This window comes from Streptomyces rugosispiralis (assembly GCF_024505145.1).
Taxonomy (GTDB): domain Bacteria; phylum Actinomycetota; class Actinomycetes; order Streptomycetales; family Streptomycetaceae; genus Streptomyces; species Streptomyces rugosispiralis.
Genome location: NZ_JANIAA010000002.1, coordinates 1 through 57,671, shown reverse-complemented (window position 1 = coordinate 57,671; position 57,671 = coordinate 1). Strand labels below are relative to the sequence as shown.

Sequence of the window (57,671 nt, the reverse complement as noted above, 5' to 3'; positions counted from 1 at the left end):
GTTCGCGCAGCACGGGGAGACGGAGTTCGCTCGGCGCGGGGCGGCGCTCGCTCAGCGTGGCACGACGGTGCGCCCCTCGCGGCCGGAGCGGTCGGCGGCCTCCAGGACGGCGACGACCTCGCGGCCGAACCGCACGTCGCAGGGGTCGGCCGCGCCGCCGTCGCGGGCGGCGCCCAGCAGCCGGTCGACGGCCGTGGCGAAGGCGTCCAACGCGGTGGTCCCCGCCTCGGGCACCGCGGCGATCCCCCGCTCGCCGTAGAAGTCGCAGGAGAAGCCCTGGGCGGCGGGCCGGGCGTCCAGGGTGAGCGCGAGGGTGCCGATGGCACCGGAGTGGTGGCGCAGCAGCACATGCGCGGCGCCGCGCGGCCCCTCCAGCGCGGTGACCTCGGCCACCGGGCCGAGGACCGGGAGCAGGACGGACAGCGAGTGCGGGCCGACGTCCCACAGCCCGCCGCGCTCCCGCCGCCAGTGGGAGTGGCCGTAGTGGCCGCCGGGCTGGAAGATCGAGGCGAAGGCGGTGGCACGGCCGCCGTCCCAGCCACCGTCCGCCGCGGCCTGCCGGAGGAAGGTCTCGACGGGCGCCGCGAAGCGGTTGGTGAAGAACACGATCGAGGCCAGTCCGCGCTCGTCCACGGCGTGCACGATCCGGTCGGCCTCCTCGGTGCCGAAGGCCAGCGGCTTGTCCAGCAGCAGATGGCGCCCGGCCAGCGCGGCCCGCTCGGCGAGGCCGCTCTGGATGTCCGGCGGAAGGGCGATGGCCACGGCGTCCACGTCGGCGATCAGCTCGTCGGCGTCCGGGTAGGCGCGGGTGCCCCAGCGGCCGGCCAGTGCCTTCGCCTTCGCCGGATCGCGTCCCCAGATCCCGGCCAGTTCGGCCACGGGGTGCGCGGCGAGCGCCGCCGCGTGGGTCTCGGCCGCCCAGTGTCCGGTGCCCAGCACTCCGAACCGCACTGTCCGTCCCCCTCCGTATGAGGCCGTGAGGCCATGAGCCCGTGAGGCCATGAGGCCATGAGGCCATGAGTGAAGCCGTGAAGCCCCAGGGGCCCTCCCCCGGTGCCGGCCGCGATCCTACGCCCCCGTCCGCCCCGGCCGCTTCGGCCGAGGGCGATACGCCGCTCCCCCGCTTGGTCGCCGGCGGATGCCGGGGGCCGGGGGCGGTGCCAGGGTGAGGCCGTGGCCCCGCCAACGGCCGGGTGGGCCGCCCGGTGGACGTCCGCGACCCGTACAACCTCTACTTCACCCGGACGGGAAGTACGCCGTGGTGATGGCCTCCATGGACCGGGCGCTGGTCTTCCGGGACGCGCACACCATGAAGGTGGTCAAGTCGGTCCCGGTGGACTGCCACGGCGTCAACCACGCGGACTTCTCACCGGACGGGCGCTACTTCATCGTCTCGTGCGAGTTCTCCGGTGAGCTGCTGAAGGTGGACACGGCGAAGAAGAAGGTGGGCGCCAAGGAGCGATTGCCGATCGCCGGGGCGATGCCACAGGACGTCAAGATCTCGCCCAACGGCAAGACCTGGTACATCGCCGACATGGTGGCGAACGGCCTGTGGGTGCTCAACGGCGACACCTGCTGTCCTTCAAGACCGGCAAGCTGGTGCGGCGGTGGCGGCTCCCCGGTGGCGGCAGCCCCGACATGGGCGGGGTGTCCACCGACGGCAAGGTGCTGTGGCTCTCGGGCCGCTACAACGCCGAGGTCTACGCGATCGACACCCGCACCGGCCGGCTGCGCGCCCGGATCCCGGTCGGCGGCGGCCCGCACGGGCTCGCGGTCCACCCCCAGCCCGGCCGCTACTCCCTCGGCCACACCAGCACCTTCCGCTGAGCGGTATTCCCGCGGGTGCCGGCCGAGACCCGTGACCATCTGCATAGCCTGCCTATATAGAGGCATGATATAAAACTAGATGTGGAATACACGCAGCAGTCCGGTGCCCGGGACTCCGACGCCCCCGCCACCCGCGAGGAGGTCGCGGAGGCGCTGGAGCAGCTGGCGTTCCTCGCGGTGCGCCATCTGACCAACCGGGACATCAGCTTCACCGCGGCCTCGACCCTCGGCCGGCTCAGCCGGGAGGGCCCGTCCCGCCTCACGGCCCTGGCCGCCGACGAGGGCGTCACCCAGCCCTCGATGACCCAGCTGATCCAGCGGCTGGAGCGGCAGGGTCTGGTGACCCGGGTCGACGATCCGCACGACGGGCGGGTGGTGCTGGTGGCGATCACCGACGCCGGGCGGGAACTGCTCGCCGAGCGGCGCCGCGGCCGTACCGACCGGCTCGCCGAACTGCTGGCCACCCTCTCCCCCGAGGATCAACAGGCACTCGCCACCGCCGTCCGCGCCGCCACCCCCGCCTTCCAGCGGCTGGTCGAGAACGCGGCACGGGCGCGGAGGTCCCCGTCCCCGGGGAGCACCGCTTCCTGATCAACCGGCACCCTGCCGCGCCACGGCTCGCCATGTCGTCACGGCTCGGGCCCTGAACGACGGAGCATCTCTTGTCCGCTCATCCCAGCGCCCCCAACCCCTTCAAGCAGCCGAAGGCCGTATGGGCGGTCGCCTTCGCCTGTGTGATCTCCTTCATGGGCATCGGCCTCGTGGATCCGATCCTGCCCTCCCTCTCCGCCAAGCTCCATGCCACGCCGAGCCAGGTGTCGCTGCTGTTCACCAGCTATCTGGTGGTCACCGCGGTCGCCATGCTGGTCACCGGGTTCGTCTCCAGCCGTATCGGCGCCAAGCGCACCCTGGTGGCCGGGCTGGTGCTCATCGTGCTCTTCAGCGCGGCGGCCGGGGCGTCCGGCAGCATCGACGGGATCGTCGGCTTCCGCGCCGGGTGGGGGCTGGGCAACGCCCTCTTCATCGCCACCTCGCTGGCCGTCATCGTGGGCTCGGCCAGCGGTGGCTTCGCCGGCGCGATCATCCTCTACGAGACCGCGCTGGGCATCGGCATCGCGATCGGGCCGCTGCTGGGCGGTGAGCTCGGCGCGATCAGCTGGCGCGGGCCGTTCTTCGGCGTCGCGGTCCTGATGGCCATCGCGCTGATCGCGACCATCGTGCTGGTCCAGCCCACCCCGACCCCGGCGCGCCGGGCCTCGATCGCCGACCCGATCAAGGCGCTGCGCCACCGCGGGCTGCTCATCATGGGGCTGACCGCGCTCTGCTACAACTGGGGCTTCTTCACGGTGCTGGGCTACGCCCCGTTCCCGATGGACCTGGGCACCCATGAGCTCGGCTATGTCTTCACCGGCTGGGGTGTGCTCGTCGCCGTCTTCTCGGTCTTCGGCGCCCCCTGGCTGCAGGCGCGGCTCGGCATAGCCCGCTCGCTGTATCTGAATCTGGCGCTGTTCGCGCTCGACATCCTCGTCATCGGCCTGTTCACCGACTCCAAGGCGACGCTGATCGTGGCGGTGATCGTGGCCGGCGCCTTCATCGGGATCAACAACACCATCACCACCCAGGCGGTGATGACCGTCGCCCCCGTCGAACGGCCCGTCGCCTCCGCCTCCTACGGTTTCGTCCGCTTCATCGGCGGCGGTCTGGCCCCGTACGCGGCGGGCAAGATCGCCGAGCACAGCGGGGTGCATCTGCCCTTCTACATCGGGGCGGCGGCGGTCGCGCTGGGCATCGGCGTCCTGGCCACCGGGCACTCGCTGCTCGCCGAGGCCGAGCGCGTGCAGGCGGCGGAGGCGGCCGGACACACCCCGGCCGAGGAGCGGCACGAGACGCTGGAGAAGCAGGCGCTGGCCGAGGAGTTCGGCTCGGCGGGCTGACGCCGGGGCGGGGCCCCGGCGGGCCCCGCCCGTCCCCGCCCGTCCCCGCTCAGATCCGCCAGGAGCGGATGTGGCTGGCCGCGTCGAAGGCGTCGGACTTCCCCGAGAGGATGTCGCGGACCAGGTCGATCAGCGCCCCGTACGGCGGGTCGATGCCCTCGCCGGAAGCGTGCATATAGGCGACCGCGGTCGCGGCGGCGAACCGCGCGTTGCTCGCCGGAAGCGGCCTGAGCAGCGCGATGGTGTGCAGCAGGGCCGCGGCCCGCCACGCCGGGTCGGGATCGACACCCAGGCGCGGCGGGTCGACGCGGTGGCGGGCCACGGCCGCGACCAGACCCGAGAAGTCCGAGATGGCCGGCTGTTCCGGCATGACCTCCTCATGGCGCTGCAGCAGCCAGGGGACGTCGATATGCAGCAGCGGGGCCATGGTCAGGCGGCCTGCCCGGGCTGGCGGTGCTCATCGTCGGGGAACGCGTCCGCGAAGGCGTCGGCGTTGTCCGCGAAGAACCGCCGGAAGACCTCGGCACCCTCCTGCAGAGCGCGGTGACGCGCGATGTCGGCCACGGTCGCCTCGCGGACGAGGGCCTTCATGGTGGTACCGCGCTCCTTGGCGATCTGACGGAGGTCCTCCAGTTCCCGATCGCTGAATTCCACGTTGAGTGCTGACATGAGGACACCCTACTCACGAGGTACCCCGTCAGCAATCGCCGCAGCTCAGATCATGTTTTTGTAGGTACTTGACAAATCTTTCCAGCCATCAGGAACGGCTGCGGCCGGGGACGGGAGCGCCGTCGGGACCCACCCTGATGAACGGCTCGCGCACCTCCCGGTCCAGCAGGCTCCGGTACGCGGCGGGGCGGCGGAAGGCGTCTCCCCAGGCCTCCCGGCGCCGGTTGTCGCGCAGCGCGTCGAGGTCGAAGACCGCCGGATAGACCCCCTCGGCCTCGCCCGCCTCGACCACCAGGGTGTCCCGCGACCGCCCGCCCGCGAAGGCGATGCCGTCGTGGGCCACGGAGTGACCCCAGCCGGGACCGGCGTAGTTGGCCATGGCCATGCCGGTCATGTTCTCCACGGCGCGGGAGCGGAACTGGGAGAGCCGGTTGATCTCCAGATCACAGGCGTTCGGGGTGAGGACGATCTCCGCCCCGGCGAGCATCAGGGCGCGGGCGCTCTCCGGGAACTCCCGGTCGTAACAGATCATCGCCCCGGTCATCACCTCGCCCACCGCCGTGTCCAGGGCGCACACCTCGAACCCCTCCCCCGGGGTCAGACCGGCCTCGGGCAGGTCGAAGGCGCAGGTGTGCACCTTGGCGTAGGTCAGCACCAGGCGGCCGTGCCGGTCGATGAGGGAGAGGGTGTTGCGCGGCGGTCCGTCCCAGCGCTCCAGATAGGTGAGCGCGATGGCCATCTCGAGTTCGGCGGCCAGCTCGCGGAAGCGGGTGACGAAGGGCGAGTCGCGGGTGATGGGCTCGCCGAGCCAGACGGATTCGGGCCACGGCTCCGCCGGGGTGCGGGCGCCGTCCCTCAGCGACGGATGGCGGTAGACGTCACCGCGGGCGGAGCCTTCGGGGACGGCGCAGCTGTAGCCGTTGCTCCACATCTCGGGGAAGAGCGCGATGTCGGCGCCGAGCGCCCGCGCCCGCCGGCAGGCCGCCTCGCCGAGGGCGAGGTTCACGGCCAGATCGGGGCCGGGCGGGGTGAGTTGGAGCAGTGCGATGGTGAGGGTGGTCATGGCGGATGCCTCCTTCGGTACCTGATGACGTGCGGGCGATGCGAAGGAGGTGTCCCGGTGGGCCCCGGGGGCGGGGCGGGTGTCAAAGCATGCCGCCACGTTACCCGCGCGCGAAGTGGGTTCGCGAGGGGCCGTCGCCTCCGGCGCTGGCCTACGGGCACGCCTCCGGCCGGGACGTCCCCGAACTGCTCGACTCCATCCGCGCCCATTCCGACGCCCCGGGCCTGGGCGTCGAGCTGGACACGGAGGCCGCCGGGCGGTTCCCGTACCAGCCCGCGTATCTGCCGGTGAACCGGCTGGCGGACGGCACAGTGCACGACTGGTGAACGGAGGTACGGTGAGCCGCGTCGCCGTGAGGGAGAAGAGGGAGCATGGAGCAGCGTGAGTTCGGCCGGCTCGGCCGGAAGGTCTCGGTCGTGGGCCTGGGCACCTGGCAGCTGGGCGCGGACTGGGGCGAGGTCGGCGAGAACGACGCCCTGACCGTACTGGATACGGCCGTCGACGCGGGCGTGACGTTCTTCGACACCGCCGATGTGTACGGGGACGGGCGCAGCGAGCGGCTCATCGGGCGGTACCTCCGGGAGCGCCCGGACGCCGGGATCTTCGTGGCGACCAAGATGGGGCGGCGGCTGCCGCAGCTCGCGGAGAACTACACCCTGGACAACTTCCGCGCGTGGACGGACCGTTCGCGGGCCAATCTGGGCGTGGACACCCTGGATCTGGTCCAGCTGCACTGCCCGCCGTCCTCGGTGCACTCCTCGGCCGCGGTCTTCGACGCGCTGGACACGCTGGTGGCCGAGGAGCGGGTGGCGGCGTACGGGGTGAGCGTCGAGACGTGTGCGGAGGCGCTGGCGGCGATCGCGCGTCCGGGTACGGCGAGTGTGCAGATCATCCTCAACCCGTTCCGGCTCAAGCCGCTGGAGGAGGTGGTGCCGGCGGCGCGGGAGGCCGGTGTGGGGATCATCGCGCGGGTGCCGCTGGCGTCCGGTCTGCTGTCGGGGAAGTACACCAAGGACACCGTCTTCGCCGAGAACGACCACCGCACCTTCAACCGGCACGGCGAGATGTTCGACCAGGGCGAGACGTTCTCGGGCGTGGGCTTCGAAGCGGGCGTCGAGGCGGCGGTGGAGTTCGCCGAGCTGGCCCCGCGGGGGGCCACCCCCGCGCAGACGGCGCTGCGGTGGATCGTCCAGCAGCCGGGCGTGACCTCGGTCATCCCGGGGGCGCGTTCGCCCGAGCAGGCTCGGGCGAACGCGGCCGCGGCGGAACTGCCCCCGCTGCCGGACGCCACGCTGGAGGCCGTCGGCGATCTGTACGACCGGCGGATCCGGGCCCAGGTGCACCATCGCTGGTAACGGTGGCACGCGGGGCTCAGAAACCGGCGTCCGCCGCCCATCGCGCGAGTTCGCGCTGGGCGGCGGCGCGCTGTTCCGCCGAGGGGGCGGCGGTGCCGTCGGCGATCAGCGCGTAGTGCAGGGTGCCGGTGGACTCGTCGGCCGGGGCGGAGAGCAGCAGCCGGTTCCCGTCGCCGTCGCCGGGCTCCGCCACGGTGGCGACGGGGTGATCGGCGGTGTGGCCGTGTGCGGTGTACGCGGGCGGGCCGGTGAGGGTGCCCAGATCGGAGACGACGGTGGTCCGGGCGGAGTCGAAGTCGCGGGGCAGCCGGAGTTCGGTGGGCGCGTCGGTGGCGCCGCCGGACCGCCACACCAGCATGCCGTAGCGGCCGGAGCCGGTGACCTTGGCGACGTTCGGCAGGCTGCCGGGGACGCGGTCCCAGCTGAGCGTGGTGGAGCCGTCGCGTGAGCGGTCCTCGAAGGTGAAGGCGAGGGTGCGGCCCGCGACGGCGCGCGGATAGATCCGGTCGAGCAGCCGGGCGTCCTGGCGCGGGGCGGCGTTGCCGGAGTCGTCGAGACGCACGGCCGAGAGGTCCTCGTCGTTCCAGGCGTCGCCCTCGGTGAGGACCTTTCCGGTGTTGCCGTTCATGGCCTCGTGGTGACGGCCGTTGTAGATGTCCCACTGCCACTGGGTGGAGGAGAGCACGGCGCCGGAGGCGGCCGGCCGGGTCCACCAGGTGGCGCCGGGGAGGCGGGAGTCCAGCGCCTGATACATGCCCTTGACGACGGTGGGGGCCTTGTCGGAGGTGAAGCCGGCCAGCGGATGGCCGAATTCGCTCAGCACGGCGGGCAGGCCGAGGGCGGTGGAGCGGTCGCGCAGGGCGCCGAAGTCGCCCGCGTACTGGCCGTCGGCCGCCTTGCCTGGCATGAAGATCCCGGAGATGGCCTTCTGGTCGTAGTAGTGGGTGTTGAAGACGTAGTCGGGGCCGGGCTTTCCGGCGTCGAGGAGTCCGCCCTCCTGGCGCTGGAAGTCCAGGTTGGAGTTCCAGAACATATTGGGCTCCACGAAGGCGGGCTTGTCCTGCCAGCCCGCGGCGTCCATACGGGCGCGGAACTTCTCGTAGAACGGCCACAGCACGCTCTTCTCCCAGGTGCGGCTGTTCTGGCCGTCGTCGTACGCGCCCGCGTACGGCTCGTTGAGCGGGTCGAAGCCGACCACGCGGGTGAACTGGTCGTCGGTGAGTTGGCGGGCGAAGTAGGTCATGGTCCGCTCGGCGGTGGCCAGGAAGGCGTCCTGGACGTGGACGGTGCCCGCGCCGGTGGTCAGGGCGCGGTTGCGCCAGAAGTCGCGGGTAGCGGTCATGACCGCCTGGTTCTGGGTGATGTTCTGGCCCCAGTGGAAGCAGATGCCGCAGGACTCCTTGGGGTAGCCGCCCGCGTCGATGACCCACTTCGGGGCGCCGTCGCCGCTGTACCAGCTGTCCTTGCCGAAGAGATGGCGGGAGTAGAGGTCCTGGTGGAAGTCGGGGAAGACCCGGATTCCGGCGTCGAGGAACGCCTTCATCTGCGCGGTGGCCTTCTCCAGATAGCCGGTGTCCATCTGGCCGGGCTCCGGTTCGGCATGGGCCCAGGAGAGCAGGAACCGCACCGCGTTGGCGCCGGTCAGGTGGCGCATGGCGGCGGCGGACTTCCTCGCGTCGGCGGTGGTGGCGAACGGGAGCCCGCCGTTCTCCTCCAGTTTGGTCTCGCCGGACACGTTGAAGCCGCGCAGCACGACCTCGCGGCCGTGGCCGTCGGCGAACCGGGTGCCGTCCACGGTCACCTGGTCCGCCGCCCGGCCGTCGAACCAGGGCGCCTCGGCCGCGGCCGCCGGAGTGCCCGGGGCCGCGGCCGCCGCCAGCAGCAGGACGGCCACCCCGAGCAGCCGGGTGCGACCCGGTCGGGGGCGGCCGATCCGTATCCCTCGTGTCTCATGAGTCGGCATGGACCTACCGTCCAGTAAAGCTGAGGGATCGTCAACTACTCACGTTCGAAGAGTAGTTCGGCGCCGAGACGATGTGGTTACCGCTGGAAACTGTGTCCCAGGGCCGCACCGGCCTCCGGTGCCCCGAGGGAGTCCGGCCCGAAGGAGACGACACCGCCCGTGGTCAGGCCGCCCGCCTGGCCGCGCAGCACCCAGGCCGCACCGCTGGTGGACTGGGCGCCGTCCTCGTCGGGCGCGCCCACCGCCAGGTCGTCCTTGCCGTCACCGTCGGTGTCGGCGAGCCCGGTCGCCATGGCGAAGTGGTCGCCCGCCTCCGCGACACCGGGGACACCCGCGGTGTCCTGGGTGAACGCCTGGGCGCCGGTGCCGGACAACCCGCCCCGGCCGCCGTAGAGCTGGACGACGCTGCCCGCCTCCTTGACCGAGCCCAGGCCCTCGTACGGGATGCCGACGGCGATGTCCGCGTAGCCGTCGCCGTTGACGTCGCCGGAGCTCAGCGAGTAGCCGAACTGGTCGCCGTCCTCGTTGACGCCGGGGACGCCCGCGGTGTTCTGGTCGATGGTCGTGGTGCGGGTGGTGCTCGGCCCGGACGCGGTGCCGTAGAGGACCTTGAGCGTGCCGTGGTCGTACGGCAGGTTCTCGATGACGTCACCGGGGACCGTGCGCAGGACCAGATCGCCGTGGCCGTCCTTGTCGACGTCGCCGATGGTCGCGGAGGCGGCGTCGGTGAGGTCGGCGGCCTTCTGCGACAGGCCCTTGTCGTCGCCCTTGAAGAACAGGCTGGACTGGGACATCTCCTCGAAGGCGTGGGTGGAGACCAGGTCGTCCTTGCCGTCGCCGGTGATGTCGCCCGCGGTCAGACTGGTCGGCGCGTCGAACCGGCCGGTGTCGGAGAAGGAGCTGCCCGCGTCCTTGCCGTCCCGGGTGAACGGGCCGAGGCGGACGCGCACTCCGGTCTTCTCGTCGTCCGGGCCCTCGCCGGTGGTGACCACGTCGACCAGGTCGGCGTGGCCGTCACCGTTGAAGTCGCCGCCGGCGATGACGCTGTCGCCCCAGTGGTCACCGTTGCCGGCGGGCAGCCGGGTGCCGCCGGTCAGCCCGTTCGGCGAGCCCCACAGGACCGTGATGGCCGGGGACTTGCCGGTCTGGATCGCCAGATCGGTATAGCCGTCGCCGTCCAGGTCCCGGGCGACGGTGTGGGCCCCGAAGTACGCCGACGCGGCGGGGTCGCCGGGGACGCCCTCGGTCGCCTGGCTGACGACCTGGCGGTGGGCGGTGTCCGCGCCGGAGGCGGAGCCGTAGACGACGGCGACATAGCCCGCCTTGGCCTTGCCGCCCACCGTGCCGGTGGGGGCGGAGACGGCGAGGTCGGCGCGTCCGTCCTTGTTGAAGTCGACCTTCGGGGCGGCGGTCGCGGCGGGACGGGCCTCGGCGGCGCCCGCGGAGGGTACGGCGAGTAAGGCGGGGGTGGTCACAAGTGCGGCCACCGTCGCGCAGCGCACGGCGGTGGTGAGGGAACGGGGGCGCACACTTCCTCCTGCTCGTTGATGAGCGTTTACCTCATGTACACCCAGCAGGACCCGTGACGCCGCCTCGGGGTTGCACGGCGGCCTCCATGGATTTCCCTAGCCCGTCTCGTTCACATAGCGGAGCACGCCCATCATGTGTGTCTCGTCGATCTCCTCCTCGGGCGCCGCCACGCACTCGGCCAGCCGTTTGGTGAGGGTGCCGGCGTCGATCCCGGTGCCGATCATCACCAGCTGGGTGGTGCGGGGCGCACCGCGCTCCCAGGGCGAGAGCTCGAAGCGGAGGTACGAGCCGACGGCGTGCAGCCCGAACTTCCGCTCCCGGCCCGCGCCCGCGAAGTGGAGGAATCCCTTGGCGCGGTAGAGGCCCACGGGGCGGCTGTCGAGGAAGTCCATCAGCCGGCGCGGATGGAGCGGCTCGGCCGCCGAGAACTCCACGCTCTCGTAGGCGGCGTGGAGGTGCCGGCTGTGGTCATGGCCGTGGCTCTCGTCCCCGCATCCGTCGGCGCCGCCCGTCTCGTCGGCCCATACGTCGGCGAACGAGAGCTGCCGGAAGTCTTCCCCGGCGGTCTCGCGGGGCCGGTGGTCGAAGAGGAGAGCGGGGTCCACCCGCCCGTGCGCGGCGGTCACCACCGGCACACCGGGGGCGATCTCCTGGAGGTCCTCCAGCAGACCCCGCCGCTCGTCCTCGGCGACGCGGTCGGTCTTGTTGAGCACGACGAGGTCCGCGGCGCGGACATGGCGGTCGAGTTCGGGGTGACGGACGCGGGTGTCCGGGAACTCCGCGGCGTCCACGACCTCCACCAGACCGCCGTAGACGATCCGCTCATTGCTGCTGGAGAGCAGCGCGCGGATCATGCTCTGCGGCTCGGCGAGGCCGCTGGCCTCGATCACCACGACATCGATGCGCAGCTCGGGATCGGTGAGCCGCTCGAGCATCTCGTCCATCTCGGAGGCGTCCGCCGCACAGCACAGACAGCCGTTCTCGATCGGGATCATCGAATCGACCTGCCCGGCGACGGCCATGGCGTCGATGTTGATCGATCCGAAGTCATTGACGATGACGCCGATCCGGGTGTCCGTGCTGTCCCGCATCAGATGGTTGAGCATCGTCGTCTTGCCGGAGCCCAGAAAACCCGTGACGAGAATGACCGGAATCCGTTGTGTGGCCAAGGCTGTGTCTCCGTGCGGCGGTCCGTGGTGATCTCTGACGGACCGCTCATGCTATCCGGCCGCCGATGACCATGTCGCGCACGTGACCGTGGCCCGCCGCGCCGGGCGCGGCGGGCCTCGAGTGCTACGTGCCCCCGGGGCGGGCCCGTCAGGGGATCTCGATCCCCGCCTCGGCCGAGAGCCGGTCGATCTCGGCCAGCTCGGCGTCGCTGAACGCGGGCGAGTCCAGCACCGCGACGTTCTGCTCCAGCTGGGCGACGCTGCTCGCGCCGATCAGCACCGAGACCACCCGGGGGTCCCGCAGCACCCAGGCGAGCGCCAACTGGGCGAGGGTCTGGCCGCGCCCCTCCGCGAGCTTGTTGAGGGCGTGCAGCAGGCCCAGCCGCTCCTCGGTGAGCGTCTCGCGCTTGAGGAAGTGGCCGAGCGCCATGCGCGAATCGGCGGGCACCCCGTGCAGATAGCGGTCGGTGAGCTGCCCCTGGGCCAGCGGCGAGAAGGCGATGACCCCGACGCCCGCCTCGGCGGACGCCTGGAGCACCCCGCCCTCCACCCCGCGCTGGAGGAGCGAGTACGGATGCTGGTTGATCAGGTACGGGGTGCGCAGCTCCTTCAGGATCGCCGCCGCCTCGGCGATCGCCTCCGGCGGGTAGTTGGACAGCCCCGCGTAGAGCGCCTTGCCCTGCCGCACCGCGCTGTCGAGCGCGCCCATCGTCTCTTCCAGCGGAGTGTCCGGGTCGAAGCGGTGGGAGTAGAAGACATCGACGTAGTCCAGCCCCATCCGGGACAGCGACTGGTCGAGGCTGGCGAGGACGTACTTGCGCGAGCCCCATTCGCCGTACGGCCCCGGCCACATCAGATATCCGGCCTTGCTGGCGATGAAGAGCTCATCGCGGTAGGGGCGGAAGTCCTGGGCGAAGATCGAGCCGAAGTTGGTCTCGGCGCTGCCGGGCGGCGGACCGTAGTTGTTGGCCAGATCGATATGGGTGACACCGAGGTCGAAGGCGCGGCGCAGCACCGCGCGCTGGGTTTCCAGGGGATGGGTGTCGCCGAAGTTGTGCCACAGGCCGAGCGAGACCTTCGGAAGCAGCACACCGCTGCGGCCGCAGCGCTGGTACTGCATGGAGTCGTAGCGGTTCTCGGCGGCGAGGTGGACCATGCGCGTCGTCCTTGTCCGTACGGTGCGGTTGGGAGCGGACGGGCCGTGGGGACGGCCCGCCCGCCTGAGCTTGTCAGCTTTGGGCCAAAGTGGCGACCTCATTAGCGCTGAGTGTTCTGCCGTACACACGGACGTCATCGAACGCGGCCTTGAGGTACGGGTCCGGGTACTGCGACTTGCCGAGGTAGCCGGCGCGGATGTGGTTGCCGAAGTGGACCGGCTCGACGGTGATGGCGGTGTTGCGCCCCACCTCGCGCCCGCCGGCATAGAGGACCGCGGTGCCGCTGCCGTAGGCGACGGCCACATGGACCCACTGGCCGGTGGGCAGCGGGGCGGCCTCGATGCGCTGCTCGGCCCCGCCGCCGCCCGCGGTGATGGCGAAGCGCAGCTTCCCGGAGTCGGCCACGGGGGTGAGGAACATATTGGCGGTGACACCCGTGCCGATGTCGAAGATCCGGGTCCAGGTGGCGGGGGTGCCGTCCAGCCGGACCCAGGTGGCCAGGGTGTACGCGCGGGCGCCGGCCAGGAGGTCGTCGGCGAGCACGACATGGCCGTCCGTGCCGTTCAGGGCGACCGCGCCACCGGTCCTGCCCGCCGTCCAGGAGGCGCCGCCGACCAGCCGGGCGGTCTTCTCCCGGCCGGTGGCGTCGGCCGCGGTGGTGCCGGAGGTCTCGTCGAAGCGGTGCCAGGCGGCGAAGGCGGGCGGCGGGGTGGGCGGCTGCCCGGTCAGCCAGTACACGTTGTAGTGCTGGTGGTGGACGCGGGCGACCGGCAGCAGGGTCACGCTCTCGCCACTGGCCGTGGCGCTGAACCGCAGGGGGCTGGTGGCCGTCTGGGACACGGATCCGGGGTCCAGGCGCGGCATGGTCATTCCGGTGCGGCCGCCGTACGCCCCGGCGAGCACCACGGGCCCGTAGAGCACGGCCCGGACGTCGGGGTCGTCGGGGGTGGGGTCGAACGTCAGCCTCATCGGCAGGGTCACCTCGACCCGGTCGCCGGTCTTCCACTGGCGGTCGATGATCAGCCAACTGCCGGGGGCCGGCCGGTCGGCGAGGGTGGTGCCGTTGAGCGTGGCGCGGGCCCCGGCCGCCCAGGAGGGGATGCGGACGCGCAGTTCGAGGGAGGCGGCGCCGGAGGTGACGGTGAGGGTGGTGGTCTGCTGGTCGGGGAAGCCGGTGGTCTGGCGCCAGGTGATGCCCTTGTCCTGCCAGCGCAGCTCGGAGGGGATGAAGAGGTTCACCAGCAGGCTGCGGTCGGCGTGGGTGTAGATGGTGTCCGCGAACTTGGCCTGGGTCTCCATGCCGCTGCCGTGGTCGCAGGAGAAGTTGTCGTAGTCGGTGGAGTACTGGTTGGGGTCGGTGCCCATGAAGGACGGCTGCTGTTTGAAGGAGCCCGGCGCGAGACCCGTGTAGTAGATGTTGAAGCCGTGGGCCGAGTCCGGGTCCTGCTCGCCCAGCATCTGGTTGAGCAGGGTGCGCTCGTAGTAGTCGAGCAGGTCCACCCGCTCCGGCGCGTGGAAGTGGATCAGCCGGGTGAGCTTGAGCATGTTGTAGCTGTTGCAGTTCTCGCAGCAGTTGTCGGAGAGCTGGGCGGCGATGGCGTCGGGCTCGTGGAACGCCTCCCCGTTGCTGTTGCCGCCGATGACGTAGGTGTGGTGATCGGTGACGATCTTCCAGAAGTTCTCGCCGATGGTGCGGTAGCGGCTGTCGAGCCCCTCCTCCCACAGCCGCATGGCGCCGACCATCTTGGGGATCTGGGTGTTGGCGTGCAGCCCGGCGAGCTGGTCCTCGTTGCGGGCCAGCGGGTCGAAGACGCGGGCGTGGGTGAAGCGCTCGGCCACCTTCAGCCAGCGGCTGTCGCCGGTGATGGCGTGCAGATCGGCGAGGACGTCGTTCATGCCGCCGAACTCGGTCTGCAGCACCCGCTGCATCTGGTCGTGGCTGAGCTTGCCGGTGCGGGTGTCGACCCAGGCGGCCTGGCGCTGCACGGTCTCCAGGGCCTCGGCGTTGCCCGCCAGCCGGTATTGGTCGACGAGCCCGGCCATGATCTTGTGGATGGTGTAGTACGGCGCCCACACCCCGGTACCGGCCTCCAGCCGGTCGAAGAAGCTCTCCGGGAACGCCGAGAGGTAGCCCTGACCGTAGCCCGCGGCCGGGGACTTGGCCTGGCAGGCGGCGAGCGCCGAGACCAGCTTACGGCCCTTGTCGAGCAGGGCGGTGTCGCCGGTGCTCGCATAGCTGAGGGCCAGCCCGGACAGCAGGTGACCGGTGCTGTGGCCGCGCAGTTCCGTGCTGGGGCTCTCCCAGCCGCCGCAGGGCTGGGCGCCGCTGGGGAGGCCGACGTTGAGGCGGAAGGTGTGCAGCAGCCGGTCGATGTCGACGAAGCGCAGATAGGCGGTGTTGCGGGACTGGTTGTCCTTGAAGGCGCCGGGGAGCAGGGTCACGGCGGTGAGCGGAAAGGGCTGGGCGCTGGTCAGCGCCTTGGGTTCACGGTGGCTCGCGGCCGGGGTGGCGCCGGGGGCCGCCGCGGCGGCGCCTCCGGCGGTGACGGTGAGCGCCACGGCCGCGGCCCCGGTGGCCGTGGCGGCGATGAAGTGCCGTCTGTCGACTGGTTCGCTCATGACTTCCCTCACTGAGGTTCGAAATTACGAACAATGTCCGACATCGTGTGCACCGTGAAGGTACCGGCCCTCCCGGGGACGTCAACAGCCCCCGGGCACCGCAGCTCGGGCACCACCGGTGCGGGGTCGGTCAGCCGCGGCGCCACTGCTGGTTGGCGCCGCCGGTGCAGCTCCACTGGAGGAGCGCGGCCTTGTCCGCCGCGGACTCGTCCGCGACATCGAGGCACTTGCCGCTGGAGCGGGCGGTGAACCGGACGTAGCCGTCACCGGTGTCGGTGGCCCGCCACTGCTGGTTCGTCCCCGTGCCACAGGCCGACTGGACCACGGCGGCGCCGTCGGCGGTGGAGCCGCCGGCCACCGTCAGACACTGGGAGCTGTGCCGGGCGACCAGCTGCACCTGGCCACCGCCCACGTCCTTGGACCAGAACAGCTGATTGCCACCGCCGTTGCAGGTGTACTGCACGGCCGCGGTGCCGTCGGTCTGCGAACCGGAGACGATGTCGGCGCACTTGCCGCTGTGCCGGGCGGTGAGCGTGGTGTACGGACCGCCGGAGCCGGTCACCGTGCCCGCCGCCGTGTCGATGGTGAGCTGCGGATACCAGTCCATGGTGAGGGTGGTGGCGGTGGGGAAGGCCAGCGGCAGCCAGACGTAGCGCGAGTCGTTGACGGTGCCGCCGAAGGAGTTCCCCCAGCGGTCGCCCAGATAGAGGTACGAGGTGGCGCCGCCGCCCTGCACCGGCAGGACGTACGCGGTCTGCGAGCCGTAGGCGGTGGCGTCGCCGACGTTGCGCATCGCGCTCCAGGGACCCGCCGGGCTGGTGGCGGTGGCGTACTGCTGCTGATTGGGGTTCCAGCCGGTGGCGCCGGAGGTCAGCATGAAGTACACGTTCCCGCGCTTGAAGAGCGCCGGTGCCTCGCGGTGGCCGCCGGGCCAGGGGTTGGCCACCAGGCTCGCCACCCCGGTGTAGTCGTCGGTCAGCCGGTAGATGTGCAGGTCGTAGTTGTCCCGGGCGGCCGAGACCATGTATCCGGCGCCGTCGCCGTCCTGGAAGAGGGTGATGTCCCGGGACATGTGCTGGCCCAGCGGGCGGAAGCTGCCCCGCCAGGTGTAGTCCCCGTCGATGGTGGCGGAGGTGGCGACGGCCGCACGCGCCTCGCTGTAGTCGCTGCCGTTCTCCTTGTGCATCCACATCACATACTGCCTGGTCCGCTCGTTGTAGAGCACCTTGGGCCGCTCGATGTTGGCGGAGGCCAGCTCGGGGTCGGTGGCCTGGGTCAGGACGTGGCGGCGGAACTCCCAGGTCTTCAGGTCCGTGGAGCGGTAGGCGGAGACATAGCGGAAGGTGTTGTCGGCGTTGCGGTTCTCGCCGAACCAGTAGTAGTAGCCCCCGGACTTGATGACTCCCCCGCCGTGGGCGTGCACCCCCTCGCCCGATGTGGTGGTGAACTGCGTGCCGTTGGCGACGGTGACGGGGGCGGCCTGCGCCGCGCCGGATCCCGCCAACGGGGCGAGCAGCCCGAGGACGGCGGCCACGACGAGGGTCCACAGGCGGGTCCTGCGACGTCCGCGCATCACACGGTCTCCTTCAGGACGGTGAAGTGGCGGGCGAATCCGGTGAGTCCGGGCAGTTCCCGGATCGGGGTCCAGGTCCGGAAGCCGTCGAGGCTGTCGCTGTAGAAGTACCTCTGCTCGGTGTAGCCGTCGAAGTAGATCCGCCAGCCGCCGTTGTCCAGGCGCACCAGCGCCGGTCCCTCGCGCCAGCTGCCCCAGCCCGCCCAGTCGCCGGTGCCGCGGAAGGTGTACGGCCCGCCGAGGCTGTTGGCCGTGGCGTGCTCGATGTACTTGGTCGTCTCCTGCTTGGTGAAGGCGTGGTACTGCCCCGCATGGCGGACCACGAAGGTGTCGATGTAGTTGGCGGTGTCCAGGCCCTTCAGCGGTGTGGGCGTGGTCCAGGACGACAGCGCGGCGTCGGTGGCGGTGAGCAGATGCGGCCGGAAGATGTAGTCGGGTGTGGAGGTGGTGTCCAGCGAGACGACGATGTGGACGGCGCCGCCGTCGTCCACGAAGAACTCCGGCGCCCAGGTGCGCTCCAACCCGGCCACCGGGAGGGTGTGGTTGCGGACGAAGGTCCAGTTGACGCGGTCGCGGCTGCGCGCGAAGCCGATGGTGTTCCCGGTCCAGTCGGTCGTGTAGACGATGTAGTAGTAGCCGTCGGTGTGCTTGATGACGCTGGGGTCGCGGATCAGCCCGGACGGCGGGGTGTAGGCGGGGCCCTTGAGCAGCGTGTACGTGGTCGCGTCGGACGACTGGTAGACGTACATGTTCGACTCGCTGCTGTTGGTGAACGCCGTCATGGTGAAGCGGGTGGCGGCCGTGGTGTCCCGCGCGGGAGCGTCGGCCACGGGCACACCGAAGTCGGGGGTGCCGTCCGCCTTCCAGCCGAGCGCCTGGACGCGGGTGTGCCGGTTGGGGTCGTTCAGCGGGTCGCCGGTGATGTCCTTGTACTGGCGGGCGTGGTAGACGAGGAGGTCGGTGCGGCCGTCCTCGGCGACGGTGAAGGAGTTGTGGCCGGGCCCGTACTGCTTGGTGGTGTCATCGCTGGTGAAGACCGGCCGCGGGCTCTTCTGCCAGGACCCGGCGGCGAGCAGGTCGCTGCCCGCGGCGGCGGTCAGCAGCCCCATGCAGTAGTTGGCGTCGGTGGCGCTGGCGGAGTAGGTGAGGAAGACCCGGCCGTTCCGCTGCAGGACCGAGGGGCCCTCGTTGACCTTGAAGCCACGCGTCTCCCAGTCGTACGTGGGCCGGGAGATCTCCACCTGGGGCCCGGTGATGGTCCACGGATTGGCCATCCGGGCGAGGTAGATGCTCGAGTTGTTGCCGACGTCCGGGTTGCTCTGGGCCCAGACCAGATAGCGGGTGCCCTGGTGGGTGAAGGTGGAGGCGTCGAGGGAGAAGGAGTCGATGGGCGTGACGATGCGGCCCTTCTCGGTCCAGGTCCCGGCGAAGGGGTTGACGCTCGCGTTCTCCAGCACCCACATCCGGATCTTCCAGACGTCGTGTCCGGGCGCCGAGGCGAAGTAGATGTACCACTTGCCGTCGATGAAGTGGATTTCCGGGGCCCATATATGGGCGCCCATGTCGCCGCTGGTGTGCTTCTTCCAGATCACCGACTCGGCGGCGGTGGCCAGACCGCCGATGGTCCTGGAGCGCCGCAGGACGATGCGGTCGTACTCGGGGACGGTGGCCGTGAAGTAGTAGTAGCCATCCGTGTGCTTGAGGATGTGCGGATCGGCGCGCCGGCGCACCAGCGGATTGGCGTACGCGGGGGCCTTGGCGGCCGCCTGCGGCGCGGCGGGGGTGGCGGCCCGCGCGATGCCGGGTGTTCCGGCGGCCGCCCCCAGGACGAGGGCGCCCATCACCAGGCGTCTGCGGCTTGGCTGGTGCTCTTCGCTGCGGCTCATACGGTTCTCTCCTGCTCTGGCGGATGATGCGCCTGACATCGGACGGGCTCGACGCCGTCTATCGGACGGGCTCGATACCGGCCTGCGTCGGGCGGATCTTCTGGATGGTGCCGTCGGGGTCGAACCGCATCCGGTCGATGGCGACTTCGCGATGGGTGCCGTCGCCGCCGGGGCGGGCGAAGCGGTGGTAGACGATGTACCACTCGTCGCGGCCCGGGACCTGGATGACGGAGTTGTGGCCGGTGCCGAGGATCTGATCGCCGGTGTCCTTGGCCAGGACCGGGTTGCCCGTCGCCTTGGTGAAGGGGCCGAGCGGCGAGTCGGACACTCCGTAGGCCACGCGGTAGTCCGGGCTGCGGGTGTCGTCCTCCGACCACATCGCGTAGTAGCGGCCCGCGCGCTTGAAGACGGTCGGGGCCTCGTTGTAGCCGGACGGGGTGATCTTCACCGGCTGGGTGGCGAAGGAGACCATGTCGTCGTTCAGCCGGGCCGCCTCGAAGGCGCCCTGCCCGAAGTAGAGGTAAGGGGTGCCGTCGTCGTCGACGAAGGCGTCCGGGTCGATCGACTGATGGCCGAACTGCCCCTTGGCGACCAGCGGTTTGCCGAGGGCGTCGGTGAACGGGCCCTGGGGGCTGGAAGACTTGGCGACGCCGATGGACTGGCAGGCGCTGAAGTACATCCAGTAGGTGTCGCCCTTCCTCACCACCGAGGGTGCCCAGGCGTTCTCGTGGCACCAGGAGACATCGGCGAGGTCGAGGGCGGGGCCGTGGTCGGTCCAGTGCACGAGGTCGGGTGAGGAGAAACCGTTGAAGCGGGTGCCGCTCCAGCCGGGGTGGCCGTCCTCGGTGGGGTAGATCCAGTACCGCCCCTCGGCGTACATCACATCGGGGTCTGCGTGGTAGCCGGGCAGGGCGGGGTTGGAGTCTCCGGGGCGCACGGTGGCGGTCTCCCGGATGACGGTGCCGTGGCGTACCACCCCCGACAGACCGGGCAGTTCCCGTTTGGGTGTCCAGTGCTCCAGGTCGGGGCTGTCGCTGTAGTAGTACTTCTTGACGGTGTAGCCGTCCATGAACATGCGATAGCCGCCGCCGGGGAGGGCGACGACGGTCTGCCCCTCCAGCAGGCTGCCCCATCCCGCCCAGTCGCCCTTGCCGGTGAAGCGGTACGGGCCGGTGACGCGGTCGGCGACGGCGTGCTCGATGAGTTCGCCCGTGGCGTTCTTGGTGAACGCGTGGTACGTGGTGCCCTTACGGACCACGAAGGTGTCGATGTAGCCGTTGTAGTCGCTCTCGCTCGGCGAGATGCCCTCGAGTGGCTGGGGCTTGCTCCACTTGGTGAGGGTGTCGTCGAGTGCGGTGAGGACGTAGGGCTGGAAGTGCCGGTAGGCGGTGGGGCCGGTGGACAGCGAGACGACGATGCGGACCTTGCCGTCGGGCGCGTCGGTGAAGAACTCCGGTGCCCAGGTGTTGTTGGCGGCCACGCCGTGGTCGATGTCGGCGAGATGGGTCCAGGTGCGGCGGTCGTCGCTCACGGCGAGGCCGAAGGCGGTACCGGTCCATCCGGTGGTGTACGCGACGTAGTAGCGGCCGCCGCGGTGGATGACGCTGGGGTCGCGGACGAGACCGGAGGGCGGGGTGTACGCCTTGTCCTGGATCGACCAGAAGTTCTGCGCGTCGTCGGACCCGTAGACGTACATATTGCTCTCGCTGCTGTTCGTGAAGGCGGTGAACAGATAGCGGGAGACCGTGGTGGACTGCTGCACGGCGCGTTCGCTCCCGTCGCTCCGGTGGTGCTCCGCGGCGTGCACGCGGTTCGCGGTGAGGGGGACCACGAGAGCGAGGGCGGCCAGCAGCGCGAGCAGCACTGCCGGCGCTCTCCAGGGCCGGGTGGCATGCGGGGGCATCAGGGGGCTCCTGCGACTCCGAAGTGATCGAATTTGTTCGGAGATTAAGGGTTCTGATGACTTCCGACAGCCCCTGGAGAGGGTGCGAAAGTTTCGAAAACCGGGGAGCCCTGCAGGACGCGCGCTGGGATGGGGGGTGAGGTGCGCGGATCAGACGAAGGTCTGGCGCTGCAGCCAGAGGTCCCTGGCGGTTCCGCTGCCCTGGATGAAGACGTAGAGCAGGTTCTCCTCGTTGAGGATGGGGACGCCGATGCCCGCGGAGCCGATGACCCCGCCCAGGGACTGGAAGCCGCTGTACGCCGTGCCGTTCTCCGTGTTCTGCACGGCGACCCACAGGGCGTTGTCGGTGGCCTTGATGAACACGTTGATCCGGCCGTCCTGGGCCAGGGCGCAGGTGGGCCGCCAGACGATCTGGGCGCCGAGGCTCACGGGGGCGTCGAACGTGACGTAGTCGTCGCTCTGTCCGACCCGCCGGACGGATCCGTCGGAACCCCGGTAGAAGATCTGCACCCGTCCCGCGGCGTCCAGGCACACCGACGGACGGCTGGTCACGTTGGTGGCATTTGGGGAGTACGGCTCCCAGACGGTGGAGTTCGCGATCTGCTGCTGGATGGTGTACAGGGTCTCGCCCGTGCCCTTGACCGCCACCACGAGCCGCCCTCCCCCGTCGAGGATGGGCGAGGGCGTGGCGAAGATGGCACCGCCGAGCGATGTCGCGGGGGTGTAGGTCTCGTACTGCAGATCCTGGTTGCGGATGTACCACAGGGCGTTGTCGGTGCCGGGGAAGAACACATAGATGCGGCCGTCGGCGCCGAGCGCCGCGGCCGGGTCGTCCCCGATGCCGGTGACCAGGGTCTGGGGCGGGCCGTACCCGGAGTTGATGGAGGTCTGGGTGATGACCTCCAGATTGTTGCTCGGGGTGCGGTAGAAGACCCGGACCTTTCCGTCCTTGCCCCGGATCGGCGCCGGGATGCCGTCGACGGACACACCCGGGTATTGCTGCCACGGCCCCCAACTGCCGTCGCGGGCCTCCACCCTGCTCCACAGGACGTTCGACCCGCCCCGGATGAAGACCTGCACCCGGTCGTCGGCGAAGGTGACCGGGGCGGGCTCGGAGTGGATGCCGCCCTGGAGATTGATCCAGGTGCCCCAGACGGTGCCGGGAGTGGTGGAGACGACCATGAGAGGACCTCCCTCTTCTCGCGAGGCCGCGTGAGACCTCGTGAGGCCACGAGAGTCGCGGATACACCGTCAATTCCCGGGGCAAGCATGGCGGATACCCTAAGAGAGCAAGATGTATGTATATGACCGACTCATTGCCATGAGAGATTGCTATCGGTCTGGACGCGCACGCTTGCTTCGGAATTCGTCATGCCAGAAGAGCGATACTGATCGCGAGCCCGGCGGGGCTCTTCGTCCCCTTCGCCCCTTCGCCCCTTCGGCTCGCCGTCTCTCCGTCTCTCCGCCAATTGACCTTCCCCCTTGGGGAAGCCCGAGCATCGTGGTCGCCGGGCGAGGTGCCCGGCGACGAGGAGGGCGAGCATGGGGCTGCTGACCATCGGTGCGTTCGCGAGGGCGTCGCGGCTGTCTCCCAAGGCGCTCCGCCTGTACGACGAGCTCGGGCTGCTGCCGCCCGCCCGCGTCGATCCGTACACCGGCTATCGCCTCTACGATCCGGCCCAGCTCGAGCGGGCCCGTCTGGTGGCGTGGCTGAGGCGGCTCGGCATGCCGCTGGCCGACATCCGGGCGGTGTGCGAGCTGGAGCCGGAGGCGGCGGCGGGCGAGGTGCGCGCGTACTGGGCGCGGGTCGAGGCCGACACCGCCGCCCGGAGGGACCTGGCCGCCTTCCTCGTCGACCATCTGTCCGGGAAGGACACCACGATGTCTTCTGACCACACCACCCTGGGAATCCGCTACGCCGTACTCTCCGACACCGGCTCGGTCCGGGAGAGCAATGACGACACCGGTTACGCCGGTCCGCGCCTGCTCGCGGTCGCCGACGGCGTCGGGGGCGGACGGCGCGCCGGCGAGGCGGCGATCGAGGCGCTCAAACCGCTGGACGCGGGCGTCCCGGGCGGAGAGTTGCTCAGCGCACTGGAGGAGGCCGCGCACCGGGCCCATGAGTCGGTCTCCGCCCTGGCCGCGTCCGACCCCGCGCTGCGGGACGTCGGCACGACGCTCACCGCGATGGTGTGGTCGGGCTCCCGGCTTGGGCTCGTCCACATCGGCGACTCGCGCGCCTATCTGCTGCGCGACGGTGAACTCTTCCAGATCACCCATGACCACACGGTGGTCCAGTCGCTGATCGACGAGGGGCGGATCACCCTCGAGGAGGCCGCCTCGCACCCCCAGCGGGCGCTGCTGCTGCGCGCCGTGGGCGCCGGTTCGGCGTTCGAGCCGGACTTCGCCCTGCGGGACGCCCGCGCCGAGGACCGCTATCTGCTGTGCTCGGACGGGCTGACGGGGGTCGTGCCCACCGAGGAGATCCAGCGCGTGCTCGCCTCGGAGGACGACCCGGGCCGGGCCGTACGGGAGCTGGTCGCCCTCGCCAACCGGGCGGGCGGGCCCGACAACGTCACCTGTGTGGTGGCCCATGTGGCCGATCAGGCGGCGCTGACCTCGGCGTAAGCCACCGCTCCGGCCGGCCGCCCGCCCGCCGATTCCGCTTGTTTGAACGTTGATGAATGGTGTGTGCAAGGTCTTGTCGGCCGGAAGAACGCGTCCATATGCTCGCGACGGAAACCGGTTTCCACTCCTGTGTGACCGGGAGACGGGCATGACCGGCGGCGCGGCGTAAGGGGTGGGCGGATGTCCGCAGGTCCGATCCGGCTCTCCCGGGAAGCGCGCACCGCGCTCCGCCCGGCCACCGCGGCGCGGATCACCGGCGGCTTCTGGGCGGCCAGACGCCGCGTCAACGCCGAGGTGAGCGTTCCCCAGGGGCCGGACCGGCTGGAGCGGGCGGGCAATCTCGCCAACCTCCGGGCCGCCGCGGGAGCGGCGCCGGAGGAGTCCGGCTTCCGGGGCGACTTCCCGTTCCAGGACTCCGATGTGCACAAGTGGCTGGAGGCGGCGTCCTGGCAACTGGCGGACGGCGGCGAGGGACCGGCCGAGGAGGAGCTGTGCCGGCAGGTGGAGCGGCTGGCCGGGCTGGTCGCGGACGCCCAGGCCGAGGACGGCTATCTCCAGACGTACTACCAACTGGGCCCGGACGCCCGGCGGTGGGCGGATCCGCACTGGGGGCACGAGCTGTACTGCGCGGGCCATCTCCTCCAGGCCGCGGTCGCCCACCGCCGGGCCACCGGCCGGGACGGGCTGCTCGATGTGGCGGTGCGGTGCGCCGATCTGATCGACGCCACGTTCGGGCCCGGCAAGGACGAGACGGTGTGCGGCCATCCGGAGATCGAGACCGCGCTGGTCGAGCTGTACCGGGAGACCGGTGAGCGGCGCTATCTCGATCTCGCCGGGTACTTCGTGGACCGGCGCGGGCGGGGCGGCCTCGGCGACGGCCCGCCGGAGGGCGCGCCCGGCCCCCGCCCCGGGGCGCACTACTGGCAGGACCACGTCCCGGTGCGGGAGGCGACGGCGGTCGCCGGGCACGCGGTGCGCCAGCTGTACCTCCTGGCCGGGGCCGCCGATGTGGCGGCGGAGACCGGCGACGAGGGGCTGCGGGACGCCCTGGCGCGGCTGTGGGAGGACATGGCCGCGACAAAGACCTATCTGACCGGCGGGGTGGGCTCCCGGCATGAGCTGGAGTCCTTCGGGGACGCGTACGAGCTGCCACCGGACCGGGCGTACGCCGAGACCTGCGCGGCCATCGCCGCCATCCACTTCGGCTGGCGGATGGCGCTGCTGACCGGGGAGGCCCGCTACAGCGATCTGGTGGAGCGGACCCTGTTCAACGGCTTCGCGTCGGGGGTGTCGATCGACGGTGAGCGCTGGCTCTATGTGAATCCGCTGCGGGTCCGCCACGACGACGAGAACCGTAAGGGCGATGAGAACCGTAAGGGCGCCGCCGGAGATCAGAGCACCCACCGGACGCCGTGGTTCCGGTGTGCCTGCTGCCCGCCCAACGTCATGCGGTTGCTGGCCTCGCTGCCGCACTACATGGCGAGCGGCGACGCCGAGGGGCTCCAGCTGCACCAGTACGCGTCCGGCTCGTACGAGGCGGGCGGCGGCGCGGTCCGGGTGGGGACCGGCTACCCCTGGGAGGGCCGGATCGCGGTGGTCGTGGACGCGGCCCCGCCGGACGAGGACTGGACGCTGTCGCTGCGCGTCCCGCACTGGGCGCGCACGTACGAGGCGACGATCGGCGGGGAGCCGGTGGCCGAGCGGGCGGAGAACGGCTGGCTGCGGCTGCGGCGGCACTGGCGGCCCGGTGAGACGGTCGTGCTGAGCCTGCCCCTGGACCCCCGGCTCACCCGGCCCGATCCGCGGATCGACGGGGTGCGCGGCTGCGCGGCGATCGAACGCGGTCCGCTGGTGTACTGCCTGGAGCAGCCCGACCAGCCCGCCGGGCCGCGGCTGGACGACATCGACCTCGACCCGGGTGCCGCGCTGATCCCGGAGCACCGGCCGGAGCTGCTGGGCAGGGTGACCGTGATCACCACCCTGGCCCTGCCCCACGCCGTCGCACGCGACGGCTGGTGGCCGTACCGGACCGACGGTACGGGCCCCGAGGAGGACGCGGGCGGCCCGAAGGCCCCCGAGCCGGTCCCGGTGACCGCGATCCCGTACTACGCGTGGGCGAACCGCGAGCCCGGGGCGATGCGGGTGTGGATCCCGGTCAAGGGCCGGCCCGGCTGACGGTCCGGACCCCGCCCGGCTGATCTTCACAGGGCCCGGCACGGGCCGGGGCGGGGCCCGGTCGGGGGCCGGGCACGGGCCGCGCGAGGGCCGGGCAGGGGCCGTGCGGGGGCCGGGCACGGGCCGGGCGGGGGCCGCCGGAACTCGGCGGACACCCCACGCGTTCATCGCTCGAGGAACACTCCCCTGTGCCCGAGCGGCACCGGCCGACGGGAGGTGCCCCGTGAGCACCGGATCCACACCCCGAGGGGACGACGACGCCGACGATTGGGACGACGTCGTCCTCGACGCGGACTTCATACGGGACGCCGAGGTCACCGAGCCCGCCGCGCGCACCCGGATGCTGACCGCGCGCTGGCGGCGCGGCGCGCCCGAGCCCCAGCCCTGGCGGGCGGACGAGCCGCCGGCCGGCTGGTTCTGGAGCAAGCGCCGCAAGCGGCGCCGGCGGCGCTGACCTCGCCTCTCCGTTACACGGTCGCAATTGCACGCGTAAAGACACCGCGCCACTTCCGGTGGGAGGATGCGGCCCGACTCACTGATCATGAGATCCGTGGTCGTTCGCCGACCCTGCCCCGGAGGTGCCGTGTTCGCTCGCTCCGCGTTGCCGCCCGTCATAGCCGTCGCCGCCGTATCCGCCCTGCTGGCCGGGTGTACCAGCACCAAGTCGTCGGGGTCCGGCGGCAAGGACATCAGCCTGGTGAACTCCGGGAAGCTCACGACCTGCACCCATCTGCCCTATCCGCCCTTCCAGTCCAAGCAGGGCAAGAAGATCGTCGGCTTCGACGTGGACATCGTCGATCTCGTGGCCTCCGCGCTCCAGGTGAAGCAGGAGATCGTGGACACGCCCTTCGAGGGCATCCAGTCCGGGGAGGACCTCAACACCAACCAGTGCGACGTGGCCGCCGCCGGGATGACCATCACCGACGTGCGCGAGAAGAACCTGGACTTCTCCGCCCCCTATTTCGAGGCCACACAGGCACTGCTGACCGCCAAGGGCAAGTCTTTCAAGTCCCTCGCCGACCTCAAGGGCAAGAAGCTCGCGGTCCAGCAGGGGACCACCGGTGAGGCCTACGCCCAGAAGCACGCCAAGGGCGCGAAGCTGGTCCAGTTCGAGGACCTCGCGCTGCTGCTGACCGCCGTCAAGACCGGGCAGACCGACGCGGGCATCAACGACAACGGTGTGCTCTACGACTACGTCAAGGACAACCCCGACACCGCGGTGACGGCCGAGTTCGACACCGGCGAGCAGTACGGCATCGCCGTGCGGACCGGCAATGACGCACTGCGCAAGAAGATCAACGCGGTGCTGAAGGACGCCCGGGCGGACGGCTCCTACGACCGCATCTACAAGAAGTGGTTCGGCACCACGCCCAAGAAGTGACGCCCGCCGACGGCCATCGAAGCTGAGGAGTCCGCACACTTATGGCAATGCCCCGCAGGCAGCGGGCGCGGGCGATACGGGCGGTGCAGTACGCCGTGCTGATCGCCGTGCTGCTCGCCATCGTCCTGGCCGCCGACTGGGGTGAACTGCGGCGCGCGTTCTTCGACGCCGAGGTCGCCCGGTCCCTGTTTCCCGACATCATCACCACCGCCCTGGTCAACACCGTCGTCTACACCCTGCTCGGCTTCGGCTTCGGCCTGGTCCTCGGGGTGGTGCTGGCGCTGATGCGGCTCTCGCAGGTGCCGCCGTACCGCTGGCTGGCGGTGGCCTACATCGAGTTCTTCCGCGGGGTGCCCGCGCTGCTGGTGTTCATCGCGCTCGGCTTCGGGGTGCCGCTCGCCTTCCAGGTGGCGCTGGACCGGTATGTCACGGTCATGCTGGCGCTGGGGCTCGTCGGCGCCGCCTATATCGCGGAGACGATGCGGGCGGGCATCCAGGCGGTGCCCAAGGGGCAGATGGAGGCGGCGCGTTCGCTGGGCATGTCCCACAGCCGGGCGATGGCCTCGATCATCATCCCGCAGGCGTTCCGGATCGTCCTGCCGCCGCTCACCAATGAACTGGTGCTGCTGACCAAGGACTCGTCCCTGGTCTATCTGCTGGGGCTCTCCCTGGACCAGTACGAGCTGTCCAAGTTCGGCCGGGACGCGCTGAACCAGAATCGCAGCCTCACCCCGATCCTGGTCGCCGGGGTGTGCTACCTGATCATCACCGTACCGCTCGGCCACTTGGTACGGCGGCTCGAGGCCCGTTCGGCGAAGGCGAGGTGACCGAGGTGAAGGAGACGACGGAGGCGGAGGGGACCGGCGAGGCGGACGGCATCGCCATCCGGGTGGCGGGGCTGCACAAGTCCTTCGGCGAGCTGGAGGTGCTCAAGGGCATCGATCTCACCGTCCGGCGGGGCGAGGTGGTGTGCGTCATCGGCCCGTCGGGATCCGGCAAGTCGACGCTGCTGCGCTGTGTGAACCTCCTGGAGGAGCCGACCTCGGGCTCGGTCACCGTGGCGGGGACCGAGGTCACCGACCCGGATGTGGACATCGACCGGGTGCGGCGGCGGATCGGCATGGTGTTCCAGGCGTTCAATCTCTTCCCGCATCTGACGGCCCTGGAGAACCTCACCATCGCCCAGCGGCGGGTGCTGCGCCGCGACAAGGCGGAGGCGGCACGGATCGGTCGGGAGACCCTGCGGCGGGTCGGCCTGAGCGACAAGGAGTCGGCCTATCCGGCGCAGTTGTCGGGCGGCCAGCAGCAGCGGGTGGCCATCGCCCGGGCGCTGTCGATGGACCCGGAGCTGATGCTCTTCGACGAGCCGACGTCGGCGCTCGATCCGGAGCTGGTCGGCGATGTGCTCGCGGTGATGCGCGCCCTGGCCGACGAAGGGATGACGATGCTGGTCGTCACCCATGAGATGAGCTTCGCGCGGGAGGTCGCCGACCGGGTCGTGTTCATGGACGACGGGGTGATCGTGGAGGAGGGCGGACCGGAGCAGGTGGTGTCCGATCCGGTCCACCCCCGTACCCGGGCCTTTCTCACCCGGGTGCTCAACCCGGCCGCGGCACGGGTCGGGGAGGTGCCGGACACGGGCCCGCACGGAGCGCGGATCGACCGCTGAGCTGTGTGGGGGCGGGGGTCCGCGTGGTCGATGCGCGAGGTCCGCGTGGTCGATGCGTCGGCCGCTCCCGGGACCGCACGAACAGCGGGCAACCTTTCGGCGGGCGGCGGCGACAAGGAGTCGCGGGCCTCCCGCCTCGACGACCGGGGTCTTCCCGGCGGCTTGAGGCGGCCTCTAGGGTTGGTAACCGATTGCTGCCCGGTCAGGGGTTCCACGTGGGCGGTTAGGGAAGGGAGTCTCAATGGCTCGTTCCTCGGGATCGACGGGGCCCACACTGGCGGTCGTCGCCCGTGAGGCGGGTGTGTCGGTGCCGACCGCGTCGAAGGTGGTCAACGGCCGGGAGGACGTGGCCCCCGAGACCCGCCGCCGGGTCACCGAGGTCCTGGACCGCCTGGGGTACATCCGCAGGCCGCGCTGCGAGGCGCCCAAGCCGACCGCGATCGTCGACCTGGTGGTGCGCTCACTCGACAGCGCCTGGTCCGGGGCGGTGCTGCACGGCGCCGCGGAGGCCGCGCACGAGGCGGGCCTCGAGGTGGTGGTCTCGGCCGCGGCCACCCGAAGTCGGGGCGGCCGGCTCGAGTGCGGCTGGCCGGAGAAGCTGTACGCCCGGGGCAGCACGGGTGTGCTGTTCCACCTCATGGAGCTCGCCCCCGCCCAGTACTCCTGGCTCGCGGAGCACCGGATCCCGTTTGTGCTGATCGACCCCGCGAGCGACCCGCCGCCCGGGGTGCCGTCCGTGGCGGCCGCCAACTGGCAGGGCGGGATGGCCGCGACCGAGCACCTCATCGGTCTTGGGCACCGCCGGATCGCGGTGATCGGCGGCCTGGGGCGGGCGGTGCGCGACGGTGGCCGGGTCGCCGGGTACCGTTCGGCGATGGCGGCCTCCGGGTTGCCGGTGCCGTCCGCGTATGTGCGCTACGGCGAGATCAGCGAGGCCGGGGCGCGCCACCGGATGGGTGAGCTGCTGGATCTGCCCGAGCCGCCCACGGCCGTCTTCGTCTGCTCCGATCAGATGGTGCCGGGTGTGTACCAGGCGGTCAGGGGACGGGGTCTGAGGGTGCCGCGGGACATCAGCGTCGTGGGCTTCGACGATCTGCCGCAGGCCCGCTGGATCACGCCCGCGCTGACGACGGTCCGTCAGCCGTTGTCGGAGATGGCGGGCGTGGCGCTGCGCACGCTGCTGCGGCTGATGACCGGCGAGGTGCCGGAGGCCATCCGGACCGAGCTGTCCACCCGGCTCATGGTCCGGTCCAGTACCGCTCCGCCACTCCGCGCCCCCTCATGACCGAGCAGTCGAACGCTGCACGGATGACCGGACGAGCCCGTATCCCCTGGCCTCTCCACCACCCCTGGCCTCTCCATCGCCCCTGACCCCTCCGCCACCCCTGACCCCCGACTCCTCAATCGCCCCCCGACCGCACCACACCTTCACCGCACCGATCGCTACGGAGGTCTGCCCACGTGTTCATCGACCTGCCCCTGGAGCAGCTGCGCACCTACCAGCCCCCGCTGCCCGAGCCGGACGGCTTCGACGCCTTCTGGAAGCGGACCCTCGCCGGGGCCCGCACCCGCGAGCTGAACGCGGTGTTCACCGAGGAGGACACCGGACTGACCCGTGTGCACACCTACGACGTGGAGTTCTCCGGCTTCGGCGGGCACCGGATACGCGGCTGGCTGCTGGCCCCGCGGGACGTGGCGGGCCCGCTGCCGTGCGTGGTGCAGTACCTCGGCTACAGCGGCGGCCGGGGGCTCCCGCACAACTGGCTGCTGTGGCCGTCGGTGGGCTACGCGGTCTTCGTGATGGACAGCCGGGGCCAGGGCTGGGTCCAGCACTCCCCCGGCGTCACCCCCGATCCGGTCGGCGGCACCGGGCCCGAGACACCGGGCAAGATGACCCAGGGCGTCCTGTCCCCGGACGACTACTACTACCGGCGGCTGTACACGGACGCGGTGCGCGCGGTGGAGGCCGCCCGTGAGCATCCGCTGGTGGATCCCGCGCGGATCGTGGTCAGCGGGGGCAGCCAGGGCGGTGCGCTGGCGCTGGCGGCGGCCGGGCTGGTGCCGGACCTGACGGCGGCGCTGGTGGATGTGCCGTTCATGACGCACATCCGGCGCGCGGTCGAGATCACCGACGCGGAACCGTATGGTGAACTGGCCCGGTTCTGCGCCACACAGCGCGAGCTGGCCGAGCGGGTGTTCGCCACGCTCGACCACTTCGACGGGCTCAACTTCGCGGTCCGCGCCAACGCTCCGGCGCTGTTCTCGACCGCCCTGCGCGATGAGACCACCCCGACCTCCTGCGGCTTCGCCGCCTATCACCACTACGCCGGTGAGAAGGACCTCAAGGTGTGGTCCTTCAACGGCCACGAGGGCGGCGGCACCCATCAGCAGGCCGAGCAGATCGCCTATCTACGCAGGCTGCTGGGCTGAGCCGGACGTGCCGGGCGGCGTTCGACCGCCGCCCGGCACGGGATCGCCTCCCCCGGGCGCGGGGTAGACAGGGACTACCCGCACCGAAGGAGCCGCCCGTGCCCGCACAGCCCCTGGAAGGCATCACCGTCGTCGCCCTGGAGCAGGCCGTCGCCGCCCCGTTCGCCACCCGTCAGCTCGCCGATCTGGGGGCCAGGGTCATCAAGGTGGAGCGGCCGGGGCGCGGGGACTTCGCCCGCGAGTACGACCGCGAGGTCAAGGGCGCGTCGGCCTATTTCGTCTGGGTCAACCGCGGCAAGGAGAGCGTCGTCCTCGACGTCAAGGACGACGCCGACCGGGCGCTGCTCGGGGCGATGCTCGCCCGTGCCGATGTCTTCGTGCACAATCTGGCGCCCGGCGCGGTGGACCGGCTGGGCCTGGGGGCGGAGACGCTGCGAGCCGCCCACCCCCGCCTGATCACCTGCGCGATCTCCGGGTACGGGGACAGCGGCCCGTACCGCGAGAAGAAGGCGTACGACCTGCTCATCCAGTGCGAGGCGGGGCTGCTGTCGATCACCGGCAGCCCGGAGGCCCCGGCCCGTCCCGGGATCTCGATCGCCGATATCGCGGGCGGGATGTACGCGTACACCGGCATTCTCACCGCGCTGTACGAGCGGGAGCGCACCGGTGCGGGGACCGATCTGAGCGTGAGCCTGCTGGACGCGCTGGGCGAGTGGATGGGCCACCCCTTCTTCGCCCAGGCGTACGGCGGTGCCGGGGTCGTCCGCAGCGGCGCCCGCCATCCGTCCATCTCGCCGTACGGCGCCTACCGCTGCGGGGACGGCGGTCAGGTGTTCCTGAGCGTGCAGAGCGACCGTGAATGGGTGGCGCTGTGCGAGCGGGTGCTCAGGCGCCCTGCGCTGGTCCGCGATCCGCGCTTCGCGGACAATCCGCTGCGCCGCACCCATGACGAGGAGCTGACGGCCGAGTTGGAGGGGTGCTTCGCGGACCACACGGCCGAGGGGCTGATCGCGCTGCTGGACGGGGCGGGTATCGCCAACGCCCGGCTGCGCGACCTCGCGGAGTTCGCCGCCCACCCCCAGTTCGAGGCCCGCGACCGCTGGGGCGAGTTCGGCTCCCCGGTCGGGCCGCTGCGCGGGCTGCTGCCGCCGGTGGAGGTGGCGGGCCGCAGGGCGCCGATGCGGCCGGTGCCGGGGCTCGGCGCGCACACGGAGGCGGTGCGCGCCGAGTTCTCCGAGCCGGTCCCCCGCCCGGGAGAACCGGGACCCGCCTGACGGGTGGCCCGCGCTCCTGTGCTAGGACGACGGCCATGGAGATCGAGCCGATCACCCTGTCCACGCCACGGCCCGTGCGACGGCCGACACTGGTCCAGCGCTGGGATGAACTCACGTTCCTGCACTGGCCGGTGGAGCCGGAACACGTGGCCCCGCTGCTGCCCGCCGGTACGCGCCCGGACACCCTCGACGGTGTCACCTATGTCGGGCTGGTGCCGTTCCGGATGCGCGGTGTGGGCTTCGGGCCGGGGCCCGGCCTGCGGTATCTGGGCACGTTCTGCGAGACCAACGTGCGGCTGTACTCGGTGGACGGGCAGGGCCGGCGCGGTGTGGTGTTCCGGTCCCTCGACGCGGCCCGGCTGCTTCCCGTGCTGGTGGGCCGACTCACCGTCCGGCTGCCCTATCGGTGGTCCGCGATGCGGCTGTGCCGCGAGAGCGATGTGATCACCTATAGCTGCGGCCTGCGACGGCGCCCGGCGGCCCGGGGTCGCAGGAGCCGGGCCGTGGTGAGGATAGGCGGGGCCATCGCGGAGCCCACACGGCTGGAACGCTTCCTGACCGCCCGGTGGGGTCTGCATGTCTCCTGGCACGGCCGTACGGTGCACCTGCCGAACGACCACGCACCGTGGCCGCTGCACCGGGCCGAGCTGCTCGAACTCGACGACGGCCTGCTCACCACCGCGGGCCTGCCGCCCATGCCGGGCCCGCCGGTGAGTGTGCTCTACTCCCCCGGGGTCGCCGTGCGCTTCGGAACCCCGCGACGCGCATGAGCCCGGGAAGTGGGATCACGATTGTCTAATACGGAGCTGTGTTCCAAACCGGATGGCGCCGCGGCGGACGGCGGATCACCCGCGGATCAGCGATTCGAGGATCTCCAGGCGGAGATTCTCAACCTCATCGCGGGGCTGCGCCGAGAACTCGGCCTGACCATGGTGTTCATCTCGCACAACCTCGCCGTCGTCAGGCATGTCAGTGACGAGGTCGCGGTGTTGTACCGCGGCGGCATCGTGGAACACGGTGCCGCCGCGGACCTCTACGAGCGCCCGCGGCACGCCTACACCCGTGCGCTGCTCGACGCGGTCCCGGGCGCGGCCAAGTCCTGAGCACCTTCAGAGTGGTCCGCGGCGTCGCGACGGCGATCTCCGGGAAGTCGCCGGTCTGGCGGACAAGGTCCGCGAGGGGGACGCCCCGTCCTCGCTGCCTCCGCGCTGTTCATCGCCTTCGTGATCGACGACCGGAGCCGCTATTGCGCGGCGAGAGACCAGACACGCGACGGGTCGGCGTCACAGTTGTAGATGACGGTGGGCGTGTTGTTCAGAACACCTCCGCCTGCCGGGGTGAGGCACTTGCCGCTGCTGTAGTTCACAATCTGGTAATTAAAATTTCCCTTATCGGTGAAGTACCAGAGTCGCGACGGATCATTGTCGCAGGTGTAGATGACGGTCTGGGTGTTGTTGCTGCCGGCTCCTCCGGCAGGAGCGAGGCACTTACCGCTGTTGAGGTTCAGGATCTGGTAGAGGGAATTTCCCTTGTCCACGAGATACCAGCTGCGCGACGGGTGGGTGTCGCAGTCGTAGATGACAGTGAAAACGTTGTTGTCGACACCACCGCCGGCCGGACTGAGGCACTTGCCGCTGTTGTTGTTCACGAGAAACTTGCCGAATGCCGCCGATCTCGCCGTCGGCGGTAACGGCGTCGTCGAGGGCGACACCTGCGGAGCCACCGACGCCGGGCTCGACGAGGCTGCCGAGGCGGCTGGCGCCGAGAGGACCGTGCCACCGGTCGCGGCCACAGCCGCTGCGATCAGCCCCGCGGCCTTGACGTGATTTTTCATCTGTGTCCGCTTTCCTTGTCGAGTGTGGAGGATCGAATGCAGGCGGGCATTCTTGATCGTCGGAGCTGTATCCCCCCGGTGCTACACGACGGGGCCGCTGACAGCGCCCACCTTGAATGCTGATCCAAAATCATTTCTCGGGTACCATGCGCTGCGCCTTGAAAATTACCATTGAGGCAGAGCGATGTCGTGAGCACTTTTTCGCCATACGCTGTCCGGCCTGACGTTCGGGGACCATCCGCACGACGCAATTCCCCGACTGACCGCACAATGGGTTCCGGTCCATGTTCCGATCGCTCGTCGGCTGCTCCGCGCCAGGGATCTCGCGTCCTCATGGTGTGCCCGGGCGGCCCGGCACCCGGCTGATCCGCGGTTTCCCGCAGGGTCAGCGTTGCGGAGAACACCACCGGGTCGGGCGGCAATCCTCATGTTCTCGCTGGTCCGCGGTTTCTAGATTGGCAAGGGCCGGGGCGGGAGGCGCCCCGGCGCCGGACCGCCATGTTGGAGACCACGCATGCACTTGATGACCCTGGCTCTGCCCCAGGAGCCCTCGGACGGCATCGCCGGCTGGGCCGCGGATCTCGTGGACGCGATGGGCGGGCCGGGAGCCGGTCTGGCCATCGCGCTGGAGAACCTCTTCCCGCCGCTGCCCAGTGAGGTGATCCTGCCCCTGACCGGATTCGCGGCGGGGCAGGGTGTGATCAGCCTGGCGTCGGCGCTGTTCTGGACGACGCTCGGCTCGGTGGTGGGCGCGCTGGTGCTGTACTGGATCGGCATGCTCGTCGGCCGTCGGCGCATGCACGCCATCTGGGCGAAGCTGCCGCTGGTGAAGACGTCCGATCTGGACCGTACGGAGCAATGGTTCGAGCGGCACGGCACCAAGGCGGTGTTCATCGGCCGCATGGTGCCGATCTTCCGTAGCCTCATCTCCATTCCGGCCGGGGTCGAGCGCATGCCGCTGCCGGTCTTCGCCCTGCTGACCACGCTGGGCAGTCTGGTCTGGAACACGGTGCTGGTGATGGCCGGTTACTGGCTGGGCGATCAGTGGGACGAGGTGGAAACCTACGTCGGTGTGCTTTCCAAGGTGGTCCTGGTCGCGGTTCTGGTGGCCATAGCGGTCTATGTGGTCATGCGGTTCCGCGGGCGCGACCGGCGGCACCACGCTTCATGAGCCACGACGCGCGCCCCGGCCCCTCCGCTCTGCTCGCGCCACAGCTCGGGCGATCTTGCCCGGGGTGTGCGGCCGGGCTAGGCTCTGCCCCCGTGCAGGGGGATTCGACAAATATCGCCACTCATCACCTGTTTCTCGGCTCACCCGGTGAGAACGACGGCAGGGGGGCGGCGGAACCCTCGTGGCCGCGCAAGATTCCGGGAGCACTGCTCGGCTGCTGTACGGCCATGCTCGGATTCCTCTACTTGCTGATCGTCGGCACGGCCTTGGCGGCCTTCCTGCTGTGGCCGCGCACCCGGCCCCGCGCCCTGGCCGCGCTCGCCTCCGGGGCCCATCGGGTCGCGGCGCTGGACCGGGTGCGCCGCTTCGTCTTCTTCGGCGATCGTTTCCCCGAGCACTACAAGTCCTCGGACCAGAAGGTCCTGCGCTACCTGGCGACCCGCAGCTACACGGGGCTGCTGTGCACCATCGTCGTGGGTCTGCTGGGGTTCGGCGTGATCCTCGCCGCCGTACTGGCCGTGCGGTTGCTCCAAGGCCACCTCGACCTCCAGGAACTCCTCACCCAGGCGCTGCTCGGCGGAGTGCTGCTGTTCCTCGACGTGCAGGGCATCTACTCCCTCGCGGCACTGGACGCCAAACTGGCCCGCGAGTGCTTCGGACCGTCCGAGCAGGAGTTTCTGCGACAGCGCATCGATGAACTGGCCACCAGCCGGGCCGCGGTCGTCCAGGCCGTCGACGCCGAGCGCCGCCGCATCGAGCGCGATCTCCACGACGGCATCCAGCAGCGCCTGGTGGCACTCGCCATGCTGCTCGGCCGGGCGCGCCGCAGCCGTGGCCGCAACCCCGAGCAGGTGGACGCCTTGCTGCAGCAGGCGCACCAGGAGTCCCAGGAGGTCATCACCGAACTCCGCGAGGCGACCTGGCGGATCTATCCGTCCGCCTTGGACAGCCTGGGGCTGCGGGAAGCACTCAGCGGGGTCTCCGAGCGGTGCTCCATTCCCATCCGCATGGACTTCGAGGTCGACCGTGCGGTGCCGCAGACGGTGGAGACCGCCGCGTACTTCGTGGTGTCGGAGTGCGTCACCAACGCCGCCAAGCACTCCGGTGCCACGGCGATTTCCATCCGGCTCGCGTGGTACGGAACGGTGCTCGTGGTGCGGGTGGAGGACAATGGCACCGGCGGGGCGGACCCATCGGGGAGCGGCCTCACCGGGCTGCGCAGCCGGGTGGGCGCGCTCGACGGTCTGCTGCACATCGACAGCCCCCTCGGGGGACCCACGACCATTACCGCGGAGCTTCCATGCGCGTGATCCTCGCCGAGGACTCGACCTTGCTACGGGAGGGACTGGTACGCCTGCTCGTCGAGGAGGGCCATGAGGTCGTCGCGGCGGTGGGCGACGCGGTGTCCCTCATGAAGGAGGTCGAGGAGCAGACGCCCGACATGGTCGTCGTCGACATCCGGATGCCGCCGACCCACACCGACGACGGGTTGCGGGCCGCGTTGGAGATCCGCAAGCGCTGGCCCCAGATCAGCCTGCTCGTGCTGTCACAGCATGTGGAGCGCAACTACGCGGCCCAGCTGCTGGCCGCCAACGCGGAGCGGGTGGGGTACCTGCTGAAGGACCGCGTCGCCCAGGTCGAGGAGTTCCTGGACGCGCTGGAGCGAATTCACGCTGGCGGCGCGGCCATCGACCCGGAGGTCGTGCGCCAGTTGGTCATCCGTACCACGCACGGTGACCCGCTCGCCCAGCTCACCCCGCGCGAGCGAAGCGTCCTGGAGACCCTGGCGCAGGGTCACACCAACACGGCCATCGCGCAGAAGCTGCACATCTCGCTGAGCTCGGTGGAGAAGAACCTCAACACGATCTTCGACAAGCTCAAGCTGTCGCACACCGCCGGTTACAGCCGGCGGATCCTGGCGGTCCTGCGGTATCTGGAGTCCTGAGCGGCGCACGGCCGACGGCGGCACGCATGCCGAGGTGCCCGACGACGTCGTCCCACACACCGTCGGGCACCTCTCGGCGCCTGGCACACCACCGGGCCGGCCACGGCCCGGTGGTGTCCGGGCGGGCACGGCCCGGTTCCGTCACTGGAAGGAGTACGGGTTGAGCGCGTCCTCCGGCAGGTGTTCCAGCTGCACCCGGTCGCCGATGCCGGCTTCCTCCGCGAGTTCGAGGAGCACGTCGAAGGCGACGTGATCCTCCAGGGCGAATCCGGTGGAGTCGAAGACGGTCAGCCCGTCCCGCCGCGCCTCGGCGAGCGCCGGGTCGGCGCACAGCACGGGCAGCTCCGGGCCCAGGTCACCGGCGTCGAGCTGCTGGCACTCGCCCTCGCGCAGCGCCTGCCCGCGGTGGTCCGGGATGACGAAGGCGGACTTCAGCACGGACCGCGGCACCTCGTACTTGCCGATCAGATCGGCGCCTATGGCGTTGATGTGGACGTGCGGGCGCAGCCGCTCGCCCTCGAGGACCGGGCCGTCCCCGACCCCGACCGAGGTGACGGTGCAGATGATGTCCGATGCCGCCTCGATCTCCGTGACCGGTGCCACCTCCACGTCGATTCCGAGGAACTCCACGCGCTCGGCGAAGGACCGGGCGTGAGCGGGCTCGATGTCGTGGACGAGGACCCGGTCCAGCGGGAAGACCCGGCTCAGGGCGTGGGTCTGGGTCACCGCCTGGGCGCCGGCGCCCACCAGGCCGAGGACCCGGCTGTCGGGGCGGGCCAGCAGACGGCTCGCGATGGCGGAGGCGGCGCCGGTGCGGACCGCGGTGGGCAGGATGCCGTCGCCGATGGCCAGCAGACGGCCGGTCACGTCGTCGTAGCGAGCCACCGTGCCCACGATGGTGGGCAGCTGATGGGTGGACGGATTCGTGGGGGTGTACGCCACGGTCTTGATGGTGATCGAGTCGCCGGGCTGGTGGTGCGGCATCCATTCGAGGATGGCCGTGTTCCCCGGACCGCGCAGGAATCCGTCCCGCGCCGGGGTGACGCCCCGCCTGCTTTCCTCACGGAACGCCTCGTCGAGCCGGTCGATCATCCGGTCCATGAAAAGGTCTAATCCCTTCTCCTGGACGATCTTGGCAACATGTTGCCGAGTGAGGACCGTGGTTTCCATTGATTCCCCTTGATTCGCATAATGGTGCGGCATTTACTTGCCAATGGATTTTTCGATCCACCGGAAAGGACGAACCGGAATATTAAACTAATGGCCGCGGTTTCCTCCGGTCAAGTTCTCGCCTGGGCGAGTACGGTTTCCCGCAACTGTCACCCTGCGGAGAACCGCAGGGTGACAGTTGCGGGAAACACCGACTACCGAGGCGGTTTACCCCGTATCGACGTCCGGGCCACGGAACTAACCTTTCACCGTCATAAACCTGTCAGCTGCCCCGGCGGTTCGGCGACATTGGGAGGATAGAGACGGTGCGAAAGAAACCGGCGACGTTACGGGTTGCTCGATGGAGCGCCACGCACCCGTGGTCGGCGATCGGACTGTGGGTCGTGTTCGTCGCGCTGTGCCTCTTCCTCGGCGGCGCCGCCGGTTCGAACAAGCTCGATTCCGAGGAGTCCGGCGTCCGGGAGTCGGGCCGAGCGGGCAAGATCGTTTCTTCGGGGGACTTCACCGAGCGGCCCGAGGAGAACGTGCTCATCACCGCCGATTCGGGCGGGAAGCTGGACCGGCGGGCAGCGCAGCGCGCGGCCCGGGACATCACCGACCGGATGAAGGCACTGCCCGAGGTGCGGAGCGTCGGTGAGCCGGTCCCCGCACCGAACGGCAAGGCCCTGCTGGTTCCGGTGACCATGACCGGTGACGAGGACGACGCCATGAACCGGGTCCGTCCGCTGCTGGACGTGAGCGCCGAGGCCGATCGCGCCGATGACGGGCTCAAGATCGAGCAGGTGGGCGACGGCTCCACGGTGAAGGGCATGTCGGACACCATCGGCGAGGATTTCCGGAGAGCCGAGCTGATCAGCGTTCCGCTGACCCTGCTGATCCTGCTGGTGGTCTTCGGCGCGATCATCGCCGCCGGAGTGCCCGTGCTGCTCGCGCTGTCCTGTGTGGTCTGCGCGATGGGCCTGTCGTCCCTGGCCTCACACGTGCTGCCGGAGACCAGCGCGGTGAGCAACGTCATCCTGCTCATGGGCATGGCCGTCGGCGTCGACTACTCCCTCTTCTATCTCAAGCGGGAGCGGGAGGAGCGCCGTAAGGGCAAGTCCCACATCGATGCCATCGAGATCGCCGCGGAGACCTCGGGGCACACGGTCGTGGTGTCGGGCACCACCGTGATCGTGGCGATGGCCGGGCTGTACCTGGCCCAGGAGGCCACCTTCGCCTCCCTGGCCACCGGTTCCATCATCGTCGTGGCGGTCGCGGTCCTCGGCTCGGTGACCGTGCTGCCCGCCCTCCTCGCCAAGCTGGGCCGCTGGCTGGACCGTCCCCGGGTGCCGTTCCTGTGGCGGCTCACGATGCGTTCCGGCGAGTCGCGGATGTGGCCGGTGCTGCTGCGCCCGGCGCTGCTCAAACCGGCTCTCACGCTGGTGGTGTCCATCGGCGCGCTGCTGCTGCTCGCCCTGCCCGCCCTGGACATGAAGCTCAAGCAGCCCGGCCAGGACGACCTGTCGCGGGACATCCCGATCGTGCGGGCGACGGACCGGCTCACCGATGCCTTCCCGAGCGAGGGAACCGTGCACAAGGTGGCGGTACGGGCTCCCGCCGACGAGGCCGGCCGGGTCGAGGCGGCGCTGCGGGGGCTGATCGCCCGTACCGAGGGAAACAGCCTGTTCGCCCATGACCAGACGCCGACGATCCGCGAGTCCGCGGACCGCCGGGTGCACACCGTCGATGTGGGCACGCCGTACCCGCCGAAGAACCCCAAGGCCACCGAGTCGATGAAGGTGCTGCGCGGCTGGGTGCCCCAGGCGCTGGACGAGGTCCCGGACGCCGAGGGCGCGGTCGGCGGCGCGGTCGCCCAGGGCGCCGACTTCACGGCCCATCTGGAGGAGCGCATGCCCTGGGTGGTGGGCTTCGTGCTGCTGCTGACCTTCGGCACCATGGCGGTGATCTTTCGCTCTCTGGCCGTGGCACTGTCCGCGGTGCTGTTGAACCTGCTCTCCGCGGCGGCCTCGTTCGGTGTCCTGGTGGCCGTCTTCCAGCACACCTGGGCGGAGGGTCTGCTCGACTTCGACAGCTCGGGCACGGTGGTGTCCTGGCTTCCGCTGTTCCTGTTCGTGGTGCTCTTCGGGCTGTCCATGGACTATCACGTGTTCGTGGTCAGCCGGATCCGGGAGATGGCCTTGGACGGCGCGTCCGTGAGGGACTCGGTACGGGAGGGCATCGTTCGCTCGGCGGGCGTCGTGACCAGTGCCGCGATCGTCATGGTGGCCGTGTTCTCGATCTTCGGCACGCTCAACGCGGTCGAGTTCAAGCAGTTGGGCGTGGGACTCGCGGCGGCGATCACGCTGGATGCCGTGGTCATCCGGATCTTCGTGCTGCCGGCGCTGATGACGGTACTCGGCCCGTGGAACTGGTGGCCCGGCGGCGTGTCCGGGACCGGTCGGCGGCTCTCCTCCGTGTCGGCTCCGGCCGGCGGCGGCGCCGATGTGCCGGCGGCCTCGTACCCACGGTCCCCCGCGCCGGAGACGGGCCGGGACGAGGCGTCCAGCGCGTCGCCCGGCCACCCGCGGCGGTAGTGGCCGAGCTGCCCCTTTGACGAGGGGGGAGGGCCGTCCCGATACCCCCGGTCGGGCGCCTCCCCCCTCTCCTCGTTCCCGTGCCGTCCGGCTTCCCATGGCCGTCAGTGGGCGGCCGTCCCGGTGAGGAACTCCACCATCGCCTTGTTCACCGCCGTGGGGTCCTCCAGATAGCCGTAGTGCCCGCAGCCCTCGATGAGTTCGTACGCGGCTCCCGGGATGGCGTCGGCGACCTCGCGCGCCAGGTGCGGAGGGGTGATCAGGTCGTCCGCGAAGGCGATGACCTGACAGGGGACCCGGATGCCCCGGTATGCCTCGAGCCGGTCGTCCAGCGTGCTCAACTCCATCTGCGCCCGGTGTCCGGGGCCGCCCGCGGGCGAGAGCTCGAACAGGTCGAGCCAGTCCGCCATGGCCGCGCCGTCGTCGAGGGTGCGCGGGGACAGCGACTTCAGGGCCCGTACCACGGCGGCGTACCGGACCGGGAGTTCCACCTCGGAGTCGTACAGCTCGATCTCGGCGCGCGTGATGGCGGCCCGCAGCACATCGGTGCGGCCCCGGGTGGCGATGAGGACGGCCTGGCGCACGAGATCGGGCCGGGCCAGCACGAGCTCCTGGGTGACGAAGGCGCCCAGGGACGTGCCGACGACCCGGCAGGGACCGATCCCGAGGTGCTCGATGAGCCCCGCCACATCGCCGACCATGTCCTGGAGGGTGAACCCCTCGGTCCATCCCGAGGTCGGCGGTATCCCCCGGTTGTCGAGGGTGATCACGCGGAATCCGACGGCGGTGAGGGCGGGCACCTGGTGCAGTTGCCACACGGTGCGGCCGGCGCCGGTCCCCTGGATCATCACGACCGGCTCGCCCTCGCCGGCTTCCTCGTAGTGGAGCTGTATTCCGTTGACATGAATGACCGGCATCTCGCTCCTCCCTTCTCCTTGGTCTTCCGGGTACGCGGGCATGGGTGTGGCCCGCCCGTCGGGTACGACGCGTCGGAGGCGTCCCGGCGGGGCGGGCCACACGGCGGTACAGCGGGTGCGCCGGTGGAGCGGCTCAGGCCGCGTCGGCGCCTTCCATGGCCTTGATCAGGCTCGTGGGGCGCATATCGGTCCAGTTGCCGTTCACGTATTCAAGCGCCGCGTCCCGCGTGGCGTCGGCCAGGACCGTGCGCCAACCCTGTGGAACCTCGACGAACGCCGGCCACAAAGAGTGCTGCCCCTCATCGTTGACGAGCACGAGATAGGTGCCCTCGGGGTCCTCGAAGGGGTTGGTGCTCATGAGATCGCTCCTTCTCGAAGAATTCTTCTCTTGCGCTTGACGTACATTCACGGCTCACAGCCGGTCGGCGAGAAAGCGTCCGATAACGGCCGCGTGGCGGGCGTCGGTCATCAGATCTCCGTGATTCGAGTCTACGGGGCAGATCTCGATCGACCCGCCTATCAGGGGTTGCCACAAGTTGACATTCAGCAGGGTTTCCCGCTCGGCGGGTTTCCGGTCCGCGGACACGAAAAGCATGTCCCCGTCGAAGAACTGGGGCACGTAAGACCGCATGATTCGGACATTGTTCACGTAGACGTCCTTGAGGGCCAGCACGTCCTGGGCCTCGAGGTGGTCGAGGTGAGCCATGGGGTGATTTCCCGCTTGCAGGAACTCCCGGAAGCGCAGCAGAACCCGCTCCTGGTCTGCTATGAGCTCGGCCATGTCGAAGGTGAACCCCATGGCCCGCAGATTGTTCGCGACGACCTCGTGCTCCACCGGCTCCGAGTGGTCGCTGTGCTCCCCCGGCGGATAGGAGTCGAGCACCGCGAGCATCCCGACCTCCTCGCCCTCCGCTCGCAGCCGGACCGCCAGGGCCTGCGCGGTCAGCCCACCGAAGGACCAGCCGGCGAGCCGGTAGGGGCCGTGCGGCTGCACGGAGCGGATCCGGGCGGCGTAGTCCTCGACCATCTCCTCCATGGACGCCGGGAGCGGTCCGGCGCCGTCGAGGCCGCGGGCCTGGACGCCGTAGACCGGTACCTCGGCGCCGAGGTGGCGGACCAGTCCCGAGTAGCACCAGCTGAAGCCGCCTCCCGGGTGCAGGAAGAACAGCGGCGCGGCCGTACCGCGGGCGCGCAGGGGCAGCAGTGTCCCCGTCGAGTCGCGGTCCTCCGCGGCCGCCTCGCCCGTCAGCAGGCGGGCGAGCGCGGCCGGTGAGGGTGCGTCGAAGACCGCGCGCACCGGCAGGTCGCCGCCCATCTCGTCGCGGATCCGGCCGACCAGCCGGGCGGCGAGGAAGGAGTGACCGCCGAGGTCGAAGAACTCGTCTTCGGTTCCGACCTCCGCCACGCCCAGGACCTCGGCGAACAGGGCGCACAGCGCACGCTCCTCGGGCGTCCTCGGCACACCGGGGGCGGTACCGGTCCGGTACTCGGGGGCCGGCAGCGCGGCCCGGTCGAGCTTGCCGTTGGGCGTCAGGGGCAGCGCGTCCAGGGTGACGAACGCGGCGGGCACCATATGGTCGGGCAGGTGCCGGGCGGCGTGTTCGCGCAACCGGCGCGCCTCGGGCTCCCCGCCGTGCGCCCCGACCACGTAACCGACCAGGCGCCGGTCCCCCGGCCGGTCCTCCCGCACCACCACGGCCGCCCGCGCCACCTCCGGGGCGGCGGTGAGGACCGCCTCGATCTCACCCGGTTCGATGCGGAACCCACGGACCTTGACCTGGGTGTCGGTGCGCCCCAGGTAGGTGAGCTGTCCGGCGCGGGTGAGCCGGGCGAGGTCGCCGGTGCGGTACATCCGGGCGCCCGGCGGACCGTAGGGATCGGCGACGAACCGCTCCGCGGTGCGGTCGGCGCGGGCGATGTAGCCACGGGCCAGGGCGGCTCCGGTGATGTACAGCTCTCCGGGGGCGCCCGGCGGCACCGGGTTCAGCCAGGGGTCGAGCAGCCGCACGGCGGTGTTGTCGACGGGCCGCCCGATGGGGGCGGGGCCGGGCGTCCAGGTGTCGGGATCCGCCGGGAGCGGGCAGGCCGTCACCACATGGGTCTCGGCGGGCCCGTAGTGGTTGTGCAGCCGCCGGCCGGGGCGGTCGGCGCAGAACGTGCGGATGGCGCCGTGCGGGGTGAGCGCCTCACCGGCCTGCACCAGGTCGGTGAGGCGCGGCAGTTGAAGCCCCTGGGCGGTGGCGGCCTCGCATACGGCGTCGATGACCAGGTTGGGCGCGTACAGCTCCTGGACGCCCGTGTCGTGCAGCCACCGCGCCAGGCGGGCCGGGTCACGGCGGACGTCCTCGGGGCAGACCACGAGGGTCTTGCCGTGCAGCAGGGCGGAGAGGATCTCCTGAACGGAGACGTCGAAGCTGACCGCGGTGAACTGGGCCACCCGGGTGCCCGGTCCGCCCGGCAGTTGCGCCTGGTGCCAGTCCAGGAGGTTGGCGAGGGCGCCCGCGGGCATCACCACGCCCTTGGGGCGCCCGGTCGAACCCGAGGTGTAGATGACGTACGCCGGGTGCGCGGGGTCGAGCGGCCTGACGCGCTCGTCGTCGGTGACATCGGTCGCGGGGTACGCGGCGAGCGCTTCGGCGGCCTGCCGGTCGTCGATCACGAACGTACGGCCGGCGAGCGCTTCCGGAAGTGCCCCGGCCAGTTCGCGGGTGGTCAGCACGAGGGCGGGGCGGGCGTCCTCGAGCATGAACGCGACGCGTCCGGCCGGGTACTCGGGGTCGACGGGCAGATACCCGGCGCCGGCCTTGAGAACCGCCGTGAGGGCGGTGACCAGGTCGGCCGACCGGGGCATGGCGACCGCGACGAGGTCCTCGGGGCCCACCCCGCGGTCGATGAGCAGCCGTGCGAGGCGGTTGGCGCGCACGTTCAGCTCCGAGTAGCCGACCGCGCCGGCCGTGGTTTCCACGGCCACGCCGTGCGGGCCGCGGGCGACGGCCGCCTCGAACCGCTCGGGCAGTGAGACGTCCGGGGCGGGGCGGACCGCGCCGTGCCCGCCGCTCAGCACCGTGGCCCGTTCGCCCTCGTCGAGGAGCGGCACCTCGCCGAGCCTCGCCTGCGGGTTCGCGGTCATGGCCGTCAGCAGCCGCAGGAGCCGCGCGACGAGCCGCTCCGCCGTGTCGCGTTCGAAGAGGTCGGTGCTGAATTCGAGACCCGCGTTCAGCCCGTCCACACTGCCGTCGGGGGCGTGCCGCTCGGCGAAGGACAGCAGCAGATCGAATTTGGCGGTACCGGTGTCCGAGTCCAGTCGCTCGACGGCGAGGCCCGGTGCCCCCACGCCGTCCTCGGGGGCCGCCGCGTCCGCCGCCTGCCGCCGCTCGGTGTTGTTGAAGGTGAGCATCGTCTGGAACACCGGGTGCCGGGACTGTGAGCGCTTGGGGTTGAGCACCTCCACAAGCCGCTCGAACGGCAGGTCCTGATGGGCGTACGCCGCCAGGTCCGTGTCCCGGACGCGGGCGATCAGCTCACGGAAGGTGGGGTTGCCCGAGGTGTCGGTGCGCAGCACCAGCGTGTTGACGAAGAAGCCGACGAGATCGTCCAGGGCGTCGTCGGTGCGGCCGGCCACCGGGGTGCCCAGCGGGATGTCGGTGCCCGCCCCGAGCCGGGTGAGCAGCGCGGCGACCGCGGCCTGGACCACCATGAAGGGGCTGGCCTTGGTGGCACGCGCCAGGGAGCGGATCCGCTCGTACAGCGGTCCTGGCACCTGGTAGGGGACGCGTTCGCCGCGATGGGCGGAGGTGGCGGGGCGCGGCCGGTCGGCGGGCAGCGCGAGTTCGTCCGGCAGTCCGGCCAGGGCCTGCTCCCAGTAGCCGAGCTGACGCGAGATCAGGCTGTTCTCGTCGTCCTCGGAGCCGAGCACCTCGTGCTGCCACAGGCTGTAGTCGGCGTAGCTCACGGGCAGCGGCCGCCAGGCGGGGGCGACACCGTCGCGCCGTGCGGCGTAGGCGGAGACGATGTCGCGGGCGAGCAGCGGCACCGACCAGCCGTCGCCCGCGATGTGGTGGACCAGGAGCAGCAGTACGTGTTCCCGCTCACCGGTCTCGAACAGCCAGACGCGCAGCGGGAGTTCATCGGTCAGCTCGAAGGCGTACCCCGCGGCGGCGGCGATCTCCCGCTCCAGGCGATCCGGGGCTGTGTCGGGGACGACGGTCAGCGCGGGCCTGGCTTCCGGGCCGTCCAGCACGACCTGGTACGGGCCTTCGGTGTCCTCGGCGAAGACCGTGCGCAGCGACTCGTGGCGCTCCGCGACGTCCATGAGGGCGTCCCGCAGCGCCGTGCGGTCCAGATCGCCGGTGAGCCTCAGCGCGAAGGGGATGTTGTACGTCGGGGAGGGGCCCTCGAAGCGGTGCAGGAACCACAGCCGGCGCTGGGCGAAGGAGGCGGGGACGCGCTCGGGGCGCGGCTCGGCGGGCAGCAGCGCCGGCCGGGCCGACCCGGCCGTGTCGAGGGCGCGGGCGAGCCCGGCCACGGTCGGCGTGTCGAACAGCTGCCGCACCGCCAGCTCGGCGCCGAAGACCGAACGGACGCGCCCGACGAGCCGGGTGGCGAGCAGCGAGTGTCCGCCGGCGTCGAAGAAGTCGTCGTCGATGCCGACCGACGGCAGACCGAGGACCTCCGCGAAGAGGCCGCACAGGATCTCCTCCTGGGGGCTGCGCGGGGCACGGCGCGCTCCGGTGGCGGCGGCGGGACCGGTGTCGGGCGCGGGCAGGGCCTTGCGGTCCACCTTGCCGTTGGCGGTCAGCGGCAGCGCGTCGAGGACGACGAACGCGGCGGGCACCATGTAGTCGGGGAGTTCGGCGGCGAGGTGCGCCCGCAGGTCCTCCGGGGCGGGGGTGGTGCCGCGCTCGGCGACCAGGTGGGCCACGAGGCGTTTGTCGCCGGGCCGCGGCTCCTGCACGGTGACGACGGTCTGGGCGACGTCGGGGTGGCCGCCCAGCCGTGCCTCGATCTCGCCGAGCTCGATGCGGAAGCCGCGCAGCTTCACCTGTTCGTCCGCGCGCCCGAGGTATTCGAGGACGCCCTCGGAGTTCCAGCGCACCAGGTCGCCGGTGCGGTACATGCGGGCGCCGGGCGGGCCGTACGGGTCGGCGACGAAGCGTTCCGCGGTGATCCCGGGGCGCCGCCAGTAGCCGCGTGCCAGGCCCGCTCCGGCGATGTGCAGCTCGCCCGCGGTGCCGGGCGGCACCGGGCGCAGCCCCGTGTCCAGGACCATCAGCCGGGTGTTGTCCAGGGGGCCGCCGATGGGGACGGAGGCGGGGACCTCCTGCCCCCGGGGAAGCCGGTGCCGCACCGCGAACGTGGTCGTCTCGGTGGGCCCGTACACGTCGACGACGGTCGTGTCGGGGCAGGCGCGCATCACCCGGCGGACGGACGCGGCGGGGACCGCCTCCCCTCCGGTCCACACCTCGTGGAGGCCCGCGAAGTGTTCGGGCGCCTCGTCGGCGACGAGCTGGAAGAGACCGGTGGTCAGGAACATCCCGGTGATCTCATGCTCGACGAGCAGCTTGCCGAGCAGGTCGGCGTCGAGATCGCCGGGCGGGGCGACGACGGCGGTGCCCCCGGCCAGCAGCGGCACCCACATCTCGTAGGTGGAGGCGTCGAATGCGTGCGGCGAGTGGATCAGGACCCGGGTGTGGGCGCCGCCGGTGAACGAGCGGTCATGGGCGAGTTCGAGCACATGGCGGTGGGTGGCGGCGACGCCCTTGGGGGTTCCGGTGGAGCCGGAGGTGTGGCAGATGTAGGCGATCTGGTCGGCGTGGACGCGCGGCAGCGGCTCCCCCGGCGCGGGATCGGGCTCCACGGCGCCGTCGTCCACGACGACCGAGGGGAGGCCCAGGTCCGCGGCGCGGCCGGCGTTCGCCCGGTCGGTCAGGACCAGGGAGACACCGGCGAGGCCGGTGAGCCGACGCAGCCGGTCGGCCGGGTCGCGCTCGCGCAGCGGCACGTACGCGCCGCCCGCCTTGAGGACTCCCAGCGCGGACACGACGACGTTCGCCGAGCGCTCCATGAGCAGCGCCACCGGGGTCTCCGAAGCCACTCCGAGCCGGGTCAGGCGGCGCGCCACCGCTTCGGATCGGGCGTCGAGCGCGGCGTAGTCGAGCGCGTCGGCGCCGGTGCGGACGGCGATGGCGTGCGGGGTGCGGGCGGCCTGGGCGCGGAACGCCTCCGGCAGGCTGAGGTCCGGGACGTCGGTGTCCGCGCCGCGGCCGTACGCGGACACGGCCCGATGTTCGTCCCGGGAGAGCAGTTCGAGCCGGCCGACGGGCCGCGGCGGGTCGGTGGCGACCGCGGTGAGGACGCGCGCCACCCGGTCCAGGACGGCGCGGGCCGACGCCTCGGGGATCAGATCGGGCTGGTGGTCCAGGCGCAGCCGCAGCCGGCCGCCGCGGCCGACCGCGACGAGCGCCAGCGGATAGTGGGCGGCGTCGCGGTTGCGGGCGCCGACGACGGTCAGGCCGCCGGCCCCGCCGGGCTTGTCGTTCCCGGCCGCGAGATCCACGGGGTAGTTCTCGAACACCATCGTGGTGTCGAAGAGTTCACCGGCTCCGGCGAGCCGCCGCACCTCGGCGAGGTCGATCTGCTGATGGGCCTGGAGCCGGGTCTGCTCGTCCTGGACTCGGCGCACCATGTCCACCAGCGGCTCGTCGGGGCGCAGCCGTACCCGGACGGGCAGGGTGTTGATGAACAGGCCCACCATCGTCTCGACCCCGGCCAGTTCGGGCGGCCGCCCGGAGACGGTGGCCCCGAACACCACGTCGTCGCGGCCGGTCAGCCCGCCGAGTACGACCGCCCAGGCGCCCTGTACCAGCGAGTTGAGGGTCAGCGCACGCTCCCGGGCGAGGGTCGCGAGCGCTTCGTGGACGGCGGGTTCGAGCTCGGCGTCCAGGCGTCCCGGCACGACCGCGGGCCGGTCGCCGGCCCGGGGCGCGACCAGCGTGGGGCCGTCGAGTCCGGCCATCGCCGCGCGCCACGCGGCCACCGCGGCGTCCCGGTCCTGGTCGGCGAGCCAGCGCAGATAGTCCCGGAAGGGCCGGACCCGTGGCAGCCCGCCGTCGTCGCCCCGGGACGCGTACAGCGCCAGCAGTTCGCGCAGCAGCATCGGGCGCGACCACCCGTCCAGCAGGATGTGGTGGTTGGTCAGGACGAAGCGGTGCCGGCCCGCGCCGAGCCGCAGCAGGGTGAACCGCATCAGCGGTGGCTTGCCGAGGTCGAAACGGCGCCGCCGGTCCGCCTCCAGCACCCGGTCCGCCGCCGCGGTGCGCTCGTCCTCGGACAGCGCGGCGAGGTCGAATTCCTCCCAGGGAAGGGTCACCTCATGCGGAATGAACTGAACGGGCCGCCGCAGCCCCGCGTAGCGGAAACCCGCGCGCAGATTGGCGTGGCGCCGCAGCAGGGTGCGGCACGCGGCGCGCAGCGCCTCCGGGTCGAGGTCGCCCTCCAGGTCCATGGTGTCCTGCACGACATAGACGTCCGGCGCCGCCTCGTCGTAGACGCTGTGGAAGAGCAAGCCCTCCTGCAGCGGGGCCAGCGGCAGGATGTCCTGTAATCCGGGCTGCGTCGCCATCACATGGTCCTCCAGTCGTCTTCCAGCAACTCGATCTCGTCCTGGCTCAGCAGGCTCAGGGAAACGTCCGAGACGGTGAGCCCGCCCGCGTCGGGGCGCTCCGCGTGCTCGGTGAGGGCCGTGAGGGCCTGGAACCACAGGTCCGCCAGCGTGCCGACCTCGGCCCGGTCGAGGATGCCCTCCGCCCAGGTCCAGGTCGCGGCCAGTTCGGGTCCGCGCGGGCCGTCGTCGGTGCGGGCGTTGAGCTCCAGGGGGTGGGCGAGCGGCACCCGGGGGTCGGTGCCGCCGATACCGGCGGCACTGGTGAGCACGGTCCAGTCCGGGACCGTGGTGCTGCCCGCCTCCTCGGCGTCCGCGACCGTGAAGCGTCCCAGGTAGTTGAACGCCACCTGCGGCTCGGGCAGGCCGGTGAACCCGGGTGCGGTGCTCGCGTTGAGATACCGGACCAGGCCGTAGCCCATGCCCTTGTCGGGCACGGCCCGCACCTGCTCCTTGATCCGCTTGACGGCCTCCCCCGCGGCCGGGCCCCCCGCGAACGCGTCGGTGAGGTCCGCGGCGCCCGGGTCGATCCGTACGGGATAGAGGCTGGTGAACCAGCCCACGGTGCGGGACAGGTCCACGGCACCCACGAGGTCCTCCTCGCGCCCGTGGCCCTCCAGGTCGAGGAGCACCCCGGCCGTCCGGCCGTCCGCGCCCCAGGCGCCCCGGCCGCCGCGCCAGCGGGCCCACGCCAGGGCGAACGCCGTCAGCAGCACGTCGTTGACCTCCGCGGTGAACACCGACGGCACGCGGGTGAGCAGCTTCTCGGTGACCGCGACCGGCAGCTTGACCGTCAGATGCGCCGCGCTCCCGTACGTGTCCCCGGCCGGGTCCAGTGGCCGTCGGCCCAGGAGCGGGTCCCCCGGCCGCAGCACCTCCTGCCACCAGGCGGCCTCCGCCGCCCGCGCGGGCCTTGCCGCCGCCTCCGTCAGACGCCGCGCCCAGCGGCGCAACGAGGTGCCCACGGGCTGGAGTTCCGGCTCCCGCCCGGCGCTCACGGCCCGGTACGCCTCGGCCAGGTCGGGTACGAGGATGCGCCAGGACACCCCGTCGACCACCAGGTGGTGGACGAGGACGAGCAGCAGCCCCGGTGCGTCCGCGCCGCGGTCGAACCAGACCACCTGGACGAGCCGTCCCGCGTCCAGGTCGAGACGCTCCCGTGCGGCCTCGGTCTCCCGCCGTACGAGATCCCGCTGGGCCGGCTCCTCGAGCCCGGCGGCGGCCACGCGGCGGACCAGGGACGCGGCGTCGACCGCGCCCGGCCGGCGTATCTCCAGCCGCCGTTCGGGGGCGGCGGTGAGCCGGGCCCGCAGGGCGCCGTGGTGGTCGAGCACCGACTGCACCGCGGACCGCAGCTGCTCCTGGCGGAGGGCCGCGGGCACCTGGATGAGCCGCGACTGGTTGAACTGGTCGGCCGGGCCGCCCCGTTCGAGGAACCAGCGCACGATCGGCGTCAGTGGTACGTCACCGACGTCCGCCCCCGGCTCCTCCGCGGCCACGCGGACGGTTTCCGTGGCGATGTCGGCGAGCGCGGCGACCGTGCGGTGCTCGAAGACGTCGCGCACCGCGAGTTCGAGTCCGGCCCGCCGGGCGCGGCTGACGAGCTGGATGGACATGATGCTGTCGCCGCCGAGGTCGAAGAAGCCGTCGTCGATGCCGACCCCGTCCAGCCCCAGCACGTCGGAGAACAGCGCGCACAGCGTCTTCTCCCGCTCGGTGCGCGGACCCCGCCGGTCCGTCTCCGGGCTCCCGCCGTACACGGGCGCGGGCAGGGCGCGCCGGTCGAGCTTCCCGTTCACGGTGAGCGGGAGCGCGTCCAGCGTGACCACGGCCGACGGCACCATGTGCTCGGGCAGGGCGGTGGCGAGGTGGGCGCGCAGCGCGTCGGGCTCGGGGACGGACTCGGCGCCGGCGGCCGGCACGGCATAGGCCACGAGGCGTTTGTCGCCGGGCCGATCCTCGCGCAGGATCACCGCGGCCCCGGCCACCGAGGCGTGCGTCTCGAGCGCCGCCTCGATCTCGCCGAGCTCGATACGGAAGCCGCGCAGCTTGACCTGGTCGTCCACGCGGCCGTGGTACTCCAGGCGCCCGTCCGCCAATCGGCGTCCGGTGTCCCCGGTACGGTACATGCGGCCCTCGCCGAACGGGTTCGCCACGAAACGCTGTGCGGTGAGCCCGGGGCGGCCGAGATAGCCGCGGGCCAGACCGGCTCCGACGACGTACAGCTCCCCGGCCACGCCCCTGGGGACCGGCCGGAGCCGCTCGTCCAGCACGTACACGGCGAGATCGGGGATGGGTTCGCCGATCACCGAGCCGGACGAGGCGGCGACGACGGCCTCGTCGAGCGCGACATGGGTGACGTGCACGGTGGTCTCCGTGATGCCGTACATGTTCACCAGGGACGGGGCGTCATCAGGGTGCCGGGCGTACCAGTCGGCCAGCCGGCCCAGCTCCAGCGCCTCGCCGCCGAAGACGACATGGCGCAGGCGAAGCCGAGCGGAGGTCTCGGGGTTGTCCCGGTCGGCCGCCATGAGCTGGTAGAAGGCCGATGGGGTCTGGTTCAGCACGGTGACCCGCTCGTCCGCCAGCAGCTTCAGGAAGCGGTCCGGGGTCCGGCTGGTCTCGTAGGAGACGACGACCAGGCGTCCGCCGTGCAGCAGCGGTCCCCACAGTTCCCAGACGGAGAAGTCGAAGGCGTAGGAGTGGAAGAGCGTCCATACGTCGTCGGGGCCGAAGCCGAACCAGTGATCGGTCGAGTCCATCAGGCGTATCGCGTTGCCGTGCGGCACCTCGACGCCCTTGGGCCGCCCGGTGGATCCCGAGGTATAGATGACATACGCGGTGTCCAGGGGCGAGAGTGCCACGTCCGGATCGGCCGCGTGGCACCGCTCCGATTCGGCGAGCACATCGGGCGTCACGGTGAGGATCGGCCGCGCGTCGTCGAGCACGTACGCGATGCGGTCGGCCGGGTAGGCCGGGTCGATGGGCACGTACGCCGCGCCCGACTTGAGTACGCCGAGCACCGCGACGACCAGTTCCTCGGTGCGGGGCATGCTCAGCGCCACATACCGCCGCGGGCCCGCTCCCCGCTCGCGCAGCAGATGGGCCAGCCGGTTCGCCCGCGCGTTCACTTCGGAGTAGGTGAGGGACGTGGTCTCGTAGGTCACCGCGATCGCGTCCGGAGTGTCCGCCACCTGCCGCTCGAACCTGGACACGATCGTGTCGCCGGAGGTCTGGCCGGAGGTCTCGTCGGAGGTCTGGCCAGAGGTCTCGTCGGAGGCGGAGGTGACGCCGGAGGCGGAGGTGTGCCGTGGCGGCACGGTCAGCTCGCGCCGCTCGGCCGGGTCGAGGATCTGGAGGTCCTGTATCCGGACGGCCGGGTCGGCGGCCACCTGATCCAGCACGCGGACGAAGCGGTCGGCGATGCTCCGCGCGGTGGCCCGGTCGAACAGGTCCGTGCTGAAGTCCAGCGCGCAGCCCAGCCCGGCCCCGGTGGTCCCGGCCGCCTCGGCGATCTCGAAGGAGAGGTCGAACTTCGCCGAGGGCGCCCCGAGCGGTCGCCCGGTGACGGTGAGGCCCGTCCGCGCGGTGAGGGGGCGAGCGGCGTTGTTCAGGTTGAGGACGGTCTGGAAGAGCGGGTGCCGGGCCAGCGACCGCTCCGGGTTGACCACCTCGACCAGCCGCTCGAAGGGCAGGTCCTGGTGTGCGTACGCCTCCAGGTCCCGGGCCCGGACGCGTTCGACCAGTTCGGTGAAGGTGGGGTTGCCGGAGGTGTCGGTGCGCAGCACCAGCGTGTTGACGAAGAACCCGACGAGGTCGTCCAGCGCGTCGTCGGTACGGCCCGCGACCGGTGTGCCGATGGGGATGTCGCTGCCCGCCCCGAGCCGGGTCAGCAGGGTCGCCAGGGCCGCCTGGAGGACCATGTACAGACTCGCGCGATGCTCACCGGCGACCCGCACCAGCCGCTCGTACAGGCCCGGCGGCAGCTCGAACCCGACCCGGTCGCCCCGGTAGGAGGCGGCGGCCGGCCGTGGCCGGTCGAAGGGCAGGGCCAGCTCCTCCGGGAGCCCTTCCAGCACCCGGGTCCAGTAGTCGAGCTGGCGCGCGATCTCGCTGCCCGAGTCGGACTCGTCGCCGAGGAGGTCACGCTGCCAGAGGCTGTAGTCCGCGTACTGCACCGGCAACGGCTCCCAGACGGGGGCACGGCCGGTCGTCACGCGCGCCGCGTAGGCCTCCGTCAGGTCACGGACCAGGAGACCGCGCGACCAGGCGTCGCCGGCGATGTGGTGGGTGAGCAGGAGCAGCGCGGAGCGGTCGGCCCCTCCGGCGCGGGGCAGGTCACGGGGCAGGTCATCAGGCGGGGCAGCGGGCAGCGAACCGGACGGGCCACCGGACAGCTCGCCGGGCAGGCGGAACAGCGAGGCGCGGATCGGAATCTCGGTGGTCAGGTCGAAGGCGTACGCGGCGGCGCCGCGCATCAGCCGGTCGACGGACGCCTCGTCGGCCACCTGCTCCACGGACAGCGGCACCGGTGCCTGCTCCGGCGCGAGAACCACCTGATAGGCACCGCCGCCGCCCGCGTCGTCCGCGAAGACCGTGCGCAGGCTCTCGTGGCGGGCGACCACATCGGCCAGGGCCCGACGCAGCGCGTCCTCGTCCAGCGGGCCTGTCAGGTCGAGGGAGATGACCATGTTGTAGGCGTCGCTCGGCCCCTCCAGGTGCTGGAGGAACCACAGGCGTTGCTGGGCGTGGGACAGCGGCACCCTGGCGGGTCGCGTCGTACGCGCCACTCGCCCTCGTACCGCGGCGGACTCGTCGAGCGCCGTGGCGAGCTCGGCCACGGTGGGCGCCTCGAAGACGCGGCGTACGGCCAGTTCGGCGTCCAGGACGGTACGGATCCGGCTGACCAGCTTGGTCGCCAGCAGGGAGTGGCCGCCGAGATGGAAGAAGTCGTCATCGATGGTGACCGACTCCACGCCGAGGACCTCGGCGAACAGACCGCACAGGATCTCCTCGCGCGGCGAACGCGGGGCCCGGCCACCCGTACCCTCCGGGCCGTAGTCGGGCGCGGGCAGGGCACGCCGGTCCAGCTTCCCGTTCGCCGTCAGCGGGAACGCCGCCAGCGTCACGAACGCGGACGGCACCATGTAGCCGGGCAGTTGCGCGGCCACGTGCTCACGCAGGGCCGGGGACTCCGGGCCGCCCGCCACGGATGGGATGACATAGGCGACGAGCCGCTTGTCTCCGGGCCGATCCTCACGGACGAGAACGGCGGCCTGGGCCACCTGCTCATGCCCGGCCAGCACCGTCTCGATCTCGCCCAGCTCGATCCGGAAGCCCCGCAGCTTGACCTGGTCATCGACCCGGGAGAGATACTCCAGTTCACCATCGGCGGTCCACCGCACCAGGTCACCCGTGCGATACATCCGCCCACCGCCGGTGCGGTCGAACGGATCGGCCACGAAGCGTTCAGCGGTCAGTCCCGAGCGTCCGTGGTAGCCGCGGACCACACCCTCGCCCGCGATGTACAGCTCACCCGGCACACCGGCCGGGACCGGCCGCAACCCGCCGTCCAGGACATACACCTGGGTGTTGGCGATCGGCCGCCCGATACGGGGCGCACGCGCGGTGTCCGGGGTGACCGACCAGGCTGTCGACCAGATCGTGGTCTCGGTGGGACCGTACATGTTCGTCACCGACTCGGCCCGCTCGGCCAATGCCACCGCCAGATCGGCGGGCAGAGCCTCGCCACCCACCAGCACCCGCACACCGCTCAGCGCCGCCGGGGCCTCGGCCAGCACCGCCCGCCACAGACTCGGTGTCGCCTGCATCACCGAAATCCGCTCGTTGGTCACGAGCGCGCACAGCGCCGCAGGATCCCGCACCACATCCCGCTCCGCCACCACCACCGCCGCACCGCCGAGCATCGGTACGAACAGTTCCAGGCCCGCGATGTCGAACCCGACCGTGGTGACGGCCAGCAACCGGTCCGCCCCGGTGAGCTGGAACCGCTCGGCCATCGCCACCACGAAATTCGCCAGCGGCCCCTGCGGCACCACCACACCCTTCGGCCGGCCCGTCGAACCCGACGTATAGATCACATACGCCGCATGCGACAGCGCGGGAGGAGCGGTCCGCCGCTGCCCCGCCGTCCGGGCGAGCTCCTCGGCGGTCCCGGGCGCGTCCAGCAGCACGTGTGGGATGTCCACGTCGGGCAGCACGGACGCCAACTCGCTTGTGGTCAGGACGAGTTCGGGCCCGGCGTCCTGAAGCATGTAGGCGAGCCGGTCGGCCGGGTACTCGGTGTCCAACGGCAAGTACGCCGCCCCGGCCTTCCACACCGCCAGCAGCGCCACCAGCAGATCCACCGACCTGGGCAACGCCACCGCGACGAACGCCTCGGGCCGCACCCCACGGTCGGCCATCAGCCGCGCGAGACGATCGGCCCGAGCGTCCAGCTCGCCATAGGACAGGGACACCCCGCCGGCAGCCACCGCCACCGCATCCGGCGTCCGCGCCACCCGCTCCTCGAACAACTCCACCACCGACCGACCCGGCACCTCACACACCGTGTCGTTCCAACCCCACAACACCGACCGCGCCTCAACCTCGTCCAGCAGGTCGATGCGGTCGAGCGGGGCGTCCGGGGCATCGACCATGCCCTGCAACACACGCAGGTACCGGCTACCGAGCGTTTCGACCGTGTCCCGGTCGAACAGGTCGGTGCTGTACTCCAGCACTCCTCGCAGCCCGTCGGCTTGGTGCGGCTGCTCGGTGAAGGTGAAGGACAGGTCGAACTTGCCCACGCCGGTGTCAGCCGCCACCGGCGACACGGTGAGGTCAGGGATATCGGCCACGGCTTGGTCGGTGGCCGCCGTGTCGGTGTTGTTGAAGGCCAGGAGCACCTGGAAGAGCGGGTGACGGGCGAGCGAGCGCTCCGGGTTGAGCACCTCCACCAGCCGCTCGAACGGCAGGTCCTGATGGGCGTAGGCGGCCAGGTTCCGCGTACGGACGCGCTCGATCAGCGCGCGGGCCGTGGGACGTCCTGATGTGTCGGTGCGCAGCACCAGCGTGTTGATGAAGACGCCGACCAGATCGTCGAGCGAGGTGTCGGTGCGGCCGGCGATCGGCGTGCCGATGGGGATGTCCGTACCCGCGCCGAGCCGGGTCAGCAGCGCCGCGAGCCCCGCTTGGACCACCATGAACGGACTCGACTGCGTGGCCCGTGCGAGCGCGACCACCTTGTCGTAGAGCGGGGCCGGAATCTCGAACGGAATGCGGTCGCCGCGGTAGGAGGCCACGGACGGCCGCGGCCGGTCGTACGGCAACTCCAGCTGATCCGGAAGACCCGCCAGCGCGGAGGTCCAGTAGCCGAGCTGACGCGATATCTCACTGTCGGGGTCGGACTCGTCACCGAGGATATCGCGCTGCCAGAGGCTGTAGTCCGCGTACTGGACCGGCAGCGGCTCCCGGACGGGGGCACGGCCGGTGGTGGCACGGGTGGCGTACGCCGCCGTCAGGTCTCGTGCCAGCGGAGCGCGTGACCACGCGTCGCTCACGATGTGGTGCAGGACCAGCAGGAGAAGGTGTTCGTCGCCGCCGTCGAGGGCGAACAGCGTTGCCCTCAGCGGCAGTTCCCCGGAATCCGCCGACAGGTCGAAGCCACGACGCGCGGCCTCGCGCAGCTCCCGTTCGACGTTGGCCCGGTCCGTCTCCACCGTCGTCCACTCCGGCTCGGCGTCGCCCGGCGCACGAACGACCTGATAGGCCCCGTCGGTGTCCTCGGTGAAGACGGTGCGCAGGCTCTCATGGCGTGCGACCACATCACCCAGCGCCAGGCGCAGCGCCTCCTGGTCCAGATGACCGGTCAGCCTGAGCGCGATCGGAACGTTGTAGGTGGCACTGGGGCCCTCGAACTGGTTGAGGAACCACAGCCGTTGCTGGGCATAGGAGAGAGGGATACGGTCCGGACGCGGATCGGCCACGGCCACACCACGGCGAACGGCGTCGGTCGCCAGGGCGGTGGAGATGCCCGCGACGGTGGGCGTCTCGAAGAGCTGCCGGATGGGCAGCTCCGCGTCCATGACACTACGGATCCTGCTGACCAGCCTCGTCGCCAGCAGGGAGTGACCGCCGAGGCGGAAGAAGTCGTCATCGATGGTGACCGACTCCACGCCCAGCACCTCGGCGAACAGC

Annotated in this window: 38 protein-coding genes and 1 pseudogene; 20 read left to right on the top strand and 19 right to left on the bottom strand. The window is 71.2% G+C overall.

Annotated features, from left to right (window positions below; translation table 11 throughout):
* Positions 1-51: 51 nt before the first annotated feature.
* Positions 52-951: a Gfo/Idh/MocA family protein gene (locus NP777_RS04280; protein ID WP_256648677.1), complete on the bottom strand. Its 900-nt coding sequence runs from the start codon at positions 949-951 to the stop codon at positions 52-54.
* Positions 952-1,178: 227 nt separating this feature from the next.
* On the opposite strand from NP777_RS04280, the pseudogene NP777_RS04275 reads away from it, so the two are divergent.
* From NP777_RS04275 to NP777_RS04265, 3 genes and pseudogenes are all read left to right on the top strand, one after another.
* Positions 1,179-1,827: pseudogene (locus NP777_RS04275) on the top strand (YncE family protein); the annotation flags it as partial.
* An 81-nt stretch (positions 1,828-1,908) separates the two neighbouring features.
* Positions 1,909-2,418 carry a MarR family winged helix-turn-helix transcriptional regulator gene (locus NP777_RS04270; protein WP_256648676.1) on the top strand — a complete coding sequence of 170 codons (510 nt, stop codon included), beginning with the start codon at positions 1,909-1,911 and terminating at the stop codon, positions 2,416-2,418.
* Between the two features lie 71 nt (positions 2,419-2,489).
* Complete coding sequence (locus NP777_RS04265) at positions 2,490-3,761, top strand: MFS transporter (RefSeq protein WP_256648675.1); 1,272 nt, start codon at positions 2,490-2,492, stop codon at positions 3,759-3,761.
* Between the two features lie 49 nt (positions 3,762-3,810).
* Here NP777_RS04265 and NP777_RS04260 read toward each other — a convergent pair whose 3' ends face one another.
* From NP777_RS04260 to NP777_RS04250, 3 genes are all read right to left on the bottom strand, one after another.
* Positions 3,811-4,188 carry a hypothetical protein gene (locus NP777_RS04260; protein WP_046084158.1) on the bottom strand — a complete coding sequence of 126 codons (378 nt, stop codon included), beginning with the start codon at positions 4,186-4,188 and terminating at the stop codon, positions 3,811-3,813.
* Positions 4,189-4,190: 2 nt separating this feature from the next.
* A complete protein-coding gene (locus tag NP777_RS04255; protein WP_020865818.1) occupies positions 4,191-4,430 on the bottom strand; it encodes a hypothetical protein in 240 nt (79 codons plus the stop codon).
* A gap of 88 nt (positions 4,431-4,518) precedes the next feature.
* Positions 4,519-5,493, bottom strand: coding sequence for a carbon-nitrogen hydrolase family protein (locus tag NP777_RS04250; protein ID WP_256648674.1), 975 nt, complete (start codon positions 5,491-5,493; stop codon positions 4,519-4,521).
* Positions 5,494-5,582: 89 nt separating this feature from the next.
* Here NP777_RS04250 and NP777_RS04245 point away from each other — a divergent pair, with 89 nt between their 5' ends.
* Together NP777_RS04245 and NP777_RS04240 are read left to right on the top strand one after the other, a co-directional pair.
* Positions 5,583-5,819 carry a hypothetical protein gene (locus tag NP777_RS04245; RefSeq protein WP_256649100.1) on the top strand — a complete coding sequence of 79 codons (237 nt, stop codon included), beginning with the start codon at positions 5,583-5,585 and terminating at the stop codon, positions 5,817-5,819.
* A 45-nt stretch (positions 5,820-5,864) separates the two neighbouring features.
* Positions 5,865-6,848 carry an aldo/keto reductase gene (locus NP777_RS04240; RefSeq protein WP_256648673.1) on the top strand — a complete coding sequence of 328 codons (984 nt, stop codon included), beginning with the start codon at positions 5,865-5,867 and terminating at the stop codon, positions 6,846-6,848.
* A 16-nt stretch (positions 6,849-6,864) separates the two neighbouring features.
* Here the strand turns inward: NP777_RS04240 and NP777_RS04235 are convergent, their stop codons facing one another.
* The 9 genes from NP777_RS04235 to NP777_RS04190 form a co-directional block, all read right to left on the bottom strand.
* Entirely contained in the window at positions 6,865-8,811 is a 1,947-nt protein-coding gene (locus NP777_RS04235; RefSeq protein WP_256648672.1) for a cellulase family glycosylhydrolase, read from the bottom strand.
* Between the two features lie 77 nt (positions 8,812-8,888).
* Positions 8,889-10,340, bottom strand: coding sequence for an FG-GAP and VCBS repeat-containing protein (locus NP777_RS04230; RefSeq protein WP_256648671.1), 1,452 nt, complete (start codon positions 10,338-10,340; stop codon positions 8,889-8,891).
* Between the two features lie 96 nt (positions 10,341-10,436).
* Complete coding sequence (locus NP777_RS04225; protein WP_256648670.1) at positions 10,437-11,510, bottom strand: CobW family GTP-binding protein; 1,074 nt, start codon at positions 11,508-11,510, stop codon at positions 10,437-10,439.
* Positions 11,511-11,658: 148 nt separating this feature from the next.
* Positions 11,659-12,666, bottom strand: coding sequence for an aldo/keto reductase (locus tag NP777_RS04220; RefSeq protein WP_256648669.1), 1,008 nt, complete (start codon positions 12,664-12,666; stop codon positions 11,659-11,661).
* 73 nt (positions 12,667-12,739) lie between these two features.
* A complete protein-coding gene (locus NP777_RS04215; RefSeq protein WP_256648668.1) occupies positions 12,740-15,286 on the bottom strand; it encodes a glycoside hydrolase family 127 protein in 2,547 nt (848 codons plus the stop codon).
* 130 nt (positions 15,287-15,416) lie between these two features.
* Positions 15,417-16,859 carry an RICIN domain-containing protein gene (locus tag NP777_RS04210; RefSeq protein ID WP_256648667.1) on the bottom strand — a complete coding sequence of 481 codons (1,443 nt, stop codon included), beginning with the start codon at positions 16,857-16,859 and terminating at the stop codon, positions 15,417-15,419.
* Positions 16,859-18,745, bottom strand: a complete 1,887-nt coding sequence (locus NP777_RS48000) for a family 43 glycosylhydrolase (RefSeq protein ID WP_308405007.1) — start codon at positions 18,743-18,745, stop codon at positions 16,859-16,861. Before NP777_RS48000 ends, NP777_RS04210 begins: the two co-directional genes overlap by 1 nt.
* 58 nt (positions 18,746-18,803) lie before the next feature.
* A complete protein-coding gene (locus NP777_RS04195; protein WP_256648666.1) occupies positions 18,804-20,648 on the bottom strand; it encodes a family 43 glycosylhydrolase in 1,845 nt (614 codons plus the stop codon).
* 150 nt (positions 20,649-20,798) lie between these two features.
* A complete protein-coding gene (locus NP777_RS04190) occupies positions 20,799-21,830 on the bottom strand; it encodes a hypothetical protein (protein WP_256648665.1) in 1,032 nt (343 codons plus the stop codon).
* Between the two features lie 360 nt (positions 21,831-22,190).
* Between NP777_RS04190 and NP777_RS04185 the strand changes: the two genes are divergently transcribed.
* The 11 genes from NP777_RS04185 (at position 22,191) to NP777_RS04135 (ending at position 33,308) form a co-directional block, all read left to right on the top strand.
* Entirely contained in the window at positions 22,191-23,276 is a 1,086-nt protein-coding gene (locus tag NP777_RS04185; protein ID WP_256648664.1) for a MerR family transcriptional regulator, read from the top strand.
* 180 nt (positions 23,277-23,456) lie between these two features.
* Complete coding sequence (locus NP777_RS04180) at positions 23,457-25,451, top strand: glycoside hydrolase family 127 protein (protein WP_256648663.1); 1,995 nt, start codon at positions 23,457-23,459, stop codon at positions 25,449-25,451.
* Between the two features lie 223 nt (positions 25,452-25,674).
* The gene (locus NP777_RS04175) at positions 25,675-25,905 is read left to right on the top strand and encodes an SGM_3592 family protein (RefSeq protein ID WP_256648662.1); all 231 of its coding nucleotides are present in this window, start codon (positions 25,675-25,677) and stop codon (positions 25,903-25,905) included.
* Between the two features lie 129 nt (positions 25,906-26,034).
* Positions 26,035-26,832 carry a basic amino acid ABC transporter substrate-binding protein gene (locus NP777_RS04170; protein ID WP_256648661.1) on the top strand — a complete coding sequence of 266 codons (798 nt, stop codon included), beginning with the start codon at positions 26,035-26,037 and terminating at the stop codon, positions 26,830-26,832.
* 41 nt (positions 26,833-26,873) lie between these two features.
* Entirely contained in the window at positions 26,874-27,659 is a 786-nt protein-coding gene (locus NP777_RS04165; protein ID WP_256648660.1) for an amino acid ABC transporter permease, read from the top strand.
* 5 nt (positions 27,660-27,664) lie between these two features.
* Entirely contained in the window at positions 27,665-28,501 is an 837-nt protein-coding gene (locus NP777_RS04160) for an amino acid ABC transporter ATP-binding protein (RefSeq protein ID WP_308405006.1), read from the top strand.
* A gap of 241 nt (positions 28,502-28,742) precedes the next feature.
* Positions 28,743-29,786 carry a LacI family DNA-binding transcriptional regulator gene (locus NP777_RS04155; RefSeq protein WP_256648659.1) on the top strand — a complete coding sequence of 348 codons (1,044 nt, stop codon included), beginning with the start codon at positions 28,743-28,745 and terminating at the stop codon, positions 29,784-29,786.
* 176 nt (positions 29,787-29,962) lie between these two features.
* Complete coding sequence (locus NP777_RS04150; protein WP_256648658.1) at positions 29,963-30,931, top strand: acetylxylan esterase; 969 nt, start codon at positions 29,963-29,965, stop codon at positions 30,929-30,931.
* Between the two features lie 98 nt (positions 30,932-31,029).
* Positions 31,030-32,205, top strand: coding sequence for a CaiB/BaiF CoA transferase family protein (locus tag NP777_RS04145; protein WP_256648657.1), 1,176 nt, complete (start codon positions 31,030-31,032; stop codon positions 32,203-32,205).
* 35 nt (positions 32,206-32,240) lie between these two features.
* A complete protein-coding gene (locus tag NP777_RS04140; RefSeq protein ID WP_256648656.1) occupies positions 32,241-32,975 on the top strand; it encodes a YqjF family protein in 735 nt (244 codons plus the stop codon).
* Between the two features lie 21 nt (positions 32,976-32,996).
* Complete coding sequence (locus NP777_RS04135; RefSeq protein WP_256648655.1) at positions 32,997-33,308, top strand: ABC transporter ATP-binding protein; 312 nt, start codon at positions 32,997-32,999, stop codon at positions 33,306-33,308.
* A gap of 140 nt (positions 33,309-33,448) precedes the next feature.
* Here the strand turns inward: NP777_RS04135 and NP777_RS04130 are convergent, their stop codons facing one another.
* Entirely contained in the window at positions 33,449-34,039 is a 591-nt protein-coding gene (locus NP777_RS04130; RefSeq protein WP_256648654.1) for an RICIN domain-containing protein, read from the bottom strand.
* Positions 34,040-34,553: 514 nt separating this feature from the next.
* Here NP777_RS04130 and NP777_RS04125 point away from each other — a divergent pair.
* The 3 genes from NP777_RS04125 (at position 34,554) to NP777_RS04115 (ending at position 37,155) form a co-directional block, all read left to right on the top strand.
* Positions 34,554-35,210: a DedA family protein gene (locus tag NP777_RS04125; protein ID WP_256648653.1), complete on the top strand. Its 657-nt coding sequence runs from the start codon at positions 34,554-34,556 to the stop codon at positions 35,208-35,210.
* Positions 35,211-35,437: 227 nt separating this feature from the next.
* Positions 35,438-36,520, top strand: coding sequence for a sensor histidine kinase (locus tag NP777_RS04120; protein WP_256648652.1), 1,083 nt, complete (start codon positions 35,438-35,440; stop codon positions 36,518-36,520).
* A complete protein-coding gene (locus tag NP777_RS04115) occupies positions 36,511-37,155 on the top strand; it encodes a response regulator (RefSeq protein WP_256648651.1) in 645 nt (214 codons plus the stop codon). Before NP777_RS04120 ends, NP777_RS04115 begins: the two co-directional genes overlap by 10 nt.
* 141 nt (positions 37,156-37,296) lie before the next feature.
* Here NP777_RS04115 and NP777_RS04110 read toward each other — a convergent pair whose 3' ends face one another.
* Positions 37,297-38,325, bottom strand: coding sequence for an ornithine cyclodeaminase family protein (locus tag NP777_RS04110; protein ID WP_256648650.1), 1,029 nt, complete (start codon positions 38,323-38,325; stop codon positions 37,297-37,299).
* Between the two features lie 383 nt (positions 38,326-38,708).
* Between NP777_RS04110 and NP777_RS04105 the strand changes: the two genes are divergently transcribed.
* Complete coding sequence (locus NP777_RS04105) at positions 38,709-40,898, top strand: MMPL family transporter (RefSeq protein WP_256648649.1); 2,190 nt, start codon at positions 38,709-38,711, stop codon at positions 40,896-40,898.
* A 104-nt stretch (positions 40,899-41,002) separates the two neighbouring features.
* Here NP777_RS04105 and NP777_RS04100 read toward each other — a convergent pair whose 3' ends face one another.
* The 4 genes from NP777_RS04100 to NP777_RS04085 all read right to left on the bottom strand — a co-directional run.
* Positions 41,003-41,815, bottom strand: coding sequence for an alpha/beta fold hydrolase (locus NP777_RS04100; RefSeq protein ID WP_256648648.1), 813 nt, complete (start codon positions 41,813-41,815; stop codon positions 41,003-41,005).
* Positions 41,816-41,948: 133 nt separating this feature from the next.
* A complete protein-coding gene (locus tag NP777_RS04095; protein ID WP_256648647.1) occupies positions 41,949-42,173 on the bottom strand; it encodes an MbtH family protein in 225 nt (74 codons plus the stop codon).
* A gap of 54 nt (positions 42,174-42,227) precedes the next feature.
* The gene (locus NP777_RS04090; protein WP_256648646.1) at positions 42,228-49,436 is read right to left on the bottom strand and encodes an amino acid adenylation domain-containing protein; all 7,209 of its coding nucleotides are present in this window, start codon (positions 49,434-49,436) and stop codon (positions 42,228-42,230) included.
* A partial coding sequence (locus NP777_RS04085; protein ID WP_449343543.1) for an amino acid adenylation domain-containing protein occupies positions 49,436-57,671 on the bottom strand: 8,236 nt, incomplete at its 5' end. The genes NP777_RS04085 and NP777_RS04090, both read right to left, overlap by 1 nt.

What these genes read in the sequence shown, in the direction of transcription:
- NP777_RS04260 (WP_046084158.1), bottom strand. Translation starts at nt 4,188, where the DNA reads ATGGCCCCGCTGCTGCATATCGACGTCCCCTGGCTGCTGCAGCGCCAT.
- NP777_RS04255 (WP_020865818.1), bottom strand. Translation starts at nt 4,430, where the DNA reads ATGTCAGCACTCAACGTGGAATTCAGCGATCGGGAACTGGAGGACCTC.
- NP777_RS04250 (WP_256648674.1), bottom strand. Translation starts at nt 5,493, where the DNA reads ATGACCACCCTCACCATCGCACTGCTCCAACTCACCCCGCCCGGCCCC.
- NP777_RS04245 (WP_256649100.1), top strand. Translation starts at nt 5,583, where the DNA reads ATGCCGCCACGTTACCCGCGCGCGAAGTGGGTTCGCGAGGGGCCGTCG.
- NP777_RS04240 (WP_256648673.1), top strand. Translation starts at nt 5,865, where the DNA reads ATGGAGCAGCGTGAGTTCGGCCGGCTCGGCCGGAAGGTCTCGGTCGTG.
- NP777_RS04235 (WP_256648672.1), bottom strand. Translation starts at nt 8,811, where the DNA reads ATGCCGACTCATGAGACACGAGGGATACGGATCGGCCGCCCCCGACCG.
- NP777_RS04220 (WP_256648669.1), bottom strand. Translation starts at nt 12,666, where the DNA reads ATGGTCCACCTCGCCGCCGAGAACCGCTACGACTCCATGCAGTACCAG.
- NP777_RS04215 (WP_256648668.1), bottom strand. Translation starts at nt 15,286, where the DNA reads ATGAGCGAACCAGTCGACAGACGGCACTTCATCGCCGCCACGGCCACC.
- NP777_RS04210 (WP_256648667.1), bottom strand. Translation starts at nt 16,859, where the DNA reads ATGCGCGGACGTCGCAGGACCCGCCTGTGGACCCTCGTCGTGGCCGCC.
- NP777_RS48000 (WP_308405007.1), bottom strand. Translation starts at nt 18,745, where the DNA reads ATGAGCCGCAGCGAAGAGCACCAGCCAAGCCGCAGACGCCTGGTGATG.
- NP777_RS04195 (WP_256648666.1), bottom strand. Translation starts at nt 20,648, where the DNA reads ATGCCCCCGCATGCCACCCGGCCCTGGAGAGCGCCGGCAGTGCTGCTC.
- NP777_RS04190 (WP_256648665.1), bottom strand. Translation starts at nt 21,830, where the DNA reads ATGGTCGTCTCCACCACTCCCGGCACCGTCTGGGGCACCTGGATCAAT.
- NP777_RS04185 (WP_256648664.1), top strand. Translation starts at nt 22,191, where the DNA reads ATGGGGCTGCTGACCATCGGTGCGTTCGCGAGGGCGTCGCGGCTGTCT.
- NP777_RS04180 (WP_256648663.1), top strand. Translation starts at nt 23,457, where the DNA reads ATGTCCGCAGGTCCGATCCGGCTCTCCCGGGAAGCGCGCACCGCGCTC.
- NP777_RS04165 (WP_256648660.1), top strand. Translation starts at nt 26,874, where the DNA reads ATGGCAATGCCCCGCAGGCAGCGGGCGCGGGCGATACGGGCGGTGCAG.
- NP777_RS04155 (WP_256648659.1), top strand. Translation starts at nt 28,743, where the DNA reads ATGGCTCGTTCCTCGGGATCGACGGGGCCCACACTGGCGGTCGTCGCC.
- NP777_RS04140 (WP_256648656.1), top strand. Translation starts at nt 32,241, where the DNA reads ATGGAGATCGAGCCGATCACCCTGTCCACGCCACGGCCCGTGCGACGG.
- NP777_RS04130 (WP_256648654.1), bottom strand. Translation starts at nt 34,039, where the DNA reads ATGAAAAATCACGTCAAGGCCGCGGGGCTGATCGCAGCGGCTGTGGCC.
- NP777_RS04125 (WP_256648653.1), top strand. Translation starts at nt 34,554, where the DNA reads ATGCACTTGATGACCCTGGCTCTGCCCCAGGAGCCCTCGGACGGCATC.
- NP777_RS04120 (WP_256648652.1), top strand. Translation starts at nt 35,438, where the DNA reads ATGCTCGGATTCCTCTACTTGCTGATCGTCGGCACGGCCTTGGCGGCC.
- NP777_RS04115 (WP_256648651.1), top strand. Translation starts at nt 36,511, where the DNA reads ATGCGCGTGATCCTCGCCGAGGACTCGACCTTGCTACGGGAGGGACTG.
- NP777_RS04110 (WP_256648650.1), bottom strand. Translation starts at nt 38,325, where the DNA reads ATGGAAACCACGGTCCTCACTCGGCAACATGTTGCCAAGATCGTCCAG.
- NP777_RS04100 (WP_256648648.1), bottom strand. Translation starts at nt 41,815, where the DNA reads ATGCCGGTCATTCATGTCAACGGAATACAGCTCCACTACGAGGAAGCC.
- NP777_RS04095 (WP_256648647.1), bottom strand. Translation starts at nt 42,173, where the DNA reads ATGAGCACCAACCCCTTCGAGGACCCCGAGGGCACCTATCTCGTGCTC.
- NP777_RS04090 (WP_256648646.1), bottom strand. Translation starts at nt 49,436, where the DNA reads ATGGCGACGCAGCCCGGATTACAGGACATCCTGCCGCTGGCCCCGCTG.